The sequence below is a fragment of the Bradyrhizobium sp. NBAIM18 genome (assembly GCF_020193825.1).
Classification (GTDB): Bacteria; Pseudomonadota; Alphaproteobacteria; order Rhizobiales; family Xanthobacteraceae; genus Bradyrhizobium; species Bradyrhizobium yuanmingense.
This window is the reverse complement of record NZ_JADYVO010000004.1, coordinates 1-56806: the sequence shown is the minus strand read 5'-3', so window position 1 is coordinate 56806 and position 56806 is coordinate 1. Positions and strand designations below refer to the sequence as shown.

General features: G+C 62.6%; 49 protein-coding genes, 1 tRNA gene and 2 pseudogenes (1 of these 52 cut by a window edge). 25 read left to right on the top strand and 27 right to left on the bottom strand.

Going from position 1 to position 56806, the window contains the following annotated elements; all coding sequences use genetic code 11:
• A pseudogene (locus tag I6F17_RS10555) lies at positions 1-745 on the bottom strand (manganese catalase family protein); it reaches 141 nt to the left of the window's first position.
• Between the two features lie 141 nt (positions 746-886).
• Entirely contained in the window at positions 887-1027 is a 141-nt protein-coding gene (locus tag I6F17_RS10550; RefSeq protein ID WP_225128990.1) for a hypothetical protein, read from the bottom strand.
• Positions 1028-1287: 260 nt separating this feature from the next.
• Between I6F17_RS10550 and I6F17_RS10545 the strand changes: the two genes are divergently transcribed.
• Positions 1288-1785, top strand: a complete 498-nt coding sequence (locus I6F17_RS10545) for a ferritin-like domain-containing protein (RefSeq protein ID WP_036013491.1) — start codon at positions 1288-1290, stop codon at positions 1783-1785.
• 130 nt (positions 1786-1915) lie between these two features.
• Positions 1916-2182: a hypothetical protein gene (locus I6F17_RS10540; RefSeq protein WP_225128992.1), complete on the top strand. Its 267-nt coding sequence runs from the start codon at positions 1916-1918 to the stop codon at positions 2180-2182.
• A gap of 17 nt (positions 2183-2199) precedes the next feature.
• On the opposite strand, the gene I6F17_RS10535 is transcribed toward I6F17_RS10540, so the two are convergent.
• Genes I6F17_RS10535 through I6F17_RS10520 form a run of 4 tightly spaced genes read right to left on the bottom strand, consistent with a single transcriptional unit; the run spans position 2200 to position 6560 of the window.
• On the bottom strand, positions 2200-3414 hold the full coding sequence (locus tag I6F17_RS10535; protein WP_225128994.1) for an ABC transporter substrate-binding protein: 1215 nt from the start codon (positions 3412-3414) through the stop codon (positions 2200-2202).
• Between the two features lie 21 nt (positions 3415-3435).
• Positions 3436-4422: a tripartite tricarboxylate transporter substrate binding protein gene (locus I6F17_RS10530; RefSeq protein WP_193760742.1), complete on the bottom strand. Its 987-nt coding sequence runs from the start codon at positions 4420-4422 to the stop codon at positions 3436-3438.
• Positions 4423-4474: 52 nt separating this feature from the next.
• Entirely contained in the window at positions 4475-5671 is a 1197-nt protein-coding gene (locus tag I6F17_RS10525; protein WP_225128997.1) for a CaiB/BaiF CoA-transferase family protein, read from the bottom strand.
• Position 5672: 1 nt separating this feature from the next.
• Positions 5673-6560: an IclR family transcriptional regulator gene (locus tag I6F17_RS10520; RefSeq protein WP_225128999.1), complete on the bottom strand. Its 888-nt coding sequence runs from the start codon at positions 6558-6560 to the stop codon at positions 5673-5675.
• Between the two features lie 214 nt (positions 6561-6774).
• On the opposite strand from I6F17_RS10520, the gene I6F17_RS10515 reads away from it, so the two are divergent.
• Positions 6775-7617 carry a hypothetical protein gene (locus I6F17_RS10515; protein WP_225129001.1) on the top strand — a complete coding sequence of 281 codons (843 nt, stop codon included), beginning with the start codon at positions 6775-6777 and terminating at the stop codon, positions 7615-7617.
• A gap of 63 nt (positions 7618-7680) precedes the next feature.
• On the opposite strand, the gene I6F17_RS10510 is transcribed toward I6F17_RS10515, so the two are convergent.
• The 4 genes from I6F17_RS10510 to I6F17_RS10495 form a co-directional block, all read right to left on the bottom strand.
• Positions 7681-8892, bottom strand: coding sequence for an ABC transporter substrate-binding protein (locus I6F17_RS10510; protein ID WP_225129002.1), 1212 nt, complete (start codon positions 8890-8892; stop codon positions 7681-7683).
• Between the two features lie 42 nt (positions 8893-8934).
• Positions 8935-9786 carry a fumarylacetoacetate hydrolase family protein gene (locus I6F17_RS10505; protein ID WP_225129004.1) on the bottom strand — a complete coding sequence of 284 codons (852 nt, stop codon included), beginning with the start codon at positions 9784-9786 and terminating at the stop codon, positions 8935-8937.
• A 23-nt stretch (positions 9787-9809) separates the two neighbouring features.
• A complete protein-coding gene (locus I6F17_RS10500; protein WP_225129006.1) occupies positions 9810-11333 on the bottom strand; it encodes a bifunctional 3-(3-hydroxy-phenyl)propionate/3-hydroxycinnamic acid hydroxylase in 1524 nt (507 codons plus the stop codon).
• Positions 11334-11405: 72 nt separating this feature from the next.
• Positions 11406-12197 carry a DNA-binding transcriptional regulator gene (locus I6F17_RS10495; RefSeq protein ID WP_225129009.1) on the bottom strand — a complete coding sequence of 264 codons (792 nt, stop codon included), beginning with the start codon at positions 12195-12197 and terminating at the stop codon, positions 11406-11408.
• 148 nt (positions 12198-12345) lie between these two features.
• Between I6F17_RS10495 and I6F17_RS10490 the strand changes: the two genes are divergently transcribed.
• Positions 12346-13329, top strand: coding sequence for a VOC family protein (locus I6F17_RS10490; protein WP_225129010.1), 984 nt, complete (start codon positions 12346-12348; stop codon positions 13327-13329).
• 18 nt (positions 13330-13347) lie between these two features.
• Here I6F17_RS10490 and I6F17_RS10485 read toward each other — a convergent pair whose 3' ends face one another.
• Positions 13348-14010: a response regulator transcription factor gene (locus I6F17_RS10485; RefSeq protein WP_036044745.1), complete on the bottom strand. Its 663-nt coding sequence runs from the start codon at positions 14008-14010 to the stop codon at positions 13348-13350.
• A complete protein-coding gene (locus tag I6F17_RS10480) occupies positions 14007-15389 on the bottom strand; it encodes a histidine kinase (protein WP_225129012.1) in 1383 nt (460 codons plus the stop codon). Before I6F17_RS10480 ends, I6F17_RS10485 begins: the two co-directional genes overlap by 4 nt.
• A 186-nt stretch (positions 15390-15575) precedes the next feature.
• Between I6F17_RS10480 and I6F17_RS10475 the strand changes: the two genes are divergently transcribed.
• Positions 15576-16460, top strand: coding sequence for a DUF3280 domain-containing protein (locus tag I6F17_RS10475; protein WP_225129014.1), 885 nt, complete (start codon positions 15576-15578; stop codon positions 16458-16460).
• Here the strand turns inward: I6F17_RS10475 and I6F17_RS10470 are convergent.
• From I6F17_RS10470 to I6F17_RS10460, 3 genes are read right to left on the bottom strand one after another with little or no spacing between them, the layout of a single operon-like run.
• Entirely contained in the window at positions 16450-17481 is a 1032-nt protein-coding gene (locus I6F17_RS10470; RefSeq protein WP_225129015.1) for an L-idonate 5-dehydrogenase, read from the bottom strand. The genes I6F17_RS10475 and I6F17_RS10470 overlap by 11 nt on opposite strands.
• A 21-nt stretch (positions 17482-17502) precedes the next feature.
• Positions 17503-18270, bottom strand: coding sequence for an SDR family oxidoreductase (locus I6F17_RS10465; RefSeq protein ID WP_225129016.1), 768 nt, complete (start codon positions 18268-18270; stop codon positions 17503-17505).
• Between the two features lie 12 nt (positions 18271-18282).
• A complete protein-coding gene (locus tag I6F17_RS10460) occupies positions 18283-19482 on the bottom strand; it encodes a mandelate racemase/muconate lactonizing enzyme family protein (RefSeq protein WP_225129018.1) in 1200 nt (399 codons plus the stop codon).
• A gap of 177 nt (positions 19483-19659) precedes the next feature.
• Between I6F17_RS10460 and I6F17_RS10455 the strand changes: the two genes are divergently transcribed.
• Together I6F17_RS10455 and I6F17_RS10450 are read left to right on the top strand one after the other, a co-directional pair.
• A complete protein-coding gene (locus tag I6F17_RS10455) occupies positions 19660-20421 on the top strand; it encodes a GntR family transcriptional regulator (protein ID WP_225129020.1) in 762 nt (253 codons plus the stop codon).
• A gap of 145 nt (positions 20422-20566) precedes the next feature.
• The gene (locus I6F17_RS10450; protein WP_225129022.1) at positions 20567-21931 is read left to right on the top strand and encodes an MFS transporter; all 1365 of its coding nucleotides are present in this window, start codon (positions 20567-20569) and stop codon (positions 21929-21931) included.
• 9 nt (positions 21932-21940) lie between these two features.
• Here I6F17_RS10450 and I6F17_RS10445 read toward each other — a convergent pair whose 3' ends face one another.
• On the bottom strand, positions 21941-23191 hold the full coding sequence (locus I6F17_RS10445; protein WP_225129024.1) for an arsenic transporter: 1251 nt from the start codon (positions 23189-23191) through the stop codon (positions 21941-21943).
• Positions 23192-23343: 152 nt separating this feature from the next.
• Positions 23344-25821, bottom strand: coding sequence for a PAS domain S-box protein (locus I6F17_RS10440; RefSeq protein ID WP_225129026.1), 2478 nt, complete (start codon positions 25819-25821; stop codon positions 23344-23346).
• A 217-nt stretch (positions 25822-26038) separates the two neighbouring features.
• On the opposite strand from I6F17_RS10440, the gene I6F17_RS10435 reads away from it, so the two are divergent.
• From I6F17_RS10435 to I6F17_RS10420, 4 genes are all read left to right on the top strand, one after another.
• Complete coding sequence (locus tag I6F17_RS10435) at positions 26039-27109, top strand: putative zinc-binding peptidase (protein WP_225129038.1); 1071 nt, start codon at positions 26039-26041, stop codon at positions 27107-27109.
• A 179-nt stretch (positions 27110-27288) separates the two neighbouring features.
• Positions 27289-29304: an acetyl/propionyl/methylcrotonyl-CoA carboxylase subunit alpha gene (locus I6F17_RS10430; protein WP_225129040.1), complete on the top strand. Its 2016-nt coding sequence runs from the start codon at positions 27289-27291 to the stop codon at positions 29302-29304.
• Positions 29305-29466: 162 nt separating this feature from the next.
• A complete protein-coding gene (locus I6F17_RS10425) occupies positions 29467-30333 on the top strand; it encodes an isocitrate lyase/PEP mutase family protein (RefSeq protein WP_036044781.1) in 867 nt (288 codons plus the stop codon).
• A complete protein-coding gene (locus I6F17_RS10420) occupies positions 30330-30629 on the top strand; it encodes an acylphosphatase (protein ID WP_036044725.1) in 300 nt (99 codons plus the stop codon). The genes I6F17_RS10425 and I6F17_RS10420 overlap by 4 nt, the downstream gene beginning before the upstream one ends.
• Positions 30630-30673: 44 nt before the next feature.
• On the opposite strand, the gene I6F17_RS10415 is transcribed toward I6F17_RS10420, so the two are convergent.
• Positions 30674-32191 carry a PAS domain-containing sensor histidine kinase gene (locus I6F17_RS10415; RefSeq protein ID WP_036044724.1) on the bottom strand — a complete coding sequence of 506 codons (1518 nt, stop codon included), beginning with the start codon at positions 32189-32191 and terminating at the stop codon, positions 30674-30676.
• A 136-nt stretch (positions 32192-32327) separates the two neighbouring features.
• Between I6F17_RS10415 and I6F17_RS10410 the strand changes: the two genes are divergently transcribed.
• Positions 32328-32885, top strand: a complete 558-nt coding sequence (locus tag I6F17_RS10410; RefSeq protein ID WP_225129051.1) for a MarR family transcriptional regulator — start codon at positions 32328-32330, stop codon at positions 32883-32885.
• A 36-nt stretch (positions 32886-32921) separates the two neighbouring features.
• Positions 32922-33266 (top strand): annotated as a pseudogene (locus tag I6F17_RS10405) (DUF1731 domain-containing protein); the annotation flags it as partial.
• A gap of 13 nt (positions 33267-33279) precedes the next feature.
• Here the strand turns inward: I6F17_RS10405 and I6F17_RS10400 are convergent.
• Complete coding sequence (locus I6F17_RS10400) at positions 33280-34131, bottom strand: LysR substrate-binding domain-containing protein (protein ID WP_036044720.1); 852 nt, start codon at positions 34129-34131, stop codon at positions 33280-33282.
• Between the two features lie 111 nt (positions 34132-34242).
• Here I6F17_RS10400 and I6F17_RS10395 point away from each other — a divergent pair, with 111 nt between their 5' ends.
• Positions 34243-34665, top strand: a complete 423-nt coding sequence (locus I6F17_RS10395; protein WP_225129079.1) for a 4-oxalocrotonate tautomerase family protein — start codon at positions 34243-34245, stop codon at positions 34663-34665.
• Positions 34666-34710: 45 nt separating this feature from the next.
• Here I6F17_RS10395 and I6F17_RS10390 read toward each other — a convergent pair whose 3' ends face one another.
• Together I6F17_RS10390 and lipB are read right to left on the bottom strand one after the other, a co-directional pair.
• Entirely contained in the window at positions 34711-35424 is a 714-nt protein-coding gene (locus I6F17_RS10390; RefSeq protein WP_225129082.1) for a DNA helicase, read from the bottom strand.
• A 198-nt stretch (positions 35425-35622) separates the two neighbouring features.
• Positions 35623-36360, bottom strand: coding sequence for a lipoyl(octanoyl) transferase LipB (gene lipB, locus I6F17_RS10385; RefSeq protein WP_225129084.1), 738 nt, complete (start codon positions 36358-36360; stop codon positions 35623-35625).
• An 82-nt stretch (positions 36361-36442) separates the two neighbouring features.
• Between lipB and I6F17_RS10380 the strand changes: the two genes are divergently transcribed.
• Together I6F17_RS10380 and I6F17_RS10375 are read left to right on the top strand one after the other, a co-directional pair.
• Complete coding sequence (locus I6F17_RS10380) at positions 36443-36685, top strand: FliM/FliN family flagellar motor switch protein (protein WP_225129086.1); 243 nt, start codon at positions 36443-36445, stop codon at positions 36683-36685.
• Between the two features lie 196 nt (positions 36686-36881).
• Positions 36882-36966, top strand: a tRNA-Leu gene (locus tag I6F17_RS10375).
• Between the two features lie 124 nt (positions 36967-37090).
• Here the strand turns inward: I6F17_RS10375 and I6F17_RS37920 are convergent.
• Both I6F17_RS37920 and I6F17_RS10365 read right to left on the bottom strand, forming a co-directional pair.
• Entirely contained in the window at positions 37091-37267 is a 177-nt protein-coding gene (locus I6F17_RS37920; RefSeq protein ID WP_346657034.1) for a hypothetical protein, read from the bottom strand.
• Positions 37268-37955: 688 nt separating this feature from the next.
• Positions 37956-38171 (bottom strand): hypothetical protein, encoded by a 216-nt coding sequence (locus I6F17_RS10365; protein WP_074448160.1) that lies wholly within the window; start codon positions 38169-38171, stop codon positions 37956-37958.
• A gap of 694 nt (positions 38172-38865) precedes the next feature.
• Between I6F17_RS10365 and I6F17_RS10360 the strand changes: the two genes are divergently transcribed.
• The 3 genes from I6F17_RS10360 to I6F17_RS10350 all read left to right on the top strand — a co-directional run bounded on the left by I6F17_RS10360 (position 38866) and on the right by I6F17_RS10350 (position 41497).
• Positions 38866-39111, top strand: coding sequence for a hypothetical protein (locus I6F17_RS10360; RefSeq protein ID WP_036044714.1), 246 nt, complete (start codon positions 38866-38868; stop codon positions 39109-39111).
• 279 nt (positions 39112-39390) lie between these two features.
• Positions 39391-40431 carry a PqqD family peptide modification chaperone gene (locus I6F17_RS10355; protein WP_225129088.1) on the top strand — a complete coding sequence of 347 codons (1041 nt, stop codon included), beginning with the start codon at positions 39391-39393 and terminating at the stop codon, positions 40429-40431.
• 37 nt (positions 40432-40468) lie between these two features.
• A complete protein-coding gene (locus I6F17_RS10350) occupies positions 40469-41497 on the top strand; it encodes a nucleotidyltransferase family protein (protein WP_225129090.1) in 1029 nt (342 codons plus the stop codon).
• Between the two features lie 146 nt (positions 41498-41643).
• On the opposite strand, the gene I6F17_RS10345 is transcribed toward I6F17_RS10350, so the two are convergent.
• Positions 41644-42030 (bottom strand): H-NS histone family protein, encoded by a 387-nt coding sequence (locus tag I6F17_RS10345; RefSeq protein WP_081493007.1) that lies wholly within the window; start codon positions 42028-42030, stop codon positions 41644-41646.
• Between the two features lie 715 nt (positions 42031-42745).
• Here I6F17_RS10345 and I6F17_RS10340 point away from each other — a divergent pair.
• Complete coding sequence (locus tag I6F17_RS10340) at positions 42746-43114, top strand: H-NS histone family protein (protein ID WP_036013596.1); 369 nt, start codon at positions 42746-42748, stop codon at positions 43112-43114.
• 62 nt (positions 43115-43176) lie between these two features.
• Here I6F17_RS10340 and I6F17_RS10335 read toward each other — a convergent pair whose 3' ends face one another.
• From I6F17_RS10335 to I6F17_RS10325, 3 genes are all read right to left on the bottom strand, one after another.
• Positions 43177-44646 carry an exopolysaccharide biosynthesis polyprenyl glycosylphosphotransferase gene (locus tag I6F17_RS10335; RefSeq protein WP_225129092.1) on the bottom strand — a complete coding sequence of 490 codons (1470 nt, stop codon included), beginning with the start codon at positions 44644-44646 and terminating at the stop codon, positions 43177-43179.
• Positions 44647-44796: 150 nt separating this feature from the next.
• The gene (locus I6F17_RS10330; protein WP_225129094.1) at positions 44797-46836 is read right to left on the bottom strand and encodes a hypothetical protein; all 2040 of its coding nucleotides are present in this window, start codon (positions 46834-46836) and stop codon (positions 44797-44799) included.
• A gap of 48 nt (positions 46837-46884) precedes the next feature.
• Positions 46885-49221 carry an AAA family ATPase gene (locus I6F17_RS10325; RefSeq protein WP_225129143.1) on the bottom strand — a complete coding sequence of 779 codons (2337 nt, stop codon included), beginning with the start codon at positions 49219-49221 and terminating at the stop codon, positions 46885-46887.
• A 343-nt stretch (positions 49222-49564) separates the two neighbouring features.
• Here I6F17_RS10325 and rfbC point away from each other — a divergent pair, with 343 nt between their 5' ends.
• The 5 genes from rfbC to I6F17_RS10300 form a co-directional block, all read left to right on the top strand.
• On the top strand, positions 49565-50122 hold the full coding sequence (rfbC, locus tag I6F17_RS10320; RefSeq protein ID WP_225129097.1) for a dTDP-4-dehydrorhamnose 3,5-epimerase: 558 nt from the start codon (positions 49565-49567) through the stop codon (positions 50120-50122).
• A gap of 14 nt (positions 50123-50136) precedes the next feature.
• The gene (gene rfbB / locus I6F17_RS10315; protein ID WP_225129098.1) at positions 50137-51195 is read left to right on the top strand and encodes a dTDP-glucose 4,6-dehydratase; all 1059 of its coding nucleotides are present in this window, start codon (positions 50137-50139) and stop codon (positions 51193-51195) included.
• A gap of 7 nt (positions 51196-51202) precedes the next feature.
• Positions 51203-52189, top strand: a complete 987-nt coding sequence (rfbD, locus tag I6F17_RS10310) for a dTDP-4-dehydrorhamnose reductase (RefSeq protein WP_225129100.1) — start codon at positions 51203-51205, stop codon at positions 52187-52189.
• On the top strand, positions 52098-52985 hold the full coding sequence (gene rfbA, locus I6F17_RS10305) for a glucose-1-phosphate thymidylyltransferase RfbA (RefSeq protein ID WP_225129102.1): 888 nt from the start codon (positions 52098-52100) through the stop codon (positions 52983-52985). The genes rfbD and rfbA overlap by 92 nt, the downstream gene beginning before the upstream one ends.
• A gap of 470 nt (positions 52986-53455) precedes the next feature.
• Positions 53456-56806 (top strand): N,N-dimethylformamidase beta subunit family domain-containing protein (locus I6F17_RS10300; protein WP_225190426.1); only part of this gene is annotated, 3351 nt, incomplete at its 3' end.

The window sequence follows — 56806 nt, the reverse complement described above, 5'->3', positions numbered from 1 at the left end:
CGACGGACCTTCGTTGTAGCGGCCCGGCTCGAGCGGCGCTCCGCTGCGCTCGGTACCCATGAACATGTAGCTGAACTCGGTCGCTTCCTTGCTCCTGTCGAAGCTGTTCGGAATCGGCAGCGCGGCATCTCCGCCCAGCTCCTCGATCACGGCGAGCCATTGCTGTTGATGCATGGTGTCGCGCGCGATCAGGTAGCTGAGCATGTCCTGCATGCCCGGATCGCTCGTGGAGTTGAAGAGGCACCGCCAGCGTTCGGCCGGTGGCTTCGGCGGCCACGTTGCAATACATATCGGCGGCGAGATTGCCGCTGGCGTAGATGTGCGAACAATCGAACGGGACGCCGTCGGCGTTGGCCGGGAAGGCCGCCATGCCCGTCGACAGGATATGCCGATGCAGCATGCCCTCGATCACGTGTCGCGGCCGCTCGCCGCCGGACATCACCGCGCCGACGATCGGATTGTCCTGCATGCTGCTCTCCTGCATCGTCGCCGGTGCATTTTCCAGGTTCAGGGCGACCGCGGTCGAAAGCATCTCGATGTGGCTGATCTCCTCGGTTGCGGTGTTGAGCAACACGTCGCGATATTTGGCCGGACCGCGCGCGCCCCAGGCCTGGAAGAAATATTGCAGGCAGACGCGGATCTCGCCCTCCACGCCGCCGATCGCCTGCTGCAGCTGGCGGGCGAAGATCGGATCGGGCTTCTCGACCCTGACCGGGTATTGCAGTCGCTTGTCGAAATAGTACATGCGCAACTCCCTTTTTATTCTGTCGTATTGGCGCAATGAAGCCCGTGGGGTTGCGTTCCTAATCATCTACAATCGCAGTTCAGATCGCTTCCAAACTCGCCGACCGCAGAGCCGAAATGGACGCGGCCCCCGCGACCGTTCCTATGCGCGTCGATGGGAAGGCACGGCGACCTCGTCGAACGATCCGGCGATGCCCGCGTCGACCAGCACCCAATTGTCGTCGTTGGTCAAGGTGCCCGCCACGATGATCACGTCGGATTGCCGCGGTGAGTCCCGCGACATCAGATGGTCATTGTCGTTTGGGTGAGGGCGCAACTTCGCGCTGTGACCACGCGCTGCTGTGAGCGGCGGGGCGCAGCCGGCGTTCCCGCGGTCGAAGACCACGTTTGCATTTGGCTATCGCAGGTTAGCGCTGGGTCCTTCGGCCGGAACAGGCGACGAAGACATGGTCTCTCCTGCGGCAATCAGCGCGGCCGTGTTAGGAACAATCGCCCGTGCTTCCCGGTTGCGCGAACGACGCCAGTCAAATGGAGAACAGGATAATGGCCAATGCAGCCCGCGATACGTTCGTGGTGGGACTACGCAATGCGCATGCAATGGAAGTGCAGGCGCGAGAGTTGATGGAGCGCCAGTCGGAGCGGCTGGACGAATATCCCGAGGTCAAGGCGAAGATCACGGCGCACCTTCAGGAGACGAATGAGCAACTGCGGCGCCTCGAGAAATGCTTGGAAGCCTGTGGCGAGAGCACGTCGAGCCTGAAGGATACGGCGCAGTCAGTGATGGCCAACATGATGGCCATGGCGCATTCGGTTGCCGGCGACGAGATTCTGAAGAACACTTTCGCGAACAACGCCTTCGAGAATTTCGAGATCGCCGCCTACAAGTCGCTGCTCGCGCTGTGCGGCGCGGCCGGCATGCCGGAGGCGAAGGAGCCGCTCGAGACGTCATTGAAGGAGGAGCAGCGCATGGCGGCCTGGATCGACTCCAATGTCGAGAAGGTCACCATGGAGTACCTCACGCATCAGCGCCAGGCCGCGTAGTTCTTCGCGTTCCTCGCTGACAGCGAACCACCGGCGCGCCCCGCGGCCGGTGGTTTTTTCGCGCCGCCGGGGTTCCCTGCCATCTGCGCGGGAGCCTAGGAACGATCGCTGCGATCAGGCTTTGGCAGTGATGACGTACATCATCTTCAGCGACTACCGCAACCCTGCGGCGGAGCAAGCCTACGAGATCGCGTGGGACTTTCTGGCGCGGACGGGCGCCATCTGCGACGAATTCGACGCCTGCGTGTTCCTGGCGCAGCGTATCACCGTGATGGTCGAGGAGGGACTGACGAACCGGATCCGCATGGCCAACCGCGCGATCTCCGAATACCAACGCCATGCCGAGGAACGCGACGACCTCGTCCGCGGCGGCGGCCGTTATGCCGAAGGGCGTTGATCTCAGGCGAAGCGGGTTCACTCCCTGGCCTCGTCCGTGACGATGTCGCCGAGCTTCTGCCAGCGCTGGCCGTCGAACTGCACCATCTGGAACTGCTTGTTGACGCGATAGTCCGTCGGCGTGGTCGTGACCGAGATACCCGGGAGCGTCAGGTCGAGCTCGACGTTCCTAAGGTTGGCCGCCTGTCGCATCACGTTGTCGCGGGTCAGATCGTCGCCGCATTGCTTCAGCACCTGCACCAGCAGCTGCGCGGTGATGTAGCCATAGACGTTCAGGTTCGAATCCCTGTCGCCCTCCGGGTAGTACTTCGCCATGAAGGCGAGGTAGCGCTTCATGCCGGGGTCGTCCTTCCATTCGGGGTCGGCGGCATCCTTGACGTAGCCGACGCTGATGATGCCCTTGGAATTGTCTAGCCCGGCGGGCTTGAGCACGGCGCTGAGCGAGGAGGCGTTGATGTCGATGATGTGCAGCGCCTTCCAGCCGATCTCGGCGACCTTCTTGATGGCCTGCGCGGCCTGCTTCGGCGTCGTCGCGCTGAACAGCACGTCGGCGCCCGCATCCCTCAATCGCAGGATCTTCGAGTCGATCGTCGGCTCGTTGATCTCGTAGGAGGTCTCGGCGACGACCATGTTCGCCTTGTCGCCAAGGCCCGCCTTGAGGCCCGCGAGATAATCCTTGCCGAGATCGTCGTTCTGGTAGAGCACGCCGATTTTGGCGTTCGGATGGTTCTTCAGGAGGTATTGCGCATAGATCCGGCCCTCGACGAGGTAAGAGGGGTTGAAGCCCATGGTCCAGGGGAAGTTCTTTGGATCGGTGAAGCGTGCGGCGCCGGTGGCGGCGAAGAGCTGCGGGATCTTCTTGGCGTTGAGATATTTCTGAACGGCGACGTTCGGTGCGGTGCCGATGATCTGGAAGGTCAAAAGCACTTCGTCGCTTTCGACGAGCTTGCGGACCTGCTCCACCGTCTTCGGCGGCGAATAGGCATCGTCATACTGGATCAGCTCGACCTTGCGGCCGTTCACGCCGCCCTGGTCGTTGATCATCCTCAGATAGGCGGCCTGGGTCTTGCCGATCACCGCGTAGGCCGAGGCCGGGCCGCTGAGCGGCACGGTCTGGCCCACCTTGATCGCGGTGTCGGACGCGCCGGGATCGTATTTCTTTTGTGCCTGCGCTGCCGCGACCGAGAGGAGAAGGGCGGAGGCTGCGATGAATTTGGTGACGACGTTTTTCATGTCGGTTTCCTCCAGCAATCCTCATTCGCCCTTGAGGCCGGCGTCGCGGATCAGCTTGGTCCATTTCTGCGTTTCGGCGTCGATGAACTTGCTGAACTCGGCGGCGGTGCCTGGCCGCACTTCGAGGCCCTGCGCGGTCAGCTTGTCCTTGATCGCAGGCTCGGCGAGCGCCCGCAGAACCTCGGCCTGGAATTTGTCCACGATGGCGCGCGGCGTCGTGGACGGCACCATGAAGCCGTACCAGCCGGCCGCAGCCACATTGGGAAAGCCCTGCTCGCGCAGCGTCGGTGCCTGCGGATACAGCGCGCTGCGCTCGGGCGATGCGACACCGAGCACGGTGAACTTGCCGCTCTGGATGTAGGGCAAGGCGGTCGGCAGCGCGGTCAGTGTGGCGTCGACGCGTCCGGCGAGCAGCTCGGTGTAGGAGGCCGCATCGCCCCGGAACGGGATGTTCAAACCCTTGACGCCGGCGTCGCGGAACAGGAGCTCTCCGGCAAGATGCGGCTGCGAGCCGGCGCCTGGGGAGGCGAAGGTGAGGCCGTCGGGCTTGGATTTGCCGTAGGCGATTAGGTCGGGAAGCGTCTTGAACGGCGCGTCGGCGCTGATGATGAGGAACAGCGGCGCGATCACCACCATCGCCACCGGCGCCAGATCCTTGCGCTCATAGGTCAGCTTGCCGAACAGCGCCTCGGCGGTGGCGTAGGGCGCCGCGACATAGAGGATGGTGTAGCCGTCGCCCGGCGCATGGGCGACCATGTCGTTGGCGATGCGCGTGCCGGCGCCCGGCTTGTTCTCGACGATAAACTGCTGACGCAGGCTGCGGCCGAACTCTTCGGCGAGCAGACGCAGCGAGATGTCGTTGGACCCGCCGGGCCCGTAAGGCGAGATCAGACGGACCATGCGTGAGGGCCAGGCGTCCTCGGCATGTGCCCTCATGCCTGAGCCGGCCGCGAGCCCGCCCGCGATCGTGCCCAGCAGAGCTCGCCGCGTCACCTTGAACGATGCCACTGTTGTCTTCCTCCCTGTATTTGTTTCTCGTTTATCTGCAGCTCTTGCGACCTCAGATCACCTTTCGTTGGGTGAGCTGCTCGATCCTGGCGTCCGAGAGCCCGAGCCAATCCCGGTAGACCTCGTCATTGTCCTGGCCGACGTCGCCCGCGGCATGGCGCAGGCGCGCGGGATCGACGGTGAAACGCGGCACGACATTGGTCATGGCGACCGTGCCGAAATCCCGGTCGGCAACGCGCGTGATCACCTCGCGCGCCCTCGCTTGCGGGTCTTCGGCGATCTGGTCGATCGAATAGATCGGGGCGAGCGTTCCCTGCGCGGCATTGAATCTCGCGAGGACCTCGTCGAGGGGATGCGCGGCGCACCAGGCCGCGAAGATGTCGTTGAGTTCGACGGCGTGCTTGACGCGCTGCTCATTGCCGGCAAAGCGCGGATCCGCGATCAGATCGGGGCGGCCGATCGCCCGGCAGTTCGCTGCAAAGAGCGCGTTGGTCGAACCTGCGAGCGTGACCCAGTGACCGTCGCGGGTGCGAAACACCGCGGCCGGTGCTGAATAACCATTGGCGTTGCCGATGCGGCTGCGAACGGTGCCGAGCTGGTCGTGCTCGATGGCGAGGACGTCGAGCAGGCGGAAGGTGGCTTCGGTCAGCGCGAGATCGATCTCCTCGCCCGGCGCATCCGGGTCGCGCGCCCGCTTCCACAGCGCTGCCAGCACGCCGACGGCGCCGAACAGGCCGCCGATCGAATCCCCGATCGGGTATCCGGGATGGGTCGGTTCGCCGCCGCTCTCGCCGGTGATGTAAGTCAGTCCGCCCATGGCCTCGAAGATGCGGGCGAAGCCGGGGCGCTCGCGATAGGGACCATCCTGCCCGAAGGCGGTGGCGCGCAGAATCACGAGACGCGGCTGGATCGACCACAGCACCTCCTTGGGAAGCCCCCAGCGATCCAGCGTTCCCGGACGAAAATTCTCGATCAGCACGTCGAAGCGTGGAAGCAGCTGCTTGAACAGCGCAAGCCCTTCCGGCGTGCGCAGATCGAGCGTGGCAAACTTCTTGTTGCGGTTGGCGGCCTTCCACCACAGCGGCTTGCCGTTCTTGAACGGCGGAAACGACCGCACGCCGTCGCCGTGCCCGGGCATCTCGATCTTGAGCACGTCCGCGCCGTAGTCGGCCAGCAGCGTGGCGGCGAACGGCGCGGCGATGATCGTTGCGATGTCGAGAACCTTCAATCCTTCGAGCGGTCCAGCCATGTCATTTTCCGACGCTTGTGATTTTCTTGGTTTTGCGCGGCGGCGGCTTGAGCTCGGCCTGCCCGACCATGGCGCGGATGCTGTCGGCGAGCGCCGCGATGCGCGGACCGATTTCGCCCTCGAGCTGCCCGGGCTGGAGCCGGAAGGCGGGGATGCCGCAATTGATCGAGAACGATTGTTTCGACTCGCTGACATGAAACAGCGGCGCGGCGACGGCATGGATCGAGGCCATGTACTCGCCCCAGCAGGTGCAGAAGCCGCGGCTTTTGCATTGCGCGATGCCGCCGCGGTATTTGTCGCGGAGCGCCGACCACAATCCGGCATCCTCGGCGGCGAGATTGCGTTCCAGCCGGTCTGCATCGGCCGGCGGCAAGGTCGCCGCCGCGGCGCGGCCCATGGCGGTCATCACGACGGGAATGGGCATGCCGATGTCGGGCACGTGCGGGCCGACATCGCCGGAGCGCGCGGTCTCGACATAGATCATCGACGTCGCATCGAGCAGGCCGATCGACACCGTGCCGCGGACGCTGTGCGCCAGCTCCTGCATCATGGGCCGCGCCACTTGGCGGAATTGCATTCCGGCGAGCAGGGGATGCGCCATCCGCAGCGCCCGTGCACCGACGCGGTACTTCGACCGCTCGGCGTCGTAGCGGAGATAGCCGAGCTCGGCCAAGGTATGGGTCAGCCTCGCCACCGTCGGGCGCGGGATGCCGGTCAGCGTCGACAGCTCCATGTTGCCCAGCAGCGTGCTCCCGGCCTTGAACGCCTCGAGCACGACGAGCCCCTTTGCCAGCGTGGTGGCGAAAGCGGCGTCATCGGCGCTCTCGGCCAGCACGGCTGCGGCAGAGGAGAGCGGGCGCTGCGGCTTGGATGAGTCGGTGGGAGCCATCCCGGAATATCAGACGGATGATTTTCGGATGTCCAACAGATTCGCCGCTTACGGAAAAAATGTCCGATATGTGGACACTCCATGCACCGTGCTTTTGCTCCTTCCGGGCACCGCTGGAACGACCGGGCACACAGATTTTTGTCGTGATTGCATGCCGTTCTGTGACAGGATTATTACGACGACATGTCAGATCGATAATTTTGCGGAGCGGTTCATGTTGCAGTGGCAGGCGCGGTCGAATCCCCTGGCGTGGTGGTGGGGATCCCTCACGCTTGTGAGCAGCGCCAACATCCTCGTCTGGTTCATGCTCTATCGCGAGTTCTATCCGACGCCTTCAACCAGCCTCAGCGGCGGCTCGGACATCGGGCTGATGTTCCTGCTGTGCGCCGGCTATGTGTTCGGCTGCGCCTTTCGCTCGGTGCTGCCGCGCGCCGACGTGCAGCGCATCTGCCTGTTCGACACCTGGCTCTCCAGCGTCGCCGTCGGCCGGACGGTGGCGACGGTGGCCGAGCTCTGCTTCGCCGCGCAATGGGCCATCATCCTGCATCAGCTCGGCAAGATGACGGGCGCGGAGACCGCGGTGAACATCGCGCTCGTGATCGTGCCGATCATCATCATCGCGGAATGCTTCTCCTGGTACGCGGTGGTGACGACCAACTTCCTCTACAACGCGATCGAGAATTCGCTGTGGGCTGTGACCTTCTTCCTGGCCGGCATCGCGCTGTGCCGCCTGATGCCGGAATTCCAGGGCGTGGTGCGCTGGGCGCTGATGTCAGGCATCGTCGGCATCGCCTGCTTCCTTGCCTTCCTCATCACCGTCGATGTGCCGATGTATCTCAGCCGCTGGCGGACAGGGCATGAAGAGGGCAACACATTCCTCGGCTTCCTCGAAGGACTGCATGACGTCTCGACGCGCTGGGTGGTGACCCATGACATCGCGCACTGGAAGGGCGAGCTGACCTGGATGTTCCTGTATTTCAGCGCCGCGGTGTGGTCGAGCCTCGCGCTCTGCGCGCTCTACGCGATGGAAGGCTATCTGACGCGCTATCTTGCCTGACGGTCAGATTCCAACTTGACGCGTTCTCTGAAGCGAAGCGGTATCCACTTCGCTTCAAAGCGCTTACTTGCCGACCAGGCTGCATTTGCTGCGATCGAGCGGGCGGAAGGCCTGGTCGGGCGGGATCGTCGCGACCAGCTTGACGAAGTCCCACGGGCCCTTGGATTCCTCCGGTGTCTTGACCTGCACCAGATAGAGATCGTGCACCATGCGTTGGTCCTCGCGAATGCGGCCGTTGGGGGTGTAGGCGTCCGACACCGGCGTCGCCTTCATTTTGGCCATCACGACGGCGCCCTCATCGGAACCGGTGTCCTTCACGGCCTGCAGATAGTGGCGCACAGCGGAATAGACGCCGGCCTGAATCTGCGAGGGCATCGCCTTGCGGCGAGCATAGAACGCATCGGAGAATTTCCGGGCTGCCGGCGAGACATCCTCGAAGAAGGAGGTGACGATGAGATCACCGCGCGTCGCTTTGAGCCCAACCGCCTCGATGTCGACGTTCTGGAACGACATCGGCACGATCTTCATGCCTTGGCTGGCGAGGCCGAACTCCTCGGCCTGCTTGATCGCGGTCGCGTTGTCGCCGGCAACGTTGATGGCCAGGATCTTGGCGCCCGACGACTGCGCCTGGAGCAGGAATGAGCTGTAATCGGGCGTGCCGAGCTGCGCCTTGACGCTGCCGGCGACCTTGCCGCCGAGTGCGGCGATGCGCTCGCGTGCGGTCACCTCGATCGAATGGCCGAAGGCGTAGTCGCCGGTGATGAAGAACCAGGGCTCCTTGCTGGTCTGCATGATGCCGGAGACCACGGCGGTCGCGGTGGAATAGGCGTCCTGGGTCCATTGCACGCTGGTTGGCGCGCACGCTTCATCGGTCAGCTGGTTCGCGCCGGCGCCGGAGATGAGGAATATCTTGCCGTTGCCGCGCACCAGCTCCTGCACCGCCAGCGCTGCGCCGGAGCTGCCGCCATCGGCGACGGCCTGGACCCCGTCGCTGAACCATTTTCGCGCCAGCGATGCGGCGAGATCCGGCTTGTTCTGGTGATCGGCCTGCAAGATCTCGATCGGCTTGCCGTTGATCTTGCCGCCGAACTCCTCGGCGGCCATTCGCGCCGCTTCGACTGAGCCCGGACCCATGGCGGTCGCGAACACGCCGTTCATGTCGGTGAGGACGCCGATGCGGATGGCCTCGCCCTTGATCTCGGCCCGCGCAACGGAGCCCGCGAGCGCAAGTGCGATCAGGAGGGTGGCGATGGAGGTGGTGCGGGTCGTGCCCATGGCGTTTCCTTGATGTTATCGTTGATTGATCGATGTTGACGGTCAGGCCAGTTCGGCGATCACCGTGTTGCGCAGGGTGCCGATGCCGGAGATCTCGACCTCGACGGTGTCGCCGGGGCGCATCCACAGCGGCGGCGTGCGCTTGGCGCCGACACCGCCCGGCGTGCCCGTGACGATGACGTCGCCGGGCAGGAGCGGGCAGATGGTGGAGATGTAGGCGATCAGCTCGGGGATGGCGGTGATCAGGAGATCCGTCGTGGTGTCCTGCACGACGTTGCCGTTGAGCCTTGTCTGCAAGGTGAGTTTTGACGGATCCGGAATCTCGTCGGTCGTCACCAGCCACGGACCGAAACTGCCGCTCTCGGCAAAGGTCTTCCCGGCGAGGAATTGGCTGGTGTGGCGCTGCCAGTCGCGGATGCTGCCTTCGTTGTAGCAGGAATAGCCGGCGACGTGGTCGAGCGCGCGGCCGGCGGGGATGTGACGTCCCGCCTTGCCGATGATGAGCGCGAGCTCGCCTTCGTAGTCGAAGTTGTCGCTCACCCCAGGTTTGACGATGGGCTGGAGATGGCCAACCTGGCTACAGGCGAAGCGCGCGAACAGCGCCGGCTTTTCGGTGACGGCGCGGCCGGTCTCGGCGACGTGATCGCGATAGTTGAGGCCGACGCAGATGATCTTGCCGGGATCGGGAATCACGGGCGCGAAGTCGATCTTGTCGAGCGGATGATCAGGGGCCGCGGAGGCGGCCAGCCTTGCCGCCTCGGCGAGCCGACCGGCTTCGAGCAGCTCCCGCAGCGTGGCGCACCTCGCCATCCGCGCGCCGAGATCGACGACGCCGTTGTCCTTGACGGCCCCGAAGGTGGGGCGTCCGTCCACACTGAGTGAGAGCAGCTTCATGAAATGTCCTTGAGAGGGTTCGGTCAGGCCGCCGAGGGCGCTTGGGCTGAAGGAATTTGGGTTGGAGGCGCGATGGCGGCGATGAGCCGGTCGAGCTCGGCCTCGTTGCGGGCGGAGCCGCGGACGTAACGGTCGGGACGAACGATTGCGGCGATGATGCCGTGCTCGCGCAGCCAGGGCCCAAGATCGTTGGCATCGTCGCTGGTCAGGATCTTGATCCCTGCCTGCGAAAGCGTGAGACGCGATGAGAGTGCCGCCGCCGTCCCGACGAGCAGCACGTGGCTGTAGCCGGTCCGGTCGTCGCTGCGGCTGTCGTCGGTCAAGGTGAACTGCGGCGCGAGATGTCCGGCGAGCGGCAGGTCGCCGAACTCTAGTCCGGGGCCGAGCAGGGGCTTCTTCACGTCCAGTTTGACCGGCGCGTTCTCGCGCGCTTCGCCGGCGGCAAGGCCGGCCTCGATCGCCTTGGTGTTGATGACACCGCCGAGGCGAATGGCGAGCTCGATGAACGCGCGCACATGCGGCAGCCGTTCGCTCTGATAGGTGTCGAGCAGATCGGGCGCGGCGCCTTCGCGGATCACGCTCGCCAGCTTCCAGGCGAGATTGGCGGCATCGCGGATGCCGGCGCACATGCCCTGGCCGAGGAAAGGCGGGGTCTGGTGCGCGGAATCGCCCGCGAGCAGCAATCGCCCGTTCCGCCATTGCTGCGCGATGACCGAATGGAACGTGTAGACCGAAGCGCGCTCGATCTCGGCATCGGCGGGCGTGATCCAGCGCGACAGCAGCTGCCAGACCTTCGCGGGTTGCGCAACGTCCTGCGAATCCTCGTCTGGGAGAACCGTGATCTCCCAGCGGCGCCGCATGCCGGTGCCGCGTACATAAGTTGCGGGCCGCCTGGGATCGCAATGCTGGAGGCTGTAGTCACCGAGGTCGTCGCGCGCGCGCTTGAGCAGGACGTCGATCACGAGCCAGCGCTCGTGGAAGCCGAGGTCGTCCATGCCAGAACCGATGAAGCGGCGCACCAGCGAGCGGGCGCCGTCGCAGCCGATCACGTAGGCGGTTCGGACCTCGCTGAGCCTCCCGTTGGAGAGGTCTTCGCAGCGGACGCGCACGCCGTGCTCGTCCTGATCGAGCGCGAACACCTCGCAGCGGTTGCGCAAGGTGACGTGTGGCCAGCGGGCGAGTCCGCCGATCAACACATCCTCCAGATCCGGCTGGTGGAAGCGGTAGCTGAGATGCCAGCCCATCGGGGTCAGCGTCTGCGGACGGGACCAGTCCAACAGCATGCGGCCGGCCGCATCGAGAAACAGCATGCCGGGACTGAGAATGACGTGCGGCAGAATCGCCTCGGCAAGCCCGATGGTCTGGAACACGCGCATGCATTCATCGTCGAAATGCACGGCCCGCGGCAGATGATAGGTCCGCGCCTCGCGCTCCAGCACCAGCGTCCGCACGCCGCACAGGCCGAGCAGGTTGGCGAGCGTGGCGCCCACGGGCCCGCGGCCGACGATCACGACGTCAAACTCTTCAGGGGTGGATTTATCTTGCATGGGGTATCTCTTCCCCAAGCAGGGCTGGCGCTTCAACGCCGGCGCGCCAAGTGTCCGCCCAGCGGACGGCCTTTATTCCGCGACAGGAATGGCCGACGCCGTCTCCAGCAGCTGGCTCGCAAACTGCGCGACCGCTTCCTCGATCCCCAGCGCCGAGCGGATCCAGATGATCGAGATGCAGCCGAATACGGCGCCGTCCCGCACGATGGCAACGGCAATCGAAGCCGTCTTGGGATTGTATTCGCCCTCGCTGCGGATGGCGTAGCCTCGCGCGGCGGTCTCGGCGATCATGCGGTCGAGCCGGCCCTGGTCGAGGAAGGGGCGGTCGTCGACCTCATCGATGCGGCGGAGATGATTGATGATGAGATCGCGTTCGCGCGCCGGGCAGGCGGCGAGATAGGCGCGGCCCGCAGACGTGCGCAGCATCGGCAGGCGCTTGCCGATCATGCCGCGATCGATCGAGAGCGGGCTGCGAGAGTGCGTGGTCTCCTGCACCACCATCGCCGCGTTCTCGTAAGTCGAGAGATCGACCGGCCAGACCAGCTTCTTGCTGAGATCGGCGAGAAAAGGCGCCGCGGCCTGGCAGATCACCACGCCGGGATCATAGCCGTCGCCGAGGCTCAATGCGCGCCGGGTGACCCGAAACCGGTCGTCGCTGGCGCTGCGGGCGATATAGCCGAGCTCCTCCAGGGTTTCGAGGAGGCGGTAGACGGTGGGTCGAGGCAGGTCGAGCGCGCGGGCAACGTCGCCGGCGCGGATGCCGCCGGAGCGGTTGACCTCCTGCAGCACGTCGAGTCCGCGCTTGAAGGCGCGGACGCCCTCAGACTGCCGGGGCTGGCCGTTCCGCGTCCGCTCCTTGGACACTTCCTATTTCCTCCCTTGTGGCACATCGCGGCGCGCTTATTGTCGCCTGCGAACGCGAGGCGATTGCGGAACGCCACCGTAGGATCGCGCGCGGCCGGTATCAAGCTCGCCGCAACACGGCGACCGCGATGCCTTCGGGAGGAGTTCGATGGAAATCGCAGCGCTCGGCTATATCGGAATCAGTTCATCACAGCTCGAGCAGTGGAGCCGGATGGCGACCGGGCTGCTCGGCATGCAGCAGGTCGATCGCGGCGGCAAGATGCGGGCCTTCCGCATGGACGACCGCAAGCAGCGGCTGATCGTCGACGGCGGCAGCGATGCTGGCCTTGCGGTGATGGGATGGGAAGTTCCTTCGACCGTCGAACTGGATAAGCTGGCAGGACGGCTCGAAAGCCATGGCATCAGGGTGGTCCGAGGTTCGCGCGCACTCGCTGACGAGCGGCATGTTGCCGAGCTGATCGCGTTCACTGACCCCGCCGGCAACCGGCTGGAGGCTTTTTGCAAGCCGGAGCTTGCGAGCGAGCCGTTCAGGCCGGGTCGCCCGATCTCGGGCTTCCGCACCGGCGCGCTCGGCATGGGGCATGTCGTGCTCAATGTGGAGGACGTCGAGCCGCTATTGCCGTTCTATCGCGACGTGCTCGGCTTTCACGTCTCCGATTTCGGGCTGAAGCCTTACGGGCTTTATTTCTTCCACGTCAACGGCCGCCACCACTCCTTTGCGATGGTCGGCTCGGGGCGAAAGGCGATGCATCACTTCATGGTCGAGCTCGGCTGCCTCGATGATGTCGGGCAGGGCTACGACCTCGCGCAGATGGACGAGGGGCGCATCGCCTACACGCTGGGCCGGCACACCAATGATCACATGACCTCGTTCTACGTGAATACGCCGTCCGGTTTCTTCATCGAATATGGCTGGGGCGGACGCGTCATCGATCCCGAGACCTGGCAGCCGCACGAGACCTTTGATGGGCCTTCCCTGTGGGGCCACGAGCGGCTGCATATGCCGGAAGAGCAGCGCACGCGATTGCGCGAGATGCGGCTCGACGCGGCTGCCCGCGGCGTGCGCGTCGCCGATCCGCGCGTGCCGCCGCTCAACTGCGCGTGGCTGGACTCGGTGGTCGCGCGTGAGTGACCTGCGGCGACGTCGCGATCAGGCTTCGCCGAGATCGACCTCGGTCAAGATGCCCTGGCGCAGCGCCAGCCGGACCAGCTCGATGTCGGAGCCGACGCCGAGCTTGTCCTTGATCAGCGAGTGCAGGTTCGCCACCGTCTTCGGGCTGACATGCAGCGTCTCGGCGATCTCCTCCGTCGTGTTCTCGGCGAGCAGCAGCCGCAGCACCTCGAATTCGCGTGGCGTCAGCACGTCGGCAGCGGAGGTTTCGCCGCTGATGCGGCTGAGCGCAAGCTCGTGGTCGATATCGGGGCTGATGGCAATCTTGCCGGCGAGCACGTCCTTGACCGCGCGCACCAAGGTCTCGGGCGGGCTGGTCTTGGTGACGTAGCCCCGTGCACCGGCGCGGATCGCCTGCACGGCAAATCCGGCGTTCTCGTGCATGGTGAAAACGAGAATCCGTGCCGCCTTGTCCCACTGCCTGATCCGCCTGACGGCCTCGATGCCGCCTATGCCGGGCATGCTGAGGTCCATGATGACGAGGTCGGGCGTCTCGGATTTGTAGAGACGATAGGCTTCCGCTCCGTCGGCTGCCTCGGCGACGACGCGCAGGCCCGGCTGCTTCTGCAGCACCGAGCGATAGCCCTCACGGACGACGGAATGGTCGTCGACCAGCAGGATGGTCGCTTCCGCCGTGCTCATGCAGCGTGCTCCAGGGCCTCAGAGGCGGCAGCCGGGAGCGGAATGAATACGCGCAGCGAGGAGCCCTGAAGGCCGGTCTCGAAGCTGATCCGGCCGCGAAGCGCGGCGACGCGCTCGCGCATGCCCAGCAGGCCCATGCCCGATTTTGCGGAAGCCTCGTTCGGCCGGCCGTCGTCCTCGACCACGAGAGCAATCTCGCTGTCGGCCATGGTCAGATGCAGGCTAACCTTCGTTGCACCGGCATGCTTGGCCGCGTTGGTGAGTGCCTCCTGCACGATGCGGTACAGGTTGGCACTGACAGAGGCGGGCACGCTGTCGAAGGCGCCGTCGAACCGGATCTCGAAGCGCGGCTGGCCGCGGCTGCGGCCGTTCCACCCCGAGACCAGGCCTTCGAGGCTGGCGACCAGGCCGAGCTCCTCGACATCGGGCGGCCGCAGCCGGAACAACGCGCCGCGCAGCGTCTCCATCATGCCGGTCGCGGTGCGGGCGATGCTGTCGCATTCGCCGAGCAGGTCGGGACAGTCCTGTGCCGCAGTCTGGCGGGCGGATGCGGCCAGCGCGCGGATCGCGGCGAGGGACTGGCCGAACTCGTCGTGCAACTCGCGGGCGAGATGGCGGCGCTCCTCGTCCTGGAGCGCGATCAGCTTCCGAGTCAGCTCGTTGCGCTCGGCGAGCGCCGTGTCGAGGCTTTCGGCGAGATGGTTGAAGACGTCGCGGATGGCGGAGAGCTCGGCGAGGTCGAACGGCGGCAGCCGGGTGGTGAGGTCGCCGGCGGCGATGCGTTCGAGGCCGCTGCCGATCATGCGGGTGGGGCGCAGGGCGCGGGCCAGTGCGGCATAGACCAGCGCGCAGAGCAGCGGCAGCGCGATCGCAAGCGCGATCATCAGGCGGCCGGCCTCGTGCCAGGCCTCCGCCGTCTGCACCGCCGGGTCGATAGAGACCACGGTCTCGCCGAGCTTGGTTCCGCGCACGATCACGGGGCGCGCGGCCTCGCGGCCGGGGTCGAACAGGCTGCGATAGAAGGCGGAGAAGGCTTGCGGCGGCGGGCTCGCCGGGGCAGGCGCGCCGCTACAAAAGCGCTGCAGCATGTCGCCGCTCGCGCTGCGGAAGCCGAGGCAGAGGCCGGGCGTCATCACATGGGCCGACACCGGGTCGAGGTCCGGAAAGTCCGAGCGGGGGCTCGCCCCCCACTGCACCTTGCCTTGCTGCAGCTCCAGCGTCTTGGCCACGATGGCGGCGATGCCGTCGATGCGCGCATGCGCGGCGCTGTCGGCGCTGACGAGGAAATAGGTGGAGATCGCGGCGAAGCAGGCGGCCGATATCGCGGCCACGCGCAGCGTCAGACGGACCTTGAGATCGAATCTCGGGCGATTCCACATCGGCTTGCACCTGGCGCGAACGGGCTTGTCGCGCCTCATTAAAGGGCAGAACGCCAGCGGCGGGAAGCGTTCCCGACTTGCCGCAGTGCAACGTCGTGAAATTTTCCCGGCGCTGCTCGGGACGGTGACGGGTGCGGGGCCTGAGGCGGCCCGTCCAGATTTTCGTCCCATCCACGAGGTCCGTTCATGCACCGCTGCCGCCTGATTCTCTCCGCCTGTCTCCTCCTCGTCCTCTCTTGCTCACCCCTCGCTGCGCAGACCGCCATCGGCGTCGCCATGGACGATTTCAGCTACACCGACACTTCGGGCGAGCCGACCGACCAGACCGCCGCCCACGAGCGGCGGCTGGCGGCGTTCATGGCCGCGCTTCGAAGGGACATCGAGGCAGACCAGCGCTACCGCTTGGTGCGATCCGTCCAAGACGGAGCGGTGTTCAAGGTGGTCGGCGGCATTCAGAAGACGAGCACGCTGGTGCAATGGGCCAAGGTCGCCGTGATCGACGTCGCCACCAAGACGCTCGTGCTGGACAAGCTCTACAGCTTCCGCGGCGACAATGACGAAGCATGGGAGCGCGCGCAGATGTTCGTGTCTCGCGAGGTCATGGCCGCGCTCGGCACGCCTGCGCCGGTCGCGCTGGCCGTGTTCGATTTCGAGCTCGAGGACATGACAGCCGCCTCAGCGGGGGCGTCCGCTGCGTCGGATGCGTCTTATCTCGCGGAGGTCACTGGCGGAGTGCGCGAGGCGCTCGGCCAATCCGGCCGTTACCGCATCGTCGAGGTCACCGCAGAGGCGGGAAAGGGCGGCGCGTTGCGGGATTGCGGCGGCTGCGAGATCTCCATTGCGCGCAAGCTCGGCGCGGACCAATCACTGATCGGCGTGGTGCGCCGCGTCAGCCGCACCGAATACACGCTCGGCTTCCAGGTGCGCGATGCCAGGACCGGCGCGGTGCTGGCGCGCGGCGACAGCGGACTACGCATGGGCGCCGACTATTCCTGGAAGCGCGGGGCCGTGCGGCTGGTCACCGACCGGCTGATCGAGGGGCAACAGGCCAACGACGCGCCTAGAAGGTAAGCTGGACCTTCATCGACTGCGCGCGGTCGCTGGCGAGCTCGAAGGCCGCGACCGCATTCTCGAACGGCATGGTGGCCGTGATCAATGGTTTGACGTCAATCAGGCCTTCGCCCATCAGGCGCACCGCCAGCTCGAACTCGGGATCGAAGCGGAATGTGCCGCGCAGCTGCAATTCCTTGGCCACGATGGAGTTGATCGGCAGCGTCATCTCGCCGCCGAGGCCGAGCTGCACCAGCGTCGCACCGGGCCTCAGCACGTCGAGCGCGGTGCGGAGCGCGGCCTGGTTGCCGGAGGCCTCGAACAGCGTGTCGAACACGCCCTTGCCGGCGCGCCAGGGATCGAGCGCAGTGGCATTGGTCGCGACGTCGATGGCATGCGTGGCGCCGAGCTTTTTCGCGACCGCGAGCGGAGCGTCGGCCACATCGGTGACAACGATCTCCGACGCGCCGCCGAAGCGCGAGACCAAAATCATCAGCGCGCCGATCGGACCGCAGCCGGTGATCAGCACGCGCTTGCCGAGCAGGGGACCGGCCTGCTTGCCGGCATGCAGGCACACCGCAAGCGGCTCGGCGACCGCGGCTTCCGCCAGCGACAGCTTGTCTGAGATCGGCACGGCCTGCGTCGCGTCGACCGTGATGAACTCGCGAAAGCCGCCCTGCACATGGGGAAAGCGCATCGCGCTGCCGAGGAAGCGCATGTCGAGGCACTGGTTGCGCATGCCTTCCTGGCAATGCAGGCAAGCCCCGCACGGGTTGCTCGGATTGACCGCGACGCGCGTGCCTGACCTGATGTTGGCGACGCCGTCACCGACGTCAGCGACGACGCCGGCGATCTCGTGACCCAGCGCCATCGGTTGCTGGATCCGCACGACACCGAAGCCGCCGTGATGATAGTAGTGCAGATCGGAGCCGCAGATTCCGCCATTGGCGATCTTGACGCGGACCTCGCCAGGGCCGGGGGCCGGATCGGCATAACTGTCGATCCGCAGGTCCTTCGGGGCGTGGATGACGACGGCGCGCATGGCTTGCTCCTGGTTCGCGGATCACATCGCGGCGATCATGCCGCCATCGACATAGATGATCTGGCCGTTGACGTAGGTCGACGCATCCGAGGCGAGGAAGATCGCAGCACCCACCAGCTCGTCCGGCTTGCCCCAGCGCTTTGAGGGAATGCGGCCCATCAGCCAGGTGTTGAAATCGGCATTGTTGACCAGCGCCTCGTTCATGTCTGTGAGCATGTAGCCGGGGCCGATCGCATTGGCCTGGATGCCGTGCTGGGCCCATTCCACCGCCATCGAACGGGTCAGGTTCTTGATGCCGCCCTTGGCAGCGGTGTAGGGCGCGATAGTGGGGCGGGCGAGTTCGCTGCCGAGCGAGCCGATATTGATGATCTTGCCGTGCTTGCGCGGGATCATGCGTTTGGCCGCCTCGCGGCCGATCACGAAGGCGCTGGTGAGGTTGGTCTCGATCACCTTGCGCCATTCGTCGGTGGTGAACTCCACCAGCGGCTTGCGGTGCTGGATCCCGGCATTGTTGACGAGGATATCGACGGCTAGGCCTTGGCTGTCGAATTCGTTGAAGGAGGCGACGATGGCGGGCTCGTCGGTGACGTCAAAGGCGGCGCCTTCGGCCTGATGGCCGGCGGCGCGAAACTCGGCGACGGCCTGCTCGACGCGCTTGGGATCGACGCCGTTTATGATGATCTTCGCGCCGGCCTTGGCCATGCCCTCGGCAATGGCGCGACCGAGGCCGCGGGAGGAGCCGGTCACGAGCGCGGTGCGGCCGGAGAGATCGAAGAGGGACGTGCTCATCTCAAGAATTCCTCAGGCGTTGGAGCGGCGCACGGTGAGATCGGTGCGCTCGAAGACGGCAGGCAGGAGGTCGACGCCCAGGCCGGGGCCTTCCATCGGGAAGACGTAGCCGTCCTTGATGGTGGGCATCGTGGTGACGAGCTCATTGTACCAGCCTTTGTAGAAGGCGCGCACCGATTCCTGGATCAGGGTGTTGGGCTGGCTGAACGACATGTGGATGGCGGCGATGAAGCCGATCGGGCCAATACAGTCATGAGGAGCAAAAGGCCGGTGATAGGTCTCGGCCATTGCCGCGATCTTGCGGCCTTCGGTGAGACCGCCGGTCCAGCACAGATCGGCCATCACCACGTGCATGGCGTCGCGGTCGAGCATGTCCTTGTAGGGGAAGCGCGAGCCCAGCGTCTCGCTGGCGCAGACCCAGACGTCGGTCGAGCGGGCATATTCGGCCAGCGCCTGCGGCGAGTTCATCCGGATCGGGTCTTCGTACCAGGTCGGCTTGTAGGGCTCGAGCGCACGGGCGATCTGCTTGGCGGTCGGCAGATTCCACAGCGAATGGAGCTCGACCATGATCTCCATCTTGTCGCCGACGGCTTTACGGATCTTCTCGAACGGCTCGATCGCCTGCTTCATCTGTGCGGCGGTGATGTAGAGGCCCTTGTTCTCCTGCGCGGCGGGATCGAACGGCCAGATCTTCATCGCCGAGATGCCGCTTTCGAGCAGGCTTTCGGCGAGCGCATCGGCATGGTTCATGAAGCCGTCGAGATCTTCGTAGGGACCCTTGGAGGCGCCGAGATTCCAGTTCGCGACCGCGCTGATATTGGTCGAGCGCACATATTGCGTGCCGGCGCAGGTGTTGTAGATGCGCTGCTTGTCGCGGCAGAGGCCGCCCAGCATCTGGTGCGCCGGCTGGCCGCAGACCTTGCCGAAAAGGTCCCACAGCGCGATGTCGATCGCTGATGCCGCGCGGTATTCGACGCCGGTCGAGGACTGCGCCATCGGCAAGTTCAGCATGTCGCGATGGATCGCTTCGATGTGCAGCGGATTGCGGCCGAGCAGGCGTCCGGCAAAGGTGTCGTGGATCTGCGCTTCGATCGCGCCGGCGCCATAGAAGGTTTCGCCGAGACCGATCAGACCAGTGTCGGTGTGGATGCGGACCCAGATGACGTTGGAATATTCCTCGGTGCGCAATGTCTCGATCGACGTGATCTTCACGGCAACTATCCTCCCATCGAAAGGCGCTTCGCACCTGACGTCTCATTTTGCGCTGCAACATGTTGCAGGGCGTGCCGACGTCTTACGCTTGCTTGTAATATATCACAACATATTTTAAGGGTGCACAAACAAGGCGCCACCCAGCAACGAGAGCGCGGGCTGACGGGAGAGGACGGCATGGCACGGCGCAAGCGCACACTCGCGGTGGTGAGACACGACGACGGGGGCAGGCCCTCCCGGCGCAACCGTCTCAACTTCTTCGAGCTGGCTTACCAGAGGATCGAGGAGCTGCTCGTTCATTGCGAGCTCAAGCCCGGACAATTCATGACGATGCTGGAATTGCAGCAAATCACCGGCTTCGGGCGCACACCGGTGCATCACGCCGTCAATCGTCTCTCCGCCGACACCCTCATCATCATCCGGCCGCGTCATGGCCTGCACATCGCGCCGATCGATCTGGCGCGCGAGCGCATGCTGCTGGCCCTACGCCGCGACATGGAACGCTTCGTGATCCGCCTCGCCGCCGATCGCGCCAGCCTGTCGCATCGCAATCAGGCGATGCACATCGAGCGTCTGCTGCGCGAGCGCCGCGCCAGCCTCACCCTCGACGAATTCAATCATCTCGACCGCCGCATCGACGCGCTGGTGCTGGAGGCCGCCGGCGAGCCGTTCCTGGTGCACACGCTGCGGCCGCTGCACACGTTGTATCGGCGCATCGGCTACATCCACCATCGCTTCATGCCGGGGCAGGCGGATCTGTCAGGCACGATCGATCATCATCTCGCCATTCTTGCAGCCGTCGCCAACCGCCGCGTCGATGAGGCCGTGAATGCGAGCGACGCGTTGATCGACTACATGGGCGAGATGTTTTCAGGGATGGAGGCGGGGATCGATCCGCGCCTGCTCGATTGCAGCATCGAGCCGCTGCTCGGCGCGTAGAGCATGATCCGGACCGGAAGGGCCGCGTTAGCGCAAAGTGTGCAGCGGTCCTCCGAAAAGATCATGCTCAAAACAGCAAGCTGAAGCGCGATGAGATCCTGATCTCATCGCGCTTCAGAGAGTTCTGAAGAAAGGAAGAAGAAGAATGTCAACGATGGCGATGCCACAGGCGACCGCGAGCGAAGCCGCGGTCCGCTACCTCATCACGAACTACAGTCCCAAGGGCAACAAGGTCGGCTGGCTGATGATGGCCTCGATCCTGGTCGAGGCCTGGGACCTCTATTCGATCGCCTTCGTGCTGATCTTCATCAAGGAGCAGTACAATCCCGATCCGCTGATGCTCGGCCTCGCCGCCGCGGGCACGCAGGGCGGTGCCCTGATCGGCGCGCTGCTCGGCGGTTGGCTGTCCGACAAGATCGGCCGCCGCGTGATGTTCCTGGTGACGATGGTGCTGTTCATCGTACTGGCGCTGGCGCAGGCCTTCGTACCCAGCGTCGGCTGGCTCGTCGTGATCCGCTTCCTACTCGGCATTCCGCTCGGCTCCGACATCTCGACCGGCTACACCTACATCATGGAATCCATGGCCAAGGGCGAGCGCGAGGTCATGGGCAACCGCTGGCAGTTCATGTTCGCCGTCGGTGAAGTTCTCACCATCGGCGTGATCGTGATCTTCCTTCTGGTCGACATGAACCACGAGATGCTGTGGCGCGTGACGCTCGGTCTCGGTGCGGTGCCGGCACTGATCATCCTGATCATGCGTCACGACGTGCCGGAGACGGCGGTGTGGCTGGTGCAAAAGGGGCGCTACCGCGAGGCCAAGCAGGTCGCGCGCGAGATGTTCAACGACAATCTCGACATGCTGCCGGATCGGGACGTCGAGGTTCCCAAGATCAGCACGCGCGCATTCCTCGCTGACCTCAGGAAGGATCCGATTCGCTGGCGCGCCACCCTTTATGGCTGGATCGCCTGTTTCGCCCAGGCGAGCGAGTTCTCGACCTTCGCGTTCTATCTGCCGGTGCTGTTTGTGATGGTCGGCGTCTCGAGCGTGCTCGGCATCAATGTGGTGACGATGGCGCTGTTCTCTTTCGCCGCCCTGTCGGGCTGGGTCGGACCCTTGCTGACGCCGAAGATCGGCCATCGTGGCATCGCCATCGCCGGCTTCGGCATCGTGCTGGTTTCGCTGCTGGTCGCGGCCTTCGCGCTCTACACCGACAACAAGATCCTGCTGCCGTTCGCCGCCGCCGGCATGCTCTGGGGCCATTATTGGGATGCGTCGAACTGTATGACGATCCCGACCATGGTCGCCCGTCCGCGATATCGCGGCACCGCAAGCGGCTTCGCCTACATGTTCGTGAAGCTGCCGTCGTTCCTGGCGATCTTCCTGTTCCCAACGGTGTTTGCCGCGATCGGGCAGGCGAACGCCACGCTGATGGTCGCGATCTTCCCGCTGGTAGGCCTGCTTGCCGCGATCTTCATCCTGCCTGAAGTCTACGGCTACGAGAACGACTGACGATGAGCGCTATCTGATCGCGGCGGCTAACGCCGTGATCAGGGCCGGCGGCGTCACCAGCAGGCCGAGCTTGAGGAACGGCCAGGCGCCGACCTCGATCTTCTCGCGGCGGAGCGCGACCAGCCAGAGGATGGTGGCGAGCGAGCCGGTGACCGACAGATTGGGGCCGAGATCGACGCCGATCAGGATCGCGCTGACGACGGGCACCGGCAGATGATCGCCGGCGGCAACCGAGCCGGCGACGAGGCCGACCGGAAGATTGTTGGCGATGTTGTCGGCGAGCGCGGTGGCAATGCCCACGCTCCAGGCCGCCTGCGGGACCGATTGAGCTACCGCCTGGTGCAACAACGCGTTGAGCTGCGCGATCACGCCGGTCTTGATCAACGCCTCCACCATGACGAAGAGCCCGCCGACGAGCGGCAACACGCTCCAGGACACCCCGCGCAGCACGGGCAAGGGTGATTGCCGGCTGAGCAGCAGCACGATCGCGGCCGTCACGCCGCCGCAGATAAAGGTCGGCAGGCCGAGCTGCTTGTCGAGCGCTGACGCCGTGACCAGCACGATGCCGATCGCGACGATGCCTATTGCGGTGAGCTTGCCGCCGCGGCCGAGCTTGGGATGCGGCACGCTGCGCGCGATCGTCTCTTCCTTCAGCGCGCGGTGCTGGGTCAGGCGCAGCACGATGTAGGTCAGCAGGATCGACGCCGCCGAGGGCAAGGCGAACAGGCGTAGCCATTCCGTCAGGTGCGGCATGCGCGCGCCGAACACGACGAGGTTGGCGGGGTTGGAGATCGGCAGGACGAAACTCGCGGCATTGGCGATGAAGGCGCAGACGAACAGATAAGGCAGCGGCTTGGCACCGGCCGCGCGCGTCGCGGCATAGACGGCCGGCGTCAGCACGATCGCGGTGGCATCGTTGGAGAGCAGCACCGTCACCAGCGTGCCGACGAGATAGATCAGCAGGAACAGCCGCTGCGGCGAGCCGCGCGCGTATTCCACCGCGAGCGCGGCCAGATAATCGAACAGGCCTTCGAGCCGCGCCAGCTCGGCGATCAGCATCATGCCGATCAGGAAGAGATAGACGTCGAGGCCTTTCTCGATGCCCGTCAGCGCCTCCTGCCAGGGCAGCAAACCAAACAGCACGAGTGCGCCAGCGCCGATCGCGGCCCAGATCGCCTCGGGCAGGCGAAACGGTCGGAGGATGACGCAGGCGGTCGCGACGAAGATGATGCTCCAGGCCCAGATGGCGTCAGACGGCACGTTCAGTCCTTGAGGTTCGGTCAGTCATTCGGCATCGATAACCGATACGAGAACGGCTGTCTTCCCCTAGCGTCTTGGCGCGGCAACAGTCTGGATTGCTTCGCTACGCTCGCAATGACGGAATTTGTGGCTGCTTCTCGCGAATGTGACACTCACCTTGCCACCGACAGCTTCTCCATGATCGCCTTGCGCAGGATGCGCGAGAGCGATTCCACCGAATACGGCTTCTGGATCAGCTCGAATCCGCGGTGGGCGTTCTCGGCCAGCACGTTGCTGTAGCCGGAAGTGAGCACCACGGGCAGGCCCGGATAGCGCTCGCGGATGATGCCGGCGAGCTCGACGCCGTTCATGCCGGGCATGATGACGTCGGAGAACACGAGGTCGACGGCAAATTCGTTCTCGCCCAGGATCGCCAGCGCCGCATTGGCATTGGGGACGCGGCGCACGACATAGCCGAGATCCTCCAGGAGCTCGGTGGAGAAGCGGCCGACCTCGTCGTCGTCCTCGACCACGAGCACGCGATAGCCACGCCCGGTCGTGGCCGCCTCGTGGCTCAGGGCCGCTGCTTCCTTCTCCGTGGTGGGGCTTTGCGCCTGCGGCAGGTAGATGGTGAAGGTGGCACCTTCACCTTGCGTGCTCGTTACCGCAATGTCGCCCTCGGACTGCTTTGCGAAGCCGAAGGCCTGGCTGAGCCCGAGGCCGGTGCCCTTGCCGACCTCCTTGGTGGTGAAGAACGGCTCGAAGATCTGTTCGAGATGTTCCGGCGCGATGCCGCTGCCGGTATCGGTGACGGAGATCGCGACATAGTCGCCGCGGCGCGCCGATTGTGCGCGCAGGCTCGGGATTCCCGACACCTTGCGCACGGCGATGGTGAGGCGGCCTTCGCCGTCCATGGCATCGCGGGCGTTGATGGCGAGGTTGATCAGCGCGGCCTCGAACTGGGCGATGTCGGCCACCGTGAAGCAATCGGCGTCCTGAACCTCCACGGCGATCTCGATGCGGGCGCCGACCAGCGGCCGGACCAGCTGAGCCACGCCCTCGACCTGGCTGCCGACGTTGAAGATCTGCGGCTTCAGCGGCTGCCGGCGCGCGAAGGCCAGAAGCTGCGCGGTCAGCTTGGAGGCGCGCTCGACGGTGTCGGAGATGGCGTCGACGTAGCGTCGGCGGCGCTCCTCCGGCAGCTCGCGGCGGCGCAGGAAATCGGTCGCAGAGCGGATGATGGTGAGGAGATTGTTGAAGTCGTGCGCGACGCCACCGGTGAGCTGGCCGATCGCCTCCATCTTCTGCGATTGCCGCAGCGCTTCCTCGCCGCGGCGCCGCTCGGTGATGTCCACCGCCTCGGGCACGGCGCCGGTGATGTTGCCCTGGCGGTCGAGCACGGGGCGCATGCCGAAGTCGAAATCGCGCTCGCCGACAGGCAGGCGCAGGCGCATCTCCAGCCGCACGGGTTCGCCTTTGAGCACCGTCTCGAAGGCTTCGCGCACGGCGGCACTCATGCCGTCCGTGCCGGTGAACCATGGCGTGTCCCAGAACGGCTTTCCGATCACGTCCACGGAATTCGCCTTGATGCCGGCGAGCGCGGTCTTGTTGGCGTAGACCAGCTGGCCCTCGAGATTGACCAGGCCCTGATACTGATTGCTCGTCTCCAGGATCGCGCGCAGCCGCGCCTCGTTGGCTTCGAGCTCGGCGGTGCGATCGGCGATGCGCTCTTCCAGCGTCTCGTTCAGCCGCCGGAGCTCGATCTCGGCCTGCTTGGCGACGGTGACGTCGTGGGCGACGCCGATGAAGCCGATATGCTTGCCGGTCGCATCCCAGCGCGGCTGCGATTCCGAGCGGAGCCAGCGCCATTCGCCGCTGGCGTTCTTGTAGCGCGCTTCCAGCACGAAGGGCTTGAGGGACGCTTCACCCTGGACGGATTGCTGCAGCACGTGCGGCAGGTCGTCGGGATGCAGCACCTTGCGCCAGTCGAAGTCGATGGCCTGATCGTAGGGCAGGCCGACGAAATCGACATAGGCCTGGTTGGCGAAGGACCGCTTGCGGTCGAGCTTGGTGACCCAGATCGGCACCGGCGCGCTGTCGGCGATCAGCCGGAAGCGCTCCTCGCTTTCGCGCAACGTCTCGCGCGCCAGCGCCTGATCGGTCATGTCGATATGAGCGCCGACGAGCCGGATGGCGCGGCCGTCCTTGTCGCGCTCGATCTTTGCGACGACCCTGATCCAGCGGGTCTCGCCGTCGCTGGGGCGGATGATGCGGTATTCGGCGCTGTAGTCTTCGCTCGCTCCGGCGAGCGCTTCGAAGAAATGCTTGACGGTGGCGTCGCGGTCGTCGCAATGGATACGGTTGACCCAATCCTCGTGCGACTCCTCGGCGGCTTCCGGCGGAAGGCCGTGGATCATCAGATATTCGGGCGAACGGCGGTTCTTGAAGCCTTCGCGGAAATCGACCTCGACGCCGCCGACCTTGCCGATGCGCTGGATGCGCGCCAGCTCGGCCTCGCGCTCCTGCAGCGCGCGATAGGCGTTGTCGCGCTCGCGCGCGACGTCTTCGAGGTGCTGGCGCAGCCTTTCGGCGGCGATGGTCTCGGGCAAGGGTTCGTTCAAGGCATCGGCCGTTGTCATGCAGGTGCGCACGTGCCGGACCGATATTCACACAGACGGAGCGTGATGGCCATTGTTTAGAGGGCAGGTGGTGCCGGGAAATAGGGGCGCGCGCCTGAACGCAGAGAAGTACGCGGTGGTAACGTCCGGTCTGGCAATTTGTTCCGAATACTGGAACGATCGGCGGATTGAGGCGTCGTCGCGAGGTGCCAGCGCGCTCATAAGCTTTCCTTTCCCACGAGGCTAAATCTTGAAGCTCTTTATCTGCCAGGCCTGCGGCAACGTCCTCTATTTCGAGAACCGCGCCTGCGAACGCTGCGGCCATCGGATCGCCTTCCTGCCAGAGAAGGAGACGATGTCGGCGATCGAGGCCGACGGAGAGGCCTGGAGCATCCTTGCCGACAAGGGCGAGAGCCGGATGCTGTGCCGGAATGCCGAGTACGACGTCTGCAACTGGCTGACCGACGCTGGCGATAGCACCGGCTATTGCCGCGCCTGTCGCCACAACGGGACCGTGCCGAATCTCTCCGATCCGGCGCAGCTCGCCGGCTGGCGCGAACTGGAGGTGGCCAAGCACCGGCTGTTCTATTCCCTGATCCGCTGGAAGCTGCCGCTCCAGACCCGCCAGGACAATCCCGAGCATGGCCTGATCTTCAACTTCCTCGCCGACGATCCGCACAGCGGCGAGAAGGTCATAACCGGCCATGACAACGGCCTGATCACGATCGCGCTGACCGAGGCCGACGACATCGAGCGCGAGCGGCGCCGGCTCGAGATGGGCGAGCCGTACCGGACGCTGCTCGGGCATTTCCGCCACGAGGTCGGACATTACTTCTGGGATGTGCTGGTGCGCGATGGCGGCAAGCTCGACCAGTGCCGCGCCGTCTTCGGCGACGATAGCGCCGATTACGGCCAGGCCCTGCAGCGCCATTATGCCGAGGGCGCGCCGCCGGACTGGCAGCAGAACTACGTCTCGGCCTATGCCACGACCCACCCTTGGGAGGATTTCGCCGAAACCTGGGCGCACTACCTCCACATCGTCGATGCCCTCGAAATGGCCGCCGAGTTCGGCATGGAGGTGCGTCCCAAGGTCGACCGCGACGGGGAGCTGACGGCGCGCATCCGCTTCAACCCATACGAGGCCAGGGATGTCGAGGCGCTGGTCAACGCATGGCTGCCCTTCACCTTCGCCATGAACAGCGTCAACCGCGCCATGGGCCTGCGCGACCTCTATCCCTTCATCCTGTCGCCCGCGGTGGTCGGCAAGTTGGGCTTCATTCATGACCTGGTCCGGGACACGGCCAAGGCCGGGAAGCCCTAGGGATGCCGCACGGCGGGCGCGTCGGGCCCATTTCGGTCTTGCGCTGGTACGCCAAAGGCGGCCCGATTTAGACCGTTGCCTCCAGCCCATTTTGATGTACCACGGGAGCCACACGGCCCCTCCCAAAGGCCCCAACGGCCAGGGAAGGGTCCCGCCCAAGGTCGAGACTCAAGAAAAGCATGTTCAAACGCATTCTGATCGCCAATCGCGGCGAAATCGCCTGCCGGGTCATCAAGACTGCCCGCAAGATGGGAATTCAGACGGTTGCGGTCTATTCCGAGGCCGACCGCGATGCCCTCCATGTCGAGATGGCCGACGAGGCGGTGCTGATCGGCCCGCCGGCCGCGGCCGAGAGCTACCTGGTGATCGAGAAGATCGTGGAGGCCTGCCGCAAGACGGGCGCCGAGGCCGTGCATCCCGGCTACGGCTTCCTGTCCGAGCGCGAGGCGTTTCCGCGGGCGCTGGAGGCGGCCGGCATTGTCTTCATCGGCCCCAATCCGGCCGCCATTGCGGCGATGGGCGACAAGATTGAGTCCAAGAAGGCCGCCGCAAAAGCAAAAGTCTCGACCGTGCCGGGCTATCTCGGCGTCATCGAGGACGACAAGCACGCGGTGCGGATCGCCGACGAGATCGGCTACCCCGTCATGATCAAGGCCTCCGCCGGCGGCGGCGGCAAGGGCATGCGCATCGCCCATTCCAAAGCCGAGGTTGCCGAGGGCTTCAACCTCGCCAAGGCGGAGGCAAAGGCCTCGTTCGGCGACGACCGCGTCTTCGTCGAAAAGTTCATCGTCGATCCCCGCCACATCGAGATCCAGGTGCTGGGCGACAAGCACGGCAACGTGATCTATCTCGGCGAGCGCGAATGCTCGATCCAGCGCCGCAACCAGAAGGTCATCGAGGAAGCGCCGTCGCCGCTGCTGGACGAGACGACCCGCCGCAAGATGGGCGAGCAGGCGGTCGCGCTGGCCAAGGCCGTGAACTACGATTCCGCCGGCACGGTCGAGTTCGTCGCAGGCCAGGACAAGAGCTTCTACTTCCTGGAGATGAATACGCGCCTCCAAGTCGAGCATCCCGTCACCGAGCTCGTCACCGGCATCGATCTCGTCGAGCAGATGATCCGCGTCGCGAGCGGCGAGAAGCTCGCCATCGCGCAGAAGGACGTCACGCTGACCGGCTGGGCGGTGGAATCGCGCCTCTACGCCGAAGATCCGTTCCGCAACTTCCTGCCCTCGATCGGGCGCCTGGTGAAATATCGTCCGCCGGCGGAAGCGAGCCGCGACGGCATCACCATCCGCAACGATACCGGCGTGCAGGAGGGCGGCGAGATCTCGATCCATTACGATCCGATGATCGCCAAGCTCGTCACCCATGCGCCCTCGCGCGCGGCGGCGATCGAGGCGCAGGCGACTGCACTGGACTCGTTCTATGTCGACGGTATCCGCCACAACATCCCGTTCCTGTCGGCCTTGATGCATCATCCGCGTTGGCGCGAGGGACGGCTCTCGACCGGCTTCATCGCCGAGGAATTCCCCAAGGGTTTTGCGGTGCGTGTGCCCGAGGGCGAGGTCGCGCGTCGCATCGCCGCGGTCGGCGCCGCGATCGATCACGTGCTCGGAGCGCGCAAGCGGCAGATCTCCGGCCAGATGGGCGGCCGCGTCGTGCAGCGCGAGCGGCGTCGCGCGGTCTGGCTCGACCGCCAAGAGATCGTGCTCGAGGTCGCGCGCGAAGGCGAGGCGATCGCGATCCGCTTCATCGACGCCGACGGCAAGGCCGGCAATACGCATCTGTTGCAGTCGCCGTGGAAGCCGGGCGATCCGGTCTGGCAGGGCACCATCGACGGTCAGTTCGTCGCCGTGCAGACCCGCCCGATCGCCAACGGCATCCGCCTCGCGCATCAGGGCGTCGAGGTGCCGGTCTATGTCTGGACCGAGGCCGAGGCGGCCTCCGCGCGGCTGATGCCGGTGACCACGGCCTCCGACAGCGGCAAGAAGCTGCTCTGCCCGATGCCGGGCCTCGTCGTCTCGATCGCGGTGAGCGAGGGGCAGGAGGTCAAGGCCGGCGAGACCCTGGCGGTGGTCGAAGCCATGAAGATGCAGAACGTGCTGCGCGCCGAACAGGACGGAACCGTGAAGAAGATCCACGCCAGCGCCGGCGCGACACTCGCGGTGGACGCGCTGATCCTGGAGTTTGCGTAAGATAAAAGATGTGAGTGGGGGTCTTGCCGGGCCTCAAGCTCACCGTCATTGCGAGCGCAGCGAAGCAATCCAGACTGCCTCTGCGGAAAGACACTGGATTGCTTCGCTGCGCTCGCAATGACGGAGTACGTTGCGGCTGCGTCGCAATATTGGGAGGGCACCATGGCCTTTCGTTCCCGCCGCGAGAAATTGCGATCGATCCTGTCGGGCGGGACGTGCGTCCATCCCGGCTCGGTCTATGACGCGATCTCGATCCGCATTGCCGAGGACCTCGGCTTTCCGCTTGGCATGTTCGGCGGATCGGTGGCTTCGCTCGCCGTGCTCGGCGATCCCGATGTCACGCTGATCACGCTCACCGAGCTTGCCGAGCAGATGCGGCGGATGTCGCGGGCCTCGGCGCTGCCGGTGCTCGTCGACGCCGATCACGGCTATGGCAATGCGCTGAACGTGCGCCGCACGGTGCAGGAGCTGGAGACGGCGGGCGCGGCCGGCCTCACCATCGAGGACACGCTGCTGCCCGCCGCATTCGGTGCGACGAAGGCACAGCTGATCTCGCTGGAGGAGGGCGTCGGCAAGATGGAGGCGGCGCTTGGCGGCCGCAGCGATCCCTCGCTGGTCATCATGGGCCGCACCGGCGCAGCCGCGATCACCTCGATCGAGGATACGGTGCGCCGCGCCCAGGCTTATGAGGCCGCCGGCGTCGATGCGCTGTTTTTCACAGGCATCAAGTCGCGCGCCGAGCTCGAGGCCATCGTCTCCGCCACGCGGCTGCCGATCGTGCTCGGCGGCGCGTCCGAGGAATTGAGTGGGCTCGATTATCTTGCCGGCCAGCGCGTGCGCATCGCGCTGCAGGGCCATGCGCCGATCGCCGCCGCGACGCAAGCCGTCTACGAGACACAGAAGGCGTTGCGCGAGGGCATGGCGCCAAAAAGCCTCAAGGGCCTGGCATCGTCGGAGCTGATGGCGCGCGTTACGCGCGAGGCCGCGGTCAAGGCGCGCAGCGCCGATTTCCTCGGATCGAAGACATGAGCCGGGCGATTCTCCAGGTCATGGTCCGCGGCCGCGTGCAGGGCGTCGGTTATCGGGCCTGGGTGGAGTCGCAGGCCATCGCGTATGGCCTCGAAGGCTGGGTCCGCAACCGCCGCGACGGCAGCGTGGAAGCGATGTTCGCTGGCGCCCCGACGCACGTTGCCGACATGGTCGCGCTGTGCCGCCACGGCCCGCCGTCCTCGCGCGTCGACAGTGTCACCAGTGAGACGGCAAGCGTGGATGAGCTGAACTTGCGCAGGGCAGGTGAAGCGTTCTCGGTGCTGCCGACGGTGTAGATATATCGCGCTCTCCTCGCAAGCGAGGAGAGATGAAGAAGCCATCACCTCGGCAATTTCGCGATCGCCTCGCTCAGCTCGTGGATCTCATAGGGCTTGCGCAGGATCGGGAAATCGCCGCGCACGCCGGCGGCGACCTCGCTGTAGCCGGTGGCGAGCAGGATCGGCAGGCCGGGACGGATCTGACGGAGGTGATGGGCGAGGCTGAGGCCGTCCATCTTGCCGGGCATGACAATGTCCGAGAACACGAAGTCGACGCCGTCGCTCTCGATCTCGCGCAATGCCGCTTCGGCATCGGCGACACGGCGCACTCGGTAGCCGAGCTGCTCCAGAAGACCGATGCTGACCAGCGCGACGTCCGGATTGTCCTCGACCAGCAGCACCGTGCCGCTGCCGCGGAACGCCGCTTCCGGTACCTCCCGCGACGGCACATCTGTGCCGCGCGGCAGGATGATGGTGAATGTCGTGCCCTTGCCGAGCTCGCTCGCGACCTTCACCGTGCCGCCGGCCTGGTGAGCGAAGCCGTGGACCTGCGAAAGGCCGAGGCCGGTGCCCTTTCCGATCGGCTTGGTCGTGAAGAACGGCTCGAAGATCTTGTCGAGAACGTCGGAAGGAATTCCGAGCCCGGTATCGCGGACGTGGATTGCGACGAAATCGCCGTTGAGGGGGGCCTCGTTCAGCACGACGTTGCGCGCACCTATCGTCACCGTGCCGCCGTCCGGCATCGCGTCCCGCGCATTGATGACGAGGTTGAGCAGTGCGGTCTCGAGTTCGGAGACGTCGGCCTTGATCGGCCAGGTTTCGGAGTGGATCTCGAAAGCGAGACGCACGGAGCTGCCGACGCCAGCGTCGAGCACCTCGCGAATGGCCGCGACGCGTTCAGTAAAATCGATCGCCTGCGGATTGACGCTCTGCCGCCGCGCGAAGGTGAGAAGCTGGTTGGTCAGCGCTGCGCCGCGCTTGGTCGCGGTATCAATCGCCGAGATGGCGCGCTCGAGCCTGGGATCGTCGGCGGCGCCTTTCTTCAGGATGTGAAGGCTGCCGCTGATGATCATCAGAAGATTGTTGAAGTCGTGGGCGACGCCGCCGGTGAGCTGCCCGAGCGCATCGAATTTCTGCGACTCGGCCAGCTGCTTCTGCATCGCCTCGAGCTTGAGTTGGGCATTGCGGCGCTCTGTGATGTCGCGTGTGATCTTGGCGAAGCCGATCAGCCTGCCGTCCTCGTAGATCGGATCGATCACGACGCTTGCCCAGAAGAACGTGCCGTCCTTGCGGACGCGCCAGCCTTCCTCCTCGTATCGGCCTTTGTCCCGCGCGATGCCGAGCGCCCGCGCCGGCTTGCCGTTGGCGCGGTCGGTCTCGGTGTAGAAACGGGAAAAATGCTGGCCGAGGATCTCCTCGGGGGGGTAACCCTTGATGCGTTCGCCGCCGATGTTCCAGCTGGTGATGATCCCGTTGGGGTCGAGCATGTAGAGGGCGTAGTCGGCAACCCCCTCAACCAACAGCCGGAAACTGCGCTCGCTCTCGAACAGGTCTCTCTGCTGATTGAACTTTTCGACCATTCCCGGACCCCGCCTCGACGGGAACAAACGCGGCATCCGCGAGATGGTTCCCGCCCTGTGGGACATTTCTAGGCAGGCGTAACGGGCCGGAGGCCTCGTGCTTGACAACAAAGCGATTGCGTCAGATATTTCTGTCATGACAGAAATATCCGGAAAAAAGAAACTTCCCGCTGCCGTCGAGCGCTTCATCCTGCACTGGGGCGACATGGGCGACGAGTGGGGAGTGAACCGCTCAGTAAGCCAGATTCACGGGCTGCTTTATCTTGCCGAGGCGCCGATGACCGCCGAGGACATCGCCGACACGCTCGGCATGGCACGGTCCAACGTCTCCAACTCGCTGAAGGAGCTGCTCGCCTGGAACCTGATCCGGCGGGTGCCGATCCTGGGCGACCGCCGCGACCATTACGAGGCTGAGACCGACATCTGGGAGATCGCCGCGAGAATCGCGGCGCGGCGCAAGGAGCGGGAGATCGACCCGGCGATCGCGGCGCTTCGCGCCTGCGTGTCCGATGCCACAGACGATCCCGGCATCAGTCCCGTTGCAGCCAAGCGCCTGAAGGAGATGCTGGCGTTCACCGAGCTCGCCGACCACTGGTTCATGCAGATGCTGAAGGTGCCGCGGCCGCGGCTGGTCGCCTTGATGCGGCTTGGCGAGAAGATCGCCAACCTGCTGCCGATCGGCAAGGTCAAATAGGATCGAGGAGGTTGCGATGACGTCGGCACGACTATCGGGCTCGGCGGCCCGCTCGGCACCAGGCGGCAATGGATGTCCTGGATCGAGCGCGACGATTTGATCCGCCTGATCGCCTATGTGATGGCGACGCCGGATCTGTCGGGTCCCGTCAACGCCACGGCGCCGATCCCCGTCACCAACGCGAAATTCACCGAGGAGCTCGGCCGCCGCCTGCACCGGCCCGTCGTGTTCCGCATTCCCGGCGGCCTGCTGCGCCGGATCGGCGGCGGCTTTGCCGACGAGCTTCTGCTCGGTGGCCAGCGCGTGCTGCCGAACGAGGCGCTGAGCCGCGGCTTCGTGTTCCGCCACGAGACGCGCAGCGCGTTCGAGACGATCCTGTGAGCGTCAGACGGGCTCAAGCCGCCACGCTCCGGAATGTCGCCGCCACCGCACGCAGCGCGGCAAGTTTCGCGGGATCGCTGACCTTCGAATGCAGCATCACCCTCGAGCTGCCAAGCTTCGGCAGCTTGTGCGCAGGGCCGATGTCAATCAGCCCGGGCGGCACGATCCGCCGCGCCAGCGGCGCGATCGCAAGCCCCGCTAGCGCGGCCGCGACCACCGCGGTGACGCCGCCGCCGACGAAGCGCTCGCGCCAGGAGATGCCGGCCTTGTCGAGCGCGCGCACCGCGACGGCGCGCACCCCGCAGGGCGGGGCGAGCGTTGCGAGCGGCAACGGCTCCCCTTTCGGCAGCGTGAAGCGGCGTGCGGCGAACCAGCCGAACTCGTCCTCAGCCAGCTTCTCGCCGCCGCGGCGGCTGCCTTCCTGGCGCACGATTACCGCATCGAGCTCGCCCGAATCGTAGGCATCCTGCATCTCGCGTGAGAAGCCGATGGTGACGGCGAGGGTGAGGTTCGACGACATCGCATGCAGGCGCTCAAGTAGCGGCACCAGTTCGGGCCCTGCGGCGTGATCGGAGATGCCGAGCGAGAGCGACTGCGCGGCCGGCGCGCCGCCCGACAATGCGAGATCGTGCGCCGCGATCAGCGCGCGGGCGCGATCGAGGAACGCGGCGCCATCGGCGGTAAGGCGGACTGCGCGCGGCGAGCGCTCGACGAGGCGCTTGTCCAGCAAGGTCTCCAGCCGCTGCAGCTTCAGGCTAACCGCGGCCTGCGTCGTGCCGAGTGCTTCGGCGGCACGCGTAAAGCTCTGGAGGTCGGCGACCAGAAGGAAGGCCTGGACGGTGGCGATGTCGAGTGTGGCGTTCATTATGACCTGTTATCACTGGTATCAATATTGATAAGATACCAAAATGACAGCGGCCGGTCTAGTTTCTTCCCGACGCCGCGCAAGTTGCGCGGCATATCGAGGAGAACGACAATGGCCCTGATCACCGTGTCCTACACCACGTCCCGCCAGTCCCCCTCGCTGAAGGCCGATATCGCGAGCGCGGTATCCGAGCTCACCGCAAAGATCCTGCGCAAGGACCCCAAGGTCACCGCCATCATTGTGAAGTCCGTGGATGCCGGCGACTGGTTCGCCGGCGGCGAGTCGCTCGCCGAGCAGAAGCTCGCGAGCTACTGGATCGACATCCACGTCACCGAGGGCACCAACACCAAGGACGAGAAGGCAGCCTATCTCGCCGCCATGTTCAAGCGCATGGCCGAGATTCTGGGGCCGCTGCATCCCGAGACTTACCTGCATGTCGACGAGGTCAAGGGCGACGCCTACGGCTTTGGCGGCCTGTCTCAGGAGCGGCGCTACATCGCCGGCAAGCTCGAGGTCTCGCTGCAGGCGGCGTGATGTGAGAGGCCGCGGGTGAGCAATCTCACCCGCGGCCCGAAGCCATCAGCTCGCGGCGCGGAACTGCACTTCGGCGTTGTTGATGAAGCACGTCTTGTCGAACAGCGTCAGGTCCAGCGGGTTCGGCAGGCGGACATCGCTGAGATCGGGGCAGGGCTTAGCTGCGGGATCGTAGGACCGGTCGATTTGCGAGATGAAGACGACGATCAGCCCCGTGTCGCGCGCAAACGACTTCAGTGCGCGCACCTGCACGGTCAGATCGGGATTTTCCCGCCTCTGATCGATCAGCTGCAGATAGTCGATCACGACGAAGGTGCCGCGCGGCGCCGCTTCCATCTGCTTGACGACGTAATCGGCACTGATCCCGTCGGAGCAATTCACCTCGAACAGCTTGCCGAACTGTGCAGGCTCCGCGCCGATCGCACGGAGGCGGTCCAACACATCTCGCTCGGTGTACTCCAGTGAGAAGAACGCGGCGCGATGGCCGGACTTCATGGCTTCGACGGCAAGTTCGAGGCTCATCAGAGTCTTGCCCTGGCCGGGACGCGCCCCGACCAGCACCAGATCGCCCGGGCGGAATTGCGGGAACAGTTTGCTCGCGGGACTCAGTGCGGCTGCTTTCGCCGCGAGCATGCTCCAGGCGGAAAAGCCCTCAGTCGCAGCGATGCGGTCAAGCGCGTCGTGGAGCGGAATGCCGGCCTCGCGGGACAGGCGCCTAGCCTTGCGCTTCAGATGGTAGATGGGCGCAGACAGTTTCATCGTCAAAACCTCCCATTGCGAGCATGGATCGCAACCCCTCCTTATGCTTGGCGCTCGAACAGTCGGCCGATGATCAACTCGCCCGGCATGAGGTCTGCTTTCCCGGCGGAGGGGGGAGGCGTGGGCGGCACCGAAATGAAGCGTAGCTGATTCCGCGACGGGCGGAGAGCGGCGTGGTCGGCTCAAACAAAAAAAGTATTAGACTGCCGCTTCCGGCAGCAGCGCGCGGGTCGGTCCGAACAGCTCTTCGAACGCCTGCCTGAGCGCGATATCGACATCGGCCATGGTCACGAGCTGGCCGAGATCGACCAGCGAGGTGACGCCGTAACGGGGATCTACGACACCACAGGGCACGATGCCGGCGAAATGCGACAGCTCCGGCTCGACATTAATGGCGATGCCGTGAAACGAGACCCAGCGCTTCAGGCGGACGCCGATCGCCGCGATCTTGTCTTCGTGTCCAGGTCCCTTGTCGGGCCGCCTGACCCAGACGCCGACCCGGTCCTCGCGCCGCTCGCCGCGGACGTTGAAGGCGGCGAGCGTCTTCAGGATCAGCTCTTCCAGGCTCGCGACATAGGCCCGCACGTCCGGCCGGCGGCGCTTGAGGTCGAGCATGACGTAGGCCACGCGCTGGCCGGGTCCGTGATAGGTGAGCTGCCCGCCGCGCCCTGTCGCGAAGGTCGGGAATCGGGAATCGAGCAGGTCACTTTCCTTGCCCGAGGTGCCGGAGGTGTAGAGCGGGGGATGTTCCAGCAGCCAGACCAGTTCAGGGGCCTCGCCTGCGGCGATCGCCGCGACACGCGCCTCCATGGCGGCCACGGCCTCCGGATAGGGCACCGGGGCATCCGAAATCCGCCATTCGACGACTTCGCCGCCTGCGACGGAAAACGACGTCAAATCGAGGTGTTGGCGGTGGCTTTCAGGGGAATTAACCATTGGCTAACCATAACGTGGTGATCATCTCTGGAGCAAATGAAGAGTCCCAAGTCCCAAGTCCCAAGTTGCGGCGGTCCTGACAGTGCCCACTCTCGACAAAGTCACCGTGGATCTCATGGTCGTCCTCGGGACGACCACCATGCCGATCCATCAAGTATTACGTCTTTCCCGCGGCGCCATCATCGAGCTGGACGCAACCGAGGCCGACGAGGTCAAGGTGCTCGCCAATAATCTGCCGGTCGCCTCGGGGGTCGTGCTGGTCGACCGCAACAGAATCGCGGTCGAGGTCAAGCAGATGCTGCCGCGCTCGCCGGCGACGCGGTAGCGGTCCGGGTCACACGAGACCGGGCAAGCGGTAGCGGCCTGGGTATCCGATAAGGCCGATCTCCTGGGGAGGGCGGCGTTTTTCCTGCCAAGCTTGTGGAATTCAGGGCTTTTGCAGGCTTGTATCCCCCTGATGGATTTGTTAGATCGGCGCCGCTGATCCGGCCGCCCGAACGACCTCAGGCCGGCATCTCCTAGCGCTCGTGGCGGAACTGGTAGACGCGCTGCCTTGAGGTGGCAGTGGGTAACACCGTGGGGGTTCGAGTCCCTCCGAGCGCACCATAATTTGCAAATCGCTGGCGGGTTGCCCACCGTGGCGGTGAATACGAGTGTGCAAGAGCCGTCGAAAGTGAACGCAAGCTCACTGTGTGGCTTGCTCGTTGCCTTCAAGATTTCACTCCCCATCCTAAGTAATGATGAGTTTCACCGGAGAGCTGGCCGCAATGACCTCACGCCCTCGGGCATTTTGCGGACGATTGGGGGCGGGGTAATCCGGGAAAATGCCTGGCATGCTCGGCAAGTTGCCGACGCTGCTGTTGAGCTCGCCAAACAAGCGGCGGATCGCGTCCACGTTCTTCGTCATCGAGTAGAGGTTGCACACGTTCAGGTCTCGGGAGGTGCCTAGCGAGGACGGTTGTCAGTTGCGGGTTGGGCATGCGCCAGCTCGCGGGTCGGTCAGACATCCCCAACTAGAACAGAATGGGAACGAAAGAGGCGATACGGTCGCTCGTTATCGTTCTCCTCGCCCGTTGGGCATCGATGAAGCGGTCCTACACTAAGGGGGATCCAGAAGAGCGCTTGCAATTCCATGCTGGCCTTCAACTCGAGGGAGCATAGTCGTCACAATTGCCCCTGAACTGCGGATGCCTTGCGTGCGATGTCTCATGCTCGGCGGCCTCGGGCGCGCGATGCCGACGTTGATCGTCGTCTTTGTCCCGAGCGCCGTGCTTCCGCCCTTCTTACTCTCTCGCGGAGCCGCCTCAATTGAGCCAGCAGGCTGACGAGCTCGATTCTTGTGTCACGCAGAACAGCCAGGCTGGAAATCCCGCTACTCACTACAACACCCCCAAACAGGCCTTTGCCGAATTCGTGACGGAAGCTCGGATTTGTGGCGACGTGCCAACAACGTCTAAGCGATGGCCACGGGGGGCGTCGGTTCGTTTTACGACAATGCGCGAAAATATTCTAAATGGTTGCAATGCGTTGCAACAGCAACGCGCTATCGGAAGGGGAATATCAACACACTCTCCGAAGCGCGCGCGTCATTTGCATCAGCACGTTGGCGCTGTACGAGCTACCTCTACTGTTCTGACGATCGGCTCCTCGACCCAGGCCTCGCGGGCAAACCAGTTGTGATTGGCCCGACAGTCCGGACAAAGAGTATTGCCGAAAAACACGATGCTTCGCAGGAAAGTCTCACGATCGGATTTGATGCCGGTCGGAATCGCGCGGCCGGATTGCGGACACTTGACCATGATCATGCCCATACGAGCCTCCCTGAAACACGTATTTGTCGAGTAAAAGGGCCGGCCGGCTGGAGTGCGCTCTCGTCGGTGCGGGTGACTTGGGGGGCATCGCACCTGGGGTCGTTGTTCGAGCAAAAGGGCAGCTTGCTCGTGACGACGCTTCTCCAACCGACCGGATTCCTGCTTGGCGAATTCTTGGGATAGCTGGGGCTTTCGCCGCAACTCTGAATAATGTCCGACCTCAACCGAACGCTTCTGGGAGGCGCCTAATAACCGTCATGTCGAAATACCCGCGACTTCGTGTCGAACGTTCCCCCTGCGACGAAACCATCAATTTCCTCTCGACGGACAGATCAGCCAACCGCATCACTGATGTCACTCCCCTCGGTGCAGTCCGTTAACTATTCTCTTTTTTATTATTTGTGCAAATTAAAATTCGCCTTGTCGGTCTGATTTACGACTCTCGGCTGATTTATTTTTTTGCGCGGCGCGATGCATTTCCGAAACGTCAGTCCCTATTCTCGCAGGCTTCTGCAGGCCATCATCTCAAGTCGGTTCGGCACGTGGTTGCGCTTTGTCACGGTATTGAATGCTCGCCCGAGGGTTCAAATATGAAACAAATTTTGATTATAAGCAAAATCTGTAAATCTCGTTGGTTAATTGCTGCCGATCACGTAAGGTACACTCGTCCAGGTTTCTTCGGCTGGAGGAGACAATGTGGGAATTAATTCTTAACGAGTACAACCTCACCTCGGAGACGCTGCAGCTGGCTCAGATGCGCGCAGAATTGGTCAGCATCGGCGAGAAGGAGCGCATTCTAAGAGAACGGAGTGCCGATCGCGAAGCTTATCGGTACCTATTGGATGCTCATCGGTTGATCGCCAGGCCGAGCCTCATGGGAGAGCAGGGGTTGAACATTTCTCCTCAAGACGGGGGCAAGGACGGTCAGCTCGCGGCATGACCAGCCGGATTGACATGTCCAAACGAGCCGGACCGGTGGCGTGTGTTCGGGTGAACAAAATCGCAGGCGCCGCAGGGCTAGATTGAGTCTCGCAGGTGGCGGCGGGTCCGCTTGTCCGGTGCCGCGACAACATCGCATCCCGGAGGCTGTCGCCGCCTCGCCGGTACAGGCGAGGCAGAATGGTTCACATTGGTGGAAGCCGTGCTGGAAAGATCGTCGGCAGAGATAGTGTTGAGACCGGCTCCGGATGCAGTATTCGCGCTGTTGGATGGTCGACCAATGATCTTCAGCGAAGCGGGGCAGAAGATTTTTGAACTCGACCGAGTAGGGGCATTCATCTGGTGCAAGTTAGGGGAAGGCTCCTCGCTTGGAGACATTTATCGGGGGCTTGCGGCGCAAGGCATTGACGAGCACACGGCACGCCAGTTCACGCGACAGGTCGTAGATGTCTGGGTCGATCGAGCGTTGCTCGAAGTCGATTGGCGAATGCCGACCGATTGCGCCTTCTCAGCTCATCTGGGTCGCCACAGAATAGACATCCGGGCTGCAAATCCGGACCTCTTGAGGCGGCTGCTGTCGCCATTCAGTGTGTCGGACCAGAGTGCCGGTGGCGACGGCGACATCGCGATCGAGGCAATGATGCTGGATGAGCAAGTGTTCTTGCGCGCAGAAGATTCCAGCATTTCCAGATGCGAAGTCGATGCACTAGCCCCTACGATCAAAGCTCACGTCACCGAGCGGCTTATTCGAAACATTCGCTGGGTGTTCTCCCTTCATGCCGCTTCTCTCGTGAACGACGGCATGGGCCTGTTGTTATGCGGCCATCCGGGAGCAGGAAAGTCTACCCTCACATTGCAGCTGGTGGACGCCGGATTTCGGTACGCTGGCGATGACGTCGCGCTGGTTGGCGGTGACGGAACGATCTGCGGAGTCCCGTTTGCGCTCACCCTCAAGGAAGGATCGTGGGACTTGCTCTCGCGACTACATGGCGACCGCTACGATGCGACGCATTGCCGCTCCGACGGCGTTCGAGTGCGGTACGTACCCATTCCTGATGCGCAGAACGAAAGCTTCTCCGCAGGCTGGATCATCTTCTTGAACCGGGTCGCGAGCGGTCCGACCGAACTAACCGAAATAGATCGTTTGGATTCGATGAAGCGGCTCATCGAGCACGCATTCGCCGGCGATGGTAGACTGTCGCAGACTGGCTTTCTTGCTTTAAGGCGGATTGTCGCGGGTGCGCAATCGCTTCAACTCACCTACTGCGAGGCCGGAGAGGCTCGGCGCCTGCTTGTGGATCTGTGCAATGGCAAGGCATAGCAGCGCGGTCAGGAGCCTCTGCAATTGCTTGCGAGGCATGCCGCCTGTCGACATAGAGTGGACCTCCGTCATCGGGCTCGCAAATCAGACCCTGACGACGCCGGCGCTCATCGACTTTGTCGACAAATTCGCGTCGGTGCTGCCGGAGGACGTCTGCGCCTATATTCGCTATATCCACCGCCGAAACGGGCTGCGCAATAACCGCCTCGTCGCTCAACTCGAAGAGGCCGTCGTTGCGCTGAACGGTCATGGCATTACGCCGGTCCTACTCAAGGGGGCTTCGACACTGGCGACCGCGCCCGAGGCGCGAAGAGGCGTTCGGATAATGTCCGATCTGGATATCATGGTCATGCCGGACGAGGCCAGAACGGCCGTCGCCGCGCTATCTGGAATTGGTTACGATATCCATAACCAGACCCCTCCCGAAAGCCATAGATGGTATGCCGATCTGAATCGCCCCCAGGATGTCGGGTCGATCGACCTGCAGCAGGCAGCTCCAGGTCCTGCGTACCTCTACCAGAACTTCGGGCATGCGCTGAACCATTGTATTCCTGCGCCGCTCGGACGGGCACGCGTATATATCCCCACGCCAACCTTCCAGGCGCTGATGTTGATCATCCATGATCAGTTTCAAGACTATGGTTATTGGCTCGGCGACCTCGACCTGCGGCACCTTGTTGAATTGCGCGACCTAAGCCATTCAGCCGAGCCTGTCGATTGGGAGAAGCTTACCTCTCGTGTCTCGGGCGACTTGATGAAGAACGCGGTTGAAACCCAGCTGATCGCCGTTGCCGAGCTGCTTGGCGTCGATATTCCACACGCATTGCGCTCCCGACTGATTCCTCGCCTGCAGTTCATGCGTCAGTTGATGCAAGCACGCTTTCCGGCTACGCGCGTGCCTCTCCTGGCGATGAGCCTTCTGGACTTCAGAAACTACCGCAGAGAGGCAACTATCGTCTCGACAACAACAGGGGCGAACCGACGGGGATTGTGGACTGTGCCAAGAGCTAGCACCTTACGACTTCTTTTGAACGCGACGACCGCAGCTCGTGCGGGCAAGGTCTAAGGCCAGCGAACGTCAGCGCTTTCGCGATCGAGGCGTCGGTTGGCCAAGCGGGTTTTCGATCCGCCGCCTGTTCGAGGCGGAATTCGCCGCTCGGGACGCACGGTGGAAATTCCCAGCTCAATGCGGTGTGTCCGACTTTCGCGCATCTAGGAATGCTCTCGACCACCAGCATTCCGTTCGGACGATTCACCGTTCTCGGGGATCTTGAACTCCTCGAGCGTGTGGCCCGATTGCAGGGCGGCAACGAGCCAGCGGGGCTGCTTACCACGTCCGGACCAAGTCTCTGTTGGCTGAAGCGGATTGAAGTATTTCGGCACGACCTTCGGGTATTTGCGACGGGGCGGCTGGCCTGTTCCCGCCTCAGTCGCCCCGCTTTCAGCTCCGCCGAGTTGATCCGGCTGGTTGAGCTGCGCAAGACGCTTTTCTAGCTCTCGCTTTTCGGCGGTGATCTTTTCGGCGAGAATCTTTGTCAGCTCCTCGTGAAGGAGCCAAAGTTCCTCAAAATCCATGGCTTCGAGATCTTGCCTTCGCATTAGCATTTCTCGACACCGTTCGACTGACCCGTCGTCATCCAGCCATTCTTCGTCCGAGCGACGAATGAATGTTTGACCAAATCAGTGCTCAAATTGACCGTGCAATAAATCTATTATATATTATTTAATAATTAATGCGACGATTATTTTATTGATTGATCTCGGTGGCAAAGAATCTTGCGAAGATGCGTAGAGGAGGCATGGTTTGATCGAGTATCCTCTTGAACGTCTTCAGGATTCAGTCGGTCGGTTTGCGGATCCGTCGACCGTGTTGTCCGATATCCGGGCCCTGAGCTTCCAAATCGAGCTCAGACGGCGCGCGCTGAAGGATATTGGGATTATTAGCTGCCGTTTGCGTCTCTGGGGAGGCCGCAAGGCGGTAGGCCAGCCGAGGCTTAACAAAAGCAGTCCGGCGCGTCAGCATCTAATGCTGCGGCGTGGCAGGTCCCTGACGGGATCGGCTCATATGCCATCTCTGATGGGGCTTGAGCAGTTCCCGCGCGGTGATTAAGCAAATAGATGTGCGCATCTCCTTTCCGCGGTTAAATTGTGCGGATCGCTCATTTTCCCGGCTTGATTATTAACGTGGACCCAGTTATCTGGAGCGCCAGTTCCAGTTCGGTTCCAAACATTCTTCTGGGTAATCGGGCTCTCTGTCTTGATTAATATATCGACAGAGGCAATATTGGGTTGGGCGCAACTACACGGTGAGATCATGGCGGCTAAGAAACTTGAGTTAGAAGCGATGTCCCTTGACGATCTCTGGTCGCTTCATGAGGAAATCAGCGGGATCCTGTCTGACCGGATCAAGGCGGAAAAGAACGAACTGGAAAAGCGCTTAGCGGCACTTGGGGGCGGGATGGCTGTTTTGGCGGATTCGAGCCCGGCAGGCGCGTCTTCGACCGGCAAGCCGAGACGCAAATATCCTCGGGTGCTGCCGAAATATCGGAATCCGCAGACGGCCGAGACCTGGTCGGGACGTGGTAAGCGGCCGCGCTGGTTGGTTGCCGCAATGAAGTCTGGCCGGAGAATCGAAGAGTTTCGCATTGGCGAAGCAAGTCCGAAGCTTCGCCAGCGTGCGTGACTAATCGGTAATTGGCAGGAGTGTAAGGGCCAATAAGAGGCGCTACTCGCATGATCCGTGCTCTAGTAGGCATTGCGCCCTCGCAAGACCTCTACCGGAGTTCGCAGGAGGATCGCGAGATCCAACCCAAGACTCCAGTTGTCGATGTACCAGAGATCATATTGGACACGTGTTTCGACCATGACTGCTGTGGGAGTGGCGCCCCGGCAGCCATGGACTTGAGCCCAGCCAGTCAATCCTGGCCTGACCCGGTGCCGAAGCGCGTAGTTTCGCACAAGCTTGTCAAATTCGCTGTCGTGAGCCACGGCGTGAGGACGCGGGCCCACGAGCGACATGCTGCCATCGAGAACGTTTAGCAGTTGCGGCAATTCATCGAAGCTCATTCGGCGCAGCCATTTGCCGACGCGGGTAACGCGTCGATCGGCGCGGTTGGCCTGAAGGATTACGGGCCCGTCCTCGAGCACACGCATGGTCCGGAATTTACGGATCAAGAAGATTCGGCCGTTAAATCCACAGCGTTGCTGCCGAAAGAATACAGGGCCCGGGGAATCTAACTTGATCGCCACCGCGGTGAGCGCAAGCAGCGGGGCGAGCATCACCAATGCGAGGCCCGCACCGATAACGTCAATCGTCCGCTTGATCGCGCACTCCAGCGGTGTGAGGGGGCCACGCTGGAGCTCTACGCAAACGGCGCTTCCAAGACTCCGCTTGGGGTGCCGAAGCAATTCGGATGTCGTGCCAACGGGCACGAATATAATCGGGAAGGGCAAAACACGCAGATCGGCAACAAAGGCTCGCAGTTCGGGCCATCGCTCCGGTTCAGCTTCCACCACCACCTGATCAAGATGGCAGGTGCGGATGTAGTCGATGACGCGCGTCGTGAGCCGCCTTCGGCAGGCAGGACCGAAGCCTAACGGAGGCAAGCTGAACCGTTTCTTGACGAGATACCCGTGCATCGACAAGGTCTCGGACAATCCCACATTCTTCGCCAATGGTTGATCGCTGATCAGAACAATGTTTGTAGTGGCGAACCTCCTGCCGCTCAGGGCCCTTCCGAGAAGCGCCTTGACTCCCCACCGTTCCCCCAAAAGTAAGCTCAGGCCCAAGACGGCGAAGAGCAGGCCTGGGTGCTGAGAGGTCTCCGGGCGAATTGCGAAGCCGTACACCGCCACGATGAAAAGTACTGAAGACATCCAAGCTAAACAGACCGCGCGCATCTGGTTTCGGAGGACGAGGAGCTCAACCGGCTGATAAAGGCCGTAGGTCTTCAGCAGGCAAACGAGACAAGCTGCGCTAACCAGCGCTAAGCCAAGGGCGTTGGCCAAGTTGGCCGCGGCTTGCCCATACTGAGCTTGGTAAAGCAATGTAGAGACGAGACTGGCAAACAGAATAGTCGCAACATCAGCACCGAGCACCACGTGCTCGACCGCGTCATAACGGAGGGGCCATTTGGGCTCGCGGGATACCGTCGGTTCGGGACTGAGGCGATCCGTAACCTCCCGATTGGGGAAATGTCGGTTCACGAAATTCATGTGCCGGGGGCTCTGCGATTTAATATTTAATTATTTATTAATTAATCGCAATTATCAAGCAAAAACCCAAGGTTCCGCGCATTTTATGGCGTGCGCCCCTTTGTCGCCGATCTGCGATCGTGGCGTGGGCTGAGGGCGCGGCTCTTGAGGTTATCGAGAACCCCTTTGGGAACTCTGCGCGTGCACCTGGTCAAGGAACGTCGGATCGAGTTCCGAAATCAGGCCTTCGAAATAGATCTTACCATCAGCCGAGGCTGAGCGGTACGCGGTCACAAGGGCTGGCTTGAGGGCAGGGCGATGCCTAACGACGAGGCTGACGTCCCGTTTGATCAATTCCCGCAGGTCGGGCTCCCGCACCATGATATCTGCGGCCAGTGCGACCGATACGCGCAACGGAAGCAGGTCCAAATCATTCGGCGCGGTATAGTATGACATTCTGAGCATCGCTGCCGTGTTGGGCTGGGGCGAACTGTGCTTCGACGTCGCCGCGAGCAAAAGCCAAATGTCGCCGCGGAGTGGCGAAGAGCGCAATGCACGGGCAAACTCGTCCGAAGTCATGGGAGGAGCTGTCCTTTGTTCGCCGGCAGCCAGAGCTGAATCCCGGTTGAATGTTGATCCCCCTCGGATCAATAAATCTTTGCGCGCTGCCGCAAGGGAAGTCGTCTTCGACATCTCGCTCGGCCCTGCTGCTGCAGTCGACAGAACTGCCGGCAAAGACGATCTTGCACCGAGATACCGCTCAGGAAGCGCCATCCACGCTGCCTCCACGATCAGCACAATACCAAGTACCATCAGGCTAACGCGGGGCCAAATGGCGACTAGCGTTGGGGTCAACGTTCGGCGAGGCGCAGGTGCTTGATCTGCAATTTGTTCAGACGTCGCTTTCGACTTAGACGATATGGCGTCACGTCCTGCGTCGGAGAGGCTTTGACCGAACGCCAGCCCAAAAAGCGCAGCGACCAGAAGCGATGCTCCTAAACCCAGAATTCCATGATCGGAGAACGCGAGTATCGTCACTGCAACCAATGCACCGGCGCCCAGCGCTGGGAAGACGTAATCGTAAGCGCGCGACAGAGCACGTCTGATCAGCACAGAAGCGCAGAGCAAGGCAGCAACCACGACCGCGCAGAGAAAAGCCCACCCCATGTCTATAACGATCGTGGCGGCGGCGGTTGGCCTTTCCGGCGTGTCGCCAACTCCAGCGTCCTGGTAAATCGGCAAAAGTACCGTCGAAGCACCCGCACCGGATCCTGCCGGCGCGACGTCCTGCAGCATCCGTTCTGTTGCGGCCTGACTGCTCGTTGACAGGACGATCGTCAGATCGGTGTTCGTTCTGAAGGGAATGACCGAAGCCGTGGCAATGAAGACAATCGTGGCAGTCGCAAGGACGCCGGCGGTACCCCACAATCCCGGGAACCACCTGCGAACCGCGAACACCGAGATCAAGATTTCTGAGCCGAGGAGGGCCGAGACGAGTGCAGTTGAGTTGCCCCGAATGAGCAGCGCCGCCATACAGACAATCAATGCGATGGTCGCGACGGACAACGCAGGGAGAGGGCCTAGCGCAATTGTTCCTGGCCGACTGCGTCGGAGTATTTGATCGACCGCACGAATGGCCGTTGCGCAGGAGAGCAACACACCGAGCACCGCGACGGTTGAGCCATCGGGCCCAGCCACACCGGTTATTTCCCTGCCGAACCACAAGGCGGCAACGATTGTGGCTATCGACAGCAGAATATGTAGCAGTCGCGCTGCGCCATGTCGGTCAAGCGCGATGACTGCTGCAGTGAGAGCTGCAGCAAGCACGGCGCAATACTGCACGAGCGAGAACATGGTCGCCGTGGTGTCGACTGTGATTTTTTCGGCGAGGGGCTCGTTTAAGGTCGCCGATGCAGTAGCCCAAATGGGATTGCCGAGTTTGCCAATCGGCATCGGCACCGCCTGCAAAGCCATCCAGAGCGCCGGAGCCGCGAGTACAACGACGAGACTAGGGCGGAGCAGTTTAGCAAGCCCGAGGGAGGAGGGAGGTAGAAAGATCGCGACCGTTAGCGCCGCTGTTGCGAGTGCCAACAATATCAACACCCAGCCTTGAAGGCTTTCCGGCATTGCGAACGCCGCGGCAATCGCCACCAACTCGGCCAATATGACAAGCCGGACCATCATGTATCCACCGTCGTCTGGTGTGGCCACTCCTCTGGTCCCGCAGACCAGATAACGTGTAGGCCGCTATGAACAGCCTCAAGAGCCAGAAAGACCATAACGGATGTAATGGCTATCATGGTAATAGTAGCTCCGATGACCGTCATATCGAGCCATCGCCTTGGTATCGGTCTTGCTGAGAACTGCCCCAATAAGAGATTCGTGAATGTTTGGTGCCGTGTGCAGTGCGTGTTGCACTACATCGATCTTGGTCCGGCCCCATTCAACAACGAGAATGTAACAGTCGATCAGAGATGAAGTGGCTCGAACATCAACCAACGGTGTCAAGGGCGGAAGGTCAACGATGACGTAGTCATACTCGGCCCGTAAACGGTCGAACAGTTTGCTGATCGAGTCCGCGCAAAGAATTTCGCTGGTGTGTAGCAGAGGTCCCCGACGCACGGCGGGCAGAAATGCAAGATTGGTCGTCGGGTCTCTCCAGATAGCGTCGGCGAGCGGCCGGCTACCGTTCGCAACTTCGATGATTCCGCAGGCCGCCTTGGGCGCAAAGATGCCCGTTAGTGAGGGATTCCTGAGGTCGCAATCGACGATAATAGCTCGTTTGCCGGTGTGCCCGATCAATTGCGCGAGCGAAGCTGCAATCGTGGTCTTCCCCTCGTTCGGTAATGCAGAGGTAATGCCGATGACCTGGGAGGAGATCTTCGCCGGATTGTGGTCGATGGCTAGCTTGATGGAACGAATGGCCTCCGTATATCGAGATAGTGGCATCCCGACCACCGTCTGATGAATTGCGGTTGGAGACAAAGCTATCCGCCGCTGAACATCATCATCGGTTTTCTGAAGGCGGATTGGTGGCTTGGGAGATTTGCGGGCTGGCAACAACGGGACCAAGGATAGACAAGGCAACTCCAGTACGGATTCCACCTGTGAAGAGGTCCGAAAGACGCGGTCCATGAGGTCTCTGAGGAGCGCCAAGCCAATGCCCAGCGCGAGACCGCCGAGAATGCCAAACGCCAGGATCAGCCTTGTCTTTGGCTTGCTCTTGCTCGTCGGCGGCGAAGCAGGAAAGACTACCCGCGTATCCGAGGTGGGAAACGTCTCCTGCTGTGCGGAGCCCATGTAACGCTGGAGGAAGGTCTCGTACAAGCTGCGTAGGCCCTTTGCTCTGCTTTCCAAGTCCTTGATGGTCAGCTCAGCAGAATTGACCGAACGAGACTGCGAAACGGCTTTGGATAATTGTTTCTCGATCTCCTCCTGGCGCTGCTTGGCGAGCTCGAATTCGCTTCGGCTGACCTCGGCAAGCCTCCTGACCTCGTCGAAAATTGAGACGCGGAACTCTCGCGCGCGGTTCCGGACATTGACGACCGCCAAGTGGTCGCGACCGACCCTAGCCGCCAACTCGGCCTCACGTCTGGTGAGCTCCAGATATTGCTGGCGCAGCCCCGTAATGATCTGGCTGTTCAGCGCGTCGGCCCCGATAGCATCGAGGTTATCCATCGAGGACGGCTTTTTCGGATCGACGGCAAGGAGAGCTTCATAGCGAGACAGCTTGGCCGTGGCCTCAGATGTTTGAGTACGTGCGGCGGCCAATCGGTTGTTGATCTCCGTAATCTGTTGCTCATCGATGGGCTTTCCATCCAGGGAAACGATGTTGTTCTGGGCCTTGTAGACGTCGACGGCGCGCTGCGCGGCGAGGGCTTGGTCGCCGAGATCGCGCAACCTTTCCTGCAGCCAGCTCGTTGCCTTGCGATTGGCGTCAAATTTTGCATTGAGCTGGTCTGCAACATAGGTACTCGCTACCGCATTGACGATCTCCGCGGCTCGGGCTGCGTTGCTCGAGTTGAAACTGATCTCAATGACGTGGCTGTACCCGACACGTTTAGCGGAAAGCCGACTGAGGAACGCGTCTACGAGAGTGTCCGATGGTTCGCCATTCGTCTCGAGTGGCACATCCTTCTTCGATCCAGTCGAGACCCATGACCAAATTCGTTGCGAGAGCGCCTGCAAAGAGAGGCCGGACGCACTAAAGTCCGGATCGTCGGCCAGTTTCAACTGGTCGATTACGGCAACCGCAGCCGCCTTTGATCTCAGGAGTTGAAGCTGGGTCTCGATTTGACTGAGATCGAAAGCCGGCTCGGCGAGGAGTGATTGCTGCTGGACGAATTGAGGCCTTGGATTGGCCAACAGGATCTGAACCTGCGCCGTATAGGTTGGAGAAGCCAAACGGAGATAGAGCAAGCTGGCCGCAGTGGCGAGTACGGCGGTAACAAGGATTACGAGATACTGACGCCGTAGAAGCCCGATGCCGAAATTGATGACGTCGGTGATCCCTCCACCGTCCGCCTGGGCGGGTTGAGCCGGTCCGTTCGCCGGCAGCCGCATTCTATCCGCATGTTGAAGATTGTTCTGAAGCATCACGTACCTGTCCGACGATTGGTCACATTGCGCCCGCCCGCCCGCAGGCGGCATTTAAAGCGATCTACGACATGGTATGAAATTATATACCTTATAAAAACCTGCTTGCCAAATTAAATAGACAATATATTAATCAAGGCGGAGATGAAAAATGCAGGTGTGGCCGTTTTGCTCAAAGGGGCGTTTGCTAATGCCGTGAGTTTTCCGTGACTTGCAGGCTGATCTAACGGCTTTCGCCGAAATCGTGCGACCGTTTCGTGGTTGATTGTGAGCGTGAAAGATTAATCTCGACGGGGATTATGGTCCCGCCTCATCGAATTGAGAGCGGACAGAAGGGTACCCAATGTTGGAGCTGCGATCCTTGGCGATCCCTGATGTCAAAGTCATTCGCACAGATCGGTTTTCCGACGCCCGCGGTTACTTCTCTGAAACCTTCCAGCGATCAGCGTTTGCAGAGAAGGGAATTCTCCATGACTTTGTTCAAGACAATCAGTCCAGCTCGGATCGGATCGGCACGGTGCGCGGCCTGCACTTCCAGCGGCCGCCCTTCGCCCAGGCGAAGTTGATACGGGTGTTGAGCGGGGCGATTCTTGATATTGCAGTTGACCTCCGGCGTTCATCGCCCAGCTTCGGCAAGCACATCGCGATACAGCTGGATAGTGAAACCGGCGAGCAGGTGTTCATCCCGAAGGGGTTCGCGCACGGCTTCTGTACGCTGCAGCCCAAAACCGTCGTCTTATACAAAGTCGACCAGGTCTATGCCCCAAGTCATGACGGCGGTGTTTACTGGGCTGATTCAACATTAGCAATCGAGTGGCCCGTGACGCCCTCAGAAGCCCACGTGTCGCCAAAGGATCAGACACTTCCTACGCTCAGCCAGCTCGGTTGCGTTTTCGACTAGTGGAGACGAGTAGAATGCGTATCTTGGTGACCGGCGGAGCGGGCTTTATCGGTTCTGCGGTCTGTCGCCGTTTGGTGCTACAGACTGGTGCCGCAGTGATCAACATAGACAAGTTGACGTATGCAGCCAATCTGGCTTCGCTCGCGAGCATCGAGAAGCTGGAGACTTATGCGTTCCTGCAATCCGACATCTGCCATCGCGCGGCCATGGATCTTGCGTTCGCCGACTATGAGCCTGACGCGATCATACATCTGGCCGCCGAAAGCCACGTCGACCGCTCCATCAACGGACCTGACGCCTTCGTCAATACCAATGTGGTTGGCACCTACACGCTCTTGGAGACGGCCAGAGCCTACTACGAACGTCTACCGGCTTCGAGGCGGAAGCACTTCCGATTCATCCATGTGTCGACAGACGAAGTCTACGGCTCGTTGGGACCAGATGATCTATTTCGCGAGGATACGCCCTACAGGCCGAGCTCGCCCTATTCGGCGAGCAAGGCCGCCGCGGACCACCTCGCACTCGCGTGGTTTCGGACCTACGGCCTGCCGGTGATCGTGTCGAACTGCTCGAACAATTACGGGCCGTATCAGTTTCCGGAAAAGCTCATCCCGCTGACGATCCTCAATGCGATCGACCGGAAGCCTCTGCCGGTCTATGGCGACGGAAGGAATATCCGCGACTGGCTTCACGTCGATGATCATGCCGCGGGCTTGATACGACTTTTGTACGAAGGAAGGCCCGGCGAGAAGTACAATTTCGGCGGAGATGCCCAGCGCTCCAATCTGGAGGTCGTCACCCGGATCTGTGACGTTGTGGATCGCTTATCTCCGGCCGCGGGGTGCAGACGTTCTCTCATTACGTTCGTGCCGGATCGTCCCGGGCATGATGCCCGCTATGCAATAGACGCATCGAAAGCACATCGCGAGCTCGGCTGGAAACCGATCAGAACCTTCGAACACGGCCTGTTCGAAACCGTCGGATGGTATCTCAAGAACCGCGCCTGGTGGGAGCGTGCTCGCAGCGGAGTCTATGACGGCTCGCGTCTGGGTCTCCTGGCCGCCCAAAACTGAGGTGGAGATGACAGATCGACCAATCCTCTTTGCCGGACGGAATGGTCAGCTGGCAATGTGCCTTCGTGATCTTGCCACAAGGCGCGGTTTGCCTGCGATGGCTCTCGGGCGCCCAGAACTCGATCTAGAGAACCGGGAAGGTATCGACAAGCTCATTGCGTCGATCGGGCCGTCTGCGATCATCAACACGGCCGCCTATACGGCGGTAGATCAGGCCGAATCTGAAGCGGCGAGGGCCTTCAGCATCAATCGCGATGGCGCGGCCGCGCTGGCGGATGTCGCGTGGCAAATGAACATTCCGCTCATCCATCTCTCGACCGACTATGTATTCGACGGTGCGAAACCCGAGGCGTACGACGAAAGCGACATTCCGGCGCCGTTGAACGTCTACGGCGCATCCAAGCTTGCTGGGGAGGCTGCTGTATTGGCAGCGCACCCGCTCGCGACCGTGATCAGATGCTCCTGGCTTTACAGTCCCTATGGCAGCAACTTTGTCCGAACGATGCTGCGGCTATGCGAGACGCAGCAGGTCGTGAGGGTTGTCAGCGACCAACATGGTAACCCGACTTACGCGTTCGACCTCGCGGAAGCCGTCCTCCGGATCGCACAACAGTCAGCAACGGAAGACCGCAGGGCCACCGCCGGGATCTTTCATCTCGGTGGCCAAGGTGAGGCAAGCTGGCACGATTTTGCGCAGGCAATCTTCCACGAGTGTTCCCGTCGTGGAGCGCGGATTCGGGCGCTCGAGGCGATCACGACTGAGGAGTTTCCGACCGCTGCGCGTCGGCCTCGGAACTCGCGCCTGGACTCATCCAAGGCCGAACGCGTGTTCGGGATTCGCCTGGCGCCTTGGCGCCATTCACTCCAAGCTTGTCTGGACCAGCTGGTCGGAGGAGAAACCGATGCTGAAGGGAATCGTGCTGGCTGGCGGCAGCGGAACGCGCCTCTATCCGATCACACGAGTGGTCAGCAAGCAGTTGCTCCCGATCTATGACAAGCCCATGATCTACTATCCCCTGTCGACGCTGATGTTGGCAGGGATCCGCGAAATTTTGATCATCACCACGCCTTCGGATCGGCGTCAGTTCGAGCGATTGCTGGGCGACGGAAGCCAATGGGGCATCCGGCTCAGCTACGCGGAGCAAGCCCGACCCGCCGGTCTCGCGGACGCGTTCATTGTCGGGGCCGATTTCATCGGAAGCGATCGCGTGGCGATGGTGCTTGGGGATAATATTTTCTTCGGCGATGGCCTGAGCGAGTTGCTTGCCAGGGCGGCGGGTCGCGCGGAAGGCGCAACCGTCTTTGCCTATCACGTGCGAGACCCGGAACGGTACGGCGTGGTCGCGTTTGATGAAGCGGACCGCCCCGTGTCGATCGAAGAGAAACCCAAACGGCCGGCTTCGAACTGGGCAATCACGGGGCTGTATTTTTTCGACAACCGCGTCGTCCGCTACGCTCGCCGTGTCGAGCCATCGGCGCGCGGGGAGCTCGAGATTACCGATCTTCAGATGCGTTACCTTTCGGCCAATACGCTCCACGTTGAACGCATGGGGCGGGGATTTGCGTGGTTGGATACCGGCACGGTCGAATCTCTCATCGACGCAGGGACGTTCGTCCAGACCCTAGAAAAGCGGCAGGGAATGAAGATTGCGTGCCTCGAGGAGGTCGCGTTCAGACTTGGCTTCATTGATCGCGATCAACTTCTAGCGTTGGCTCAACCGTTGGAGAAGAGCGGCTACGGCAAATATCTGAGCGAAATCACGCGACTGCCGCAGTTTGCCTCGCATTAGCGCTACTCAACCGATATCAAAAACAATGTTAAATGTAAGTATATTGAATTGACCATGGTTTAAAACACAATTAAAATATAAGAGGCGATTATTATTTAATCGGTATGGTCATGCTGGTTCGAAAGGCGAGTGTCTACAGCTGGGGAACTAGACCCGTCAGCTGGGGGGAAGATATTCCAGCCCCTTGGCAGGAATCAACGTTCTGGAAGGCTTTCGCTAGCTACGACCCGCTTGGCCTGTCGGCTCCGCCGCCTGTCAATCAGCCAATAAGCGAGCCGTCCACTCTGCCCGTCCGCGTCGGTGAAGCCTGGTTCTTCGAACGGACGTCTCGTGCCAGCGCGGGTCATTTGTCGGACTTGCTCCGCGTTCCGCCCCGTCTCTTCGCCGCACCTTCCCACACGCGATTGTCTACGCTGCTGTCTTCGACGTCTTTGACGAGCGGTCAAGGCTTGACGCCAGCGACTGCATCTGTGGCAAGCGCGACGCCGACGGCGCAATGGGCTGCCACCGCTGCCGCCACTCACTGGGTTCACACGACTGACGGAGCCTGGAATGTCGCAACCAACTGGAGCGCCGGGCTTCCGGGGATCACCGATGCCGCTTTCCTAGATGCAGCAGGAACGTATGTCGTCACGAGCTCGGCCAGTGTTGACATTGGGAGCCTGGTCCTCGGTGAAGGTACGACGCTTTTGCTGGGGGCTGGCTCGCCGTTTATCGTCGAAGGCGATGTGCTGAACAACGGGACTGTCGAAGTTGCGGCGTTCCTTGGCAATCGCATTGCGACCGGCGCCTTTAAGGGTGACGTCAGCGGCACTGGGTCGTTCGAGATCGGCGACCAAGCGATCCTGGAGATCGGAGGTTCCGTTTCGGGTCAGCTCTTGGATGGATCGTTCTCCGGCATAACCGTATCGTTTGAGACGGAAGCTGGCACGCTTGTCCTCGAGGATTCGGCCAACTTCGATGGGTTGATCACAGGTCCGTGGCCGGGAGGATCGCTTTCTTCCGGGAATTTGATCGACCTGAAGGATCTAACCTTCACATCGTCGATGTCGGCGAGCGTCCACTACGATACCACCTCAAATATCAGTACGGTCGATTTCAGTAACGGTGCGGCCAATGTCACCTTGCTGTTCTCGGGGATGGACCTGAACTGGAAGTTCAAGAGCGACGGGCAGGGAGGCACCATCGTCTCCGATCCGCCCGCGAACCCCATTGTACTGGAAAATCAGAAGCCAGGCACGCCGAGAAGCGTTTGGGCGATCCAGCCGGGCGACAACTCGACTCTGACCCAGGGGTTTGCGACAGCAATCAGCACCAACGTCGGGGGAACGGTCCAATTCAAGATCAACAACCTGACCGGCAACCCGAATTACCGCGTCGATGTTTACCGGCTGGGCTACTACGGTGGCAACGGTGCCAGGCTGATCACGAGCCTGCAACATCAGGCCGCAGCCGCGATCGTTCAACCTGCTCCAATAAGAGATGTTTCGACCGGTCTGGTAGATGCAGGCAACTGGAGCGTAACCGATTCCTGGAACGTGCCGACCGACGCGACCTCGGGCGTCTACATCGCCAACGTTATCAACGGCACCGAAATTTTCCAGATTCCATTCATCATAAGGGATGACGCTTCGCACAGCGATATCGTCCTGCAGACAAGTGATCAAGACTGGCAAGCCTATAATGGTTGGGGCGGGGCCAACCTGTATTTCGGGAACGGCCCGGGAATCAATGGATCGGCCTACGCCGTCAGCTACAATCGGCCCCTTGTAACGCGTGACGGCACCGGTACCTTCTCTGAAGGAGGAGACTCCCCGTTCACGGCCGAGATTGCCGCTATCTATTGGCTCGAGCAGAACGGGTACGATGTCTCTTACATTTCTGGAATAGATGCTGCGACGAACGGCTCGTTATTGCTCAATCATAAAGTCTTTATGGACGCGGGGCATGACGAGTATTGGACCGAAGCTCAGCGCGCCAACGTCGAGGCCGCAGCGCACGCCGGCGTGAACCTTGCGTTTCTCACAGCCAACGAGATCTTTTGGAAAACGAGGTTAGCGCCTAGCATCGACGGCAGCGGGACAGCCAATCGTACGCTGATTAGCTACAAGGACACGCACGCAAATGCGCTGATTGATCCGTCAGGACAGGCAACCGGAAACTTCTCCGACCCGCGGTTCGGGGCGCCTCTTCCATCGAATCAGCTGACCGGTACATTGTTCGCGGTCAACGCGTTTCGCTACGATACGATCACGATACCGTACCCCATGACTCAATTGCGCTTCTGGCGCAATACGACCGTCGCGCAAACCTCACCCGGGCAGACAGCCTCGCTCGTGCCGGGCCTGTTAGGCGTTGAGTGGGATATTGCGCCTGACAACGGATTTCGCCCGGCTGGATTGATCAGCGTCTCATCTTCGACGATCAATGTGGACGGAAAGTATCTGCTTGATTATGGCAACACGTTCGGAGCAGGCACGGCGACCCACAATCTGGTCTTGCATCGGGATCCCGTCAGCGGCGCACTGATATTCTCGGCCGGTTCGATCAACTGGCCGTGGGGGCTTGCTAGCGACCACGACGGACCAGCGACCCCGGTAGATCCTAATGTCCAGCAGGCGATGGTTAACCTTTTCGCCGACATGGGCGTTCAGCCGGGGACGCTGCAGGCGAACCTGACGGCCGCGATTCGGTCGACCGACATTACGGCGCCGACTTCTAGTATCGCCAATCTCTCCGCCGCCAGCGTTGCCGAGGGGCAATCGGTTACGGTGACGGGGGCGGCCACTGATGCGGGTGGAAAGATTGCTGGCGTCGAAATTTCCACGGATGGTGGAACGAGCTGGCATCCAGCGAATAGCAATGTCGGCGCGGCGAACGTCACGTGGTCATATACGTTCGTTACAGGCGCGCAGGGGACATACCGTCTCAAGACCAGGGCGGTCGACGACAGCCTGAATCTGGAAACACCTGGTGCGGGTACGACCTATACGGTCACGCCGTCTTCCAACCTGACGCTCTTCAGTCCGACCGACACGCCTGCGGTGATCTCGAGCAGTGATTCCGGCGCAGTTGAGGTCGGCGTCAAATTCATCCCCGCAGTGTCGGGCAAAATCACCGGCATTCGTTTCTACAAGGCGTCTGATAATACCGGCACCCACATCGGTGACCTCTGGAGCTCCAACGGGACGCTGCTTGCGAGCGCCACGTTTAGCAACGAAACGGCGAGTGGATGGCAGCAGGTTGATTTCGCAACGCCTGTCAATGTGCAGGCGGGTGTCACGTATGTTGCTTCCTATCACACGAACACCGGCCACTATTCCTCGACGGACTACTACTTCATCGACTATGACGGTGTTACCAAAGGCGCGCTCACCGCCCCCGGAAACAGCCTCAACGGCGTCTATGCCTATGGCAGTAGCCCGGTCTTCCCCAGCAACGCCTCCAATATCAAGGCCGCGAATTACTGGGTGGACGTTGTCTTCAACGATTCAGGCTCAACCTCGCCCCAAGCCAATGCGGACAGCGGCTTCACAGTTAGCCAGAATGGGGTGCTGAATATTGCGGCTGCAACGCTGCTCGCGAACGACACCAACGCATCCGGGTTGGCTTTCTCGATCACCGGCGTCAGCAACGCTTCCAATGGCAGCGTAAGCTACAATTCGCAGAACCAGACCGTGACCTTCACGCCCAGCGCTGGCTATGCCGGCGCGGCGAGCTTCACCTACACGATCACGGACACCAGCGGCCAGAGCGGGTCCGGCCAGGTGTCGCTCAAGGTCAACTATCCGGCCTCGGCGCAGAGCCTGTTCGGCACCAAT

Coding starts and splice junctions, on each gene's coding strand:
- I6F17_RS10345 (WP_081493007.1), bottom strand. CDS start 42,030: ATGCGAAGGCAAGATCTCGAAGCCATGGATTTTGAGGAACTTTGGCTC.
- rfbA (WP_225129102.1), top strand. CDS start 52,098: ATGCTGAAGGGAATCGTGCTGGCTGGCGGCAGCGGAACGCGCCTCTAT.
- rfbD (WP_225129100.1), top strand. CDS start 51,203: ATGACAGATCGACCAATCCTCTTTGCCGGACGGAATGGTCAGCTGGCA.
- I6F17_RS10540 (WP_225128992.1), top strand. CDS start 1,916: ATGACGTACATCATCTTCAGCGACTACCGCAACCCTGCGGCGGAGCAA.
- rfbB (WP_225129098.1), top strand. CDS start 50,137: ATGCGTATCTTGGTGACCGGCGGAGCGGGCTTTATCGGTTCTGCGGTC.
- I6F17_RS10470 (WP_225129015.1), bottom strand. CDS start 17,481: ATGCGCGCCGTCGTCATCCACGCCCCGAAGGACCTGCGGATCGACAGT.
- I6F17_RS10335 (WP_225129092.1), bottom strand. CDS start 44,646: ATGAATTTCGTGAACCGACATTTCCCCAATCGGGAGGTTACGGATCGC.
- I6F17_RS10355 (WP_225129088.1), top strand. CDS start 39,391: ATGATCTTCAGCGAAGCGGGGCAGAAGATTTTTGAACTCGACCGAGTA.
- I6F17_RS10450 (WP_225129022.1), top strand. CDS start 20,567: ATGTCAACGATGGCGATGCCACAGGCGACCGCGAGCGAAGCCGCGGTC.
- rfbC (WP_225129097.1), top strand. CDS start 49,565: ATGTTGGAGCTGCGATCCTTGGCGATCCCTGATGTCAAAGTCATTCGC.
- I6F17_RS10420 (WP_036044725.1), top strand. CDS start 30,330: ATGAGCCGGGCGATTCTCCAGGTCATGGTCCGCGGCCGCGTGCAGGGC.
- I6F17_RS10475 (WP_225129014.1), top strand. CDS start 15,576: ATGCACCGCTGCCGCCTGATTCTCTCCGCCTGTCTCCTCCTCGTCCTC.
- I6F17_RS10365 (WP_074448160.1), bottom strand. CDS start 38,171: ATGGGCATGATCATGGTCAAGTGTCCGCAATCCGGCCGCGCGATTCCG.
- I6F17_RS10520 (WP_225128999.1), bottom strand. CDS start 6,560: ATGGCTCCCACCGACTCATCCAAGCCGCAGCGCCCGCTCTCCTCTGCC.
- I6F17_RS10510 (WP_225129002.1), bottom strand. CDS start 8,892: ATGGGCACGACCCGCACCACCTCCATCGCCACCCTCCTGATCGCACTT.
- I6F17_RS10505 (WP_225129004.1), bottom strand. CDS start 9,786: ATGAAGCTGCTCTCACTCAGTGTGGACGGACGCCCCACCTTCGGGGCC.
- I6F17_RS10465 (WP_225129016.1), bottom strand. CDS start 18,270: ATGAGCACGTCCCTCTTCGATCTCTCCGGCCGCACCGCGCTCGTGACC.
- I6F17_RS10490 (WP_225129010.1), top strand. CDS start 12,346: ATGGAAATCGCAGCGCTCGGCTATATCGGAATCAGTTCATCACAGCTC.
- I6F17_RS37920 (WP_346657034.1), bottom strand. CDS start 37,267: ATGACGAAGAACGTGGACGCGATCCGCCGCTTGTTTGGCGAGCTCAAC.
- I6F17_RS10340 (WP_036013596.1), top strand. CDS start 42,746: ATGGCGGCTAAGAAACTTGAGTTAGAAGCGATGTCCCTTGACGATCTC.
- I6F17_RS10515 (WP_225129001.1), top strand. CDS start 6,775: ATGTTGCAGTGGCAGGCGCGGTCGAATCCCCTGGCGTGGTGGTGGGGA.
- I6F17_RS10525 (WP_225128997.1), bottom strand. CDS start 5,671: ATGGCTGGACCGCTCGAAGGATTGAAGGTTCTCGACATCGCAACGATC.
- I6F17_RS10400 (WP_036044720.1), bottom strand. CDS start 34,131: ATGAACGCCACACTCGACATCGCCACCGTCCAGGCCTTCCTTCTGGTC.
- I6F17_RS10545 (WP_036013491.1), top strand. CDS start 1,288: ATGGCCAATGCAGCCCGCGATACGTTCGTGGTGGGACTACGCAATGCG.
- I6F17_RS10325 (WP_225129143.1), bottom strand. CDS start 49,221: ATGCTTCAGAACAATCTTCAACATGCGGATAGAATGCGGCTGCCGGCG.
- I6F17_RS10360 (WP_036044714.1), top strand. CDS start 38,866: ATGTGGGAATTAATTCTTAACGAGTACAACCTCACCTCGGAGACGCTG.
- I6F17_RS10395 (WP_225129079.1), top strand. CDS start 34,243: ATGGCCCTGATCACCGTGTCCTACACCACGTCCCGCCAGTCCCCCTCG.
- I6F17_RS10415 (WP_036044724.1), bottom strand. CDS start 32,191: ATGGTCGAAAAGTTCAATCAGCAGAGAGACCTGTTCGAGAGCGAGCGC.
- I6F17_RS10425 (WP_036044781.1), top strand. CDS start 29,467: ATGGCCTTTCGTTCCCGCCGCGAGAAATTGCGATCGATCCTGTCGGGC.
- I6F17_RS10500 (WP_225129006.1), bottom strand. CDS start 11,333: ATGCAAGATAAATCCACCCCTGAAGAGTTTGACGTCGTGATCGTCGGC.
- I6F17_RS10535 (WP_225128994.1), bottom strand. CDS start 3,414: ATGAAAAACGTCGTCACCAAATTCATCGCAGCCTCCGCCCTTCTCCTC.
- I6F17_RS10480 (WP_225129012.1), bottom strand. CDS start 15,389: ATGTGGAATCGCCCGAGATTCGATCTCAAGGTCCGTCTGACGCTGCGC.
- I6F17_RS10430 (WP_225129040.1), top strand. CDS start 27,289: ATGTTCAAACGCATTCTGATCGCCAATCGCGGCGAAATCGCCTGCCGG.
- I6F17_RS10350 (WP_225129090.1), top strand. CDS start 40,469: ATGCCGCCTGTCGACATAGAGTGGACCTCCGTCATCGGGCTCGCAAAT.
- I6F17_RS10410 (WP_225129051.1), top strand. CDS start 32,328: ATGACAGAAATATCCGGAAAAAAGAAACTTCCCGCTGCCGTCGAGCGC.
- I6F17_RS10550 (WP_225128990.1), bottom strand. CDS start 1,027: ATGTCGCGGGACTCACCGCGGCAATCCGACGTGATCATCGTGGCGGGC.
- lipB (WP_225129084.1), bottom strand. CDS start 36,360: ATGGTTAATTCCCCTGAAAGCCACCGCCAACACCTCGATTTGACGTCG.
- I6F17_RS10390 (WP_225129082.1), bottom strand. CDS start 35,424: ATGAAACTGTCTGCGCCCATCTACCATCTGAAGCGCAAGGCTAGGCGC.
- I6F17_RS10485 (WP_036044745.1), bottom strand. CDS start 14,010: ATGAGCACGGCGGAAGCGACCATCCTGCTGGTCGACGACCATTCCGTC.
- I6F17_RS10455 (WP_225129020.1), top strand. CDS start 19,660: ATGGCACGGCGCAAGCGCACACTCGCGGTGGTGAGACACGACGACGGG.